Raw genomic sequence first — 57,671 nt, 5'->3', positions numbered from 1 at the left:
TTCTCGTGAACGAGTGTCAAGCTTAACACGAAGACGATCAGTAATAGAATCCCCGTGATAATAAAGGTCAGGCGGATCGAGAAGACTTGCGCGAGCACCCCACCCAGAATCGGGCCAATCAGGTTGCCAGAAACATAGCCGGTCGTTAGGATCCCAATCGCCGTCCCGCTGTTTTCCTTGGGCGTTTCTGTCGCAATTAAGGCACTGGCATTAGGAATGTAGCCCGCGCAGAGCCCTTGCAGGAAGCGCAGTAAGATCAGTAGCCAGATATTATGTACGAAGCCCATTGCACCAATGACGAACGCCATCCCAAGTGAAGAGCGCAGTAACATGATTTTGCGGCCACGTCGGTCAGCAAGTTTGCCCCATAGTGGTGAAACGACGGCGACTACGAAAAAAGTCACCGCATAAGTGAGTCCACTGTACATCGTCAATTCATTTTTCGAAAAATCTCCCATTTGCCCGACGTATAGCGATAAGAACGGCATAACTTCGGAAAATCCCATGCCGGCGATAAACGTTCCAAGCCAGAGTACGGCTAGGTTACGCCGCCAACCAGTTAATGCTCCCTTCACAAGTGTCACTTCCTTAATAAGTTGATTAAGATTATCTTAATGCCATTTTAGGTTTTGTGCAATTAATGATCTTGGGCAAACTAGGTACTATCCAGACTAAATTTTGTCTAGGTAGATTTTATGAATATGATTTTTGTTCGAGAAACTATTTCGAGTTAAGCAAACGCAATTTGTTGACGTGTATCGTGATTGAGGATACTATGATATTACCAATTAGGTAATTTTTGCGATGATGGGGGTCGGCATGCGGATTGTTTACAAGAATAGTGCAGTCAAGAAGCAGTGTACTGAGCTAAGACAGGCAAAGAAGGATTTTTCTGAAAAAGTTGCAAAAAAGTTGCTGAAGCGAGTAATCTTTCTGGAGTCTGCAGAAAGCCTTGAGTCAGTTATAAATGATCCAACATTGCATTTCCACGACCTAAAGGCTGATTTAGATGGTTACTATGCAATTGACGTTGATGGTAGAAGAAGCCCGTACAGACTCATTATGCGTATTGATGGCTACAGTAAGGAACTAGTGTTTTCAAGTTCAAAGTCTATCGAAATAATCAAGATAACGGAGGTAAGTAACCATTATGAGTAAAGAAATTGAATATAAAGACTTAATTGCTTTTCATCCGGGATCCTATGTAGAAGAGATAGTTGAGGAGTTGAATATCACTCAGGCTGAGTTTGCAAAGCGGTTGGAGATATCGCCGAAGACGGTTAGTAAAATTATCAGTGGTGAGGATGACATCAGTCCATCTACAGCTAATAAGTTGGCAAGGCTTACTGGGATTTCAATGCAAACGTGGTTAAACTTGCAAGTAAAATACGATGCGAAAGTTCAGGAAATCAAAAACGCAAAAAACGACGATGAAAAAAGAGCGTGTGAATTCATTAATTTAAGGTATTTAAAGGATAATCACTTCATAGAAGATAAACGTTATCCAATCGATGAGAAAAGGCAGAAGTTGCGCGAACTTTTGAAATTGGCGAACCTTTCTCAACTATTTGAATTTAATGCAGCCGTTAGTTATAGGCGATCCAGGACGGAAAATGATGAGAAGTCAATCCTTCTATCAAATGTTATGCTAGAATTGGCAGTTAATAATGCAAGAAATGTGACCACTAATAAATATCGCAAAGCAAAGTTAGTACAGCTTTTGCCAACGATAAGAAAAATGAATGTGCAAGATCCTCAAGATTTCTATCCAAAGCTAAAAAAGCTTTTGCTAGATTGTGGTATTGTATTGATAGCATTACCACAAATGCCAGGTGCAAGATTGAATGGTGCTACTAAGAAGTTTAAAAATGGCAGTGTATTGTTGATGATTACTGATAGAAATAAGTCAGCTGATATCTTCTGGTTCTCACTAATTCACGAAATCGGTCATATCTATTATGAGGACTTCTACTCTGATTATGATGATCAAGCCCAATACGAGGAAAAAGAACAGGCGGCTGATAAGTTTGCATCTGAATTTTTTATTCCGTATCAGGATTATGAAGCTTTCAAAAATGAAGGTGTATATACGGAATCATCGATTAAGCAGTTTGCTACGAAGCTTAATATTCTTCCTGGAATGGTTGTCGGTCGACTGCAATTGGATAAGTTAGTCGGATATGATTCTTTTAACTACTTGAAGTCAAAGTATGAGATTGTATTTAATAGTAAAAATTTTAGTTGAAGAATTGTGAGATTCAAGTGAGTACCAAGCTCATTTGAATCTCTTTTTGCGCCAGCAATCATAGAATACACGAGTTAACTTGCGCCAAAAAATCCCTCACCATGGGACGATAGGATGCACACGAATTATTGGTCAAATAGACTTGACCAGCCGTCCCTAAAAAAACTACAATGGAAAACATTGTAGAAAGGGTGAACGATGTGCAACAAGAGTCGAAGTATCAAATTGAAGTGGTGGCGCCTAAGCACCGACACATGTCCAATTGGGATATGTTTGCAACCTGGATTGGCGCTAATGCCAATAATGGTACGTGGTACGTTGGTGGCGTGTTAGCCGCGTGCGGGTTATTGACTGCTCTAAAAGTGATTGTGGCATCGTCCGCGCTGTCGTATTTATGCTTGTCGTTGGTCGGTTTTATGGGGTACAAGACCGGGGCGGCAACAATGAGTTTGATTCGGGGTTCCTTTGGCGTTCGGGGGAGTTATGTGCCGTCATTCGTGAACCTCACCCAGTATATTGGCTGGACCGCGGTGAATACGTTTATCGCGGCGACATCCGTGAGTTACCTATTACATGATCTAGTAGGCTGGCCCGTTTACGGGAAACCTGGCGGGGCGAAAGGCTTGATTTTAGGCATTATCGTCATGAGTGTCCTGCACCTGCTCAGTGTCTCGGTCGGCCAACGCTCTGTCCAAATGATTGAGCGTATCGGCATTATTCTAGTTATTTTGTTTGTTTTATGGGAGACGGTCGTCGTCTTTCAAACGGTCTCAATGCATGACTTGTTAACTTGGCGCGCCCCAACGCATTTGCATATGACGGCAGGTGCTGGTATGGATACGTTAGCGGCCTTTAACTTGTCATGGGTCACTGCGGGCGCTGACTTTACCCGCTTCACCCGCAAACGGAGCGGAGCGACTGGTATGCCATTCTTGGGGGCTTTTACAGGCTTGTTCTGGTTTGCCTTCATCGGTCTCGCCGCAACCATCAGTATTGCCATTACTTCGGGGGCTTATGATCCCAATAACTCTGACCCTAGCACGATTGCGAGTCGTTTAGGCCTGGGCGCACTGGCCTTACTGGTGATCGTCTTAACGAGTATGACGGCCAACGCGGTCAACCTGTTGGCGGCAGGGTCCGCGCTATCCAACATTTTCCCACGGATTCACTTACGACCAGCGTTATGGGCAGTGACGATCATTGCAACGCTGGTGACGCTGATTCCACTCGTGATGGGCAGTTTCTTGGACGCTTTTACGGCGTTCTTGGACTACATCGGGATGGTGCTCGGGCCGATGATCAGCGTGATGCTGGTCGACTTCTACTGGCGGCATCATCAACACTATGATGTGAACGAACTAGCTAGTTCTAAGGGCCAATATTGGTATCATCACGGCATCAATTGGATTGCACTCCTCTGCTGGGTCTTAGGCGTGGTGATTTATCTGTTGCTCAAACAACTGCCTTGGATTGCGACTTTCACGGGAGCTACGTTCATCGATATGGTCATCATCGCTGTGATTTACATGGTTTTGATGCGAATTTGCTATCCGTTGACTGCCAAACAAGGCTAATTGGACTACAATGGAGGAGTAAACGAAATTAGAACGAGGGGTGTCATGATGTTTAAATTAACTGAAATTGACGACGTGTTAACTAATTTGGGTGACCATGCTGACTTTGCCACGATTGCCAAGAAGGAAGCCGACCTGGGTGTTCAACATTTTCAATACAATGTTGAAACTGGTGCGACGACTTATTTTGGTGAGAACGGCTACCTAGTAGAACGCCGGACCAATGGTATCGAAGGTATTGTTCAACCTGAAGAAGACGCTGCGGCCGTTGAAAAAATTGCCAAGCAGTACGTGTCTGGTGAAATGGCGCTAGCGGACGCTGTTAAGCATTTTGCGAGTGCCGGGTGTCAGGCGTGGACGGCCAACTTAAAACGTCAGGTCATCAATTTTACCGGCAAGGAAGGCAAAATTATGGCAACCGTCAGCTTTTAAATTGAAGCAAGCGAACTAAAAGGCAGTTTTCGTGATTCCCTAGTGAAAGGGAAGACGAAAACTGCCTTTTTTGACGGTATTTATTAGTTGCGGGGCTTGTACGGGTTTAATTGCAGTGCCAGTTCCGGCCGTAGTCATGTGTCCTGAAAATTCGTTGTGCCGGCTAAGGTCGCATAGACACCGTGGTGCATCAGTTTTGACTAGCTGAAACCAGCGCCAAGCCCGGTTTAATAGCCGGCTTGATGATATTGTTTGCTCAATCGACGTTCCAAACTGAGTAACGTCAATGGACTGAGTTTGCGTAGTTGGTCTGAATCGTAGCGCATGACTAATTGTTCAGGGCTATTGATCGTAATGCTGGTCACGCCATCTAAGCCTTGGAACGCCTGTTGAATGGACCGTTGAAGTTCCGGGTGTTGTGGCCAGACTGGCGACGTCAGCATCACTAAACCGTGTTCGGGGTGCTGGTAAGTCACATGGTATTTGTTGAGATAGCGTTGAAACATTTCTTCTGGATTCATAGCTCCTCCTTTAGTGATATGACAGTCAGCGACAAACTTGACGGTTACATGCCGAACCAGACGACCCAAGCGAAGAAGGCGGCCAATCCGACGAGTAAGAGTGTGATCAGTGCCCAAATCGTCCCAGCGATTTTAGCCCGCTGACGATAGTAGTGTCCACTGAGAACGCCACATAAAACGGCCAAGATGAGGCTAGTGCCAATAATCAAACCAATTGTAAGTTCCATAAATAGTATTCGACTCCTCACATTATCAATTTAATTGTGCAGGAAAAGTCAGTAAAGTGCAATTATTTATCAGGATTATTTCTAGTTATAATTCCTAATAATGGCCTTTGTGATAAATTAATTTATTAACAGGAGTAGCTCTAATTGTTATGACGAACAAAAATCCCGCCGAATCTAGCCGTGTTGTGCTGATTCGACGGGATTTTACTAATTGTTAGTCAAACGATTAGAAGTTATTTTTAATGTGCCTTCAAATGGGCAATTTAGCATTGCATTCAGCACATGTTTTAAAATATGGCGCCTTATTTAGCCGTCTTCTTAGAGAGCCGGGTTGCAAGCAACAGACCAACGAAGGCTAAGACTAAGTGAAGTAGAAGCCATAGTGGGCACCGTTAACAAACGCGCCGGCAGCTTGATGACCGCCGTTGCTGTAGTATGCGGCTTGGCCGATACCTAAGAGACTCGTCGCAAGAGCAGTTGAAATCGCACCAACGACTTGTTGTAAGGTGTTCATGATGGTACTACCATCCGCAGCGATTGGACCAGTCAATGAGTTCAACCCATGGGTCTGCGATGGTGACATAGCAAGTGGTGCCCCAATCATTAAGACGACGTGGGCTAAAATCACGTACCAAGTGGCCGTTTGTGTGCTGGTTAACGCTAGCATCAACGCCCCAACCATGCAGATTAAGAAGCCGAGCATTGCAGGTGTCCGAGCACCGACGGAGTCATATAACCGACCAGAAACGGCGGAAACGATCGCATTTACCAAACCACCAGGAAGCATGATGACCCCAGTCAAAGCAACTGGAATCAAGAGTCCCTTTTGGATGTACATTGGTAACAAGTACATGGCAGACAGGATAATCCCAAAGTCAATCATGACTAAGCTGGCACCAACTCGGAAACCAGGAATTGCGAAAGTTTTAAGGTTCAAAATTGGATTGTCCATCGTTAATTGACGATGCGCATACCAAGCGAGAATAACGATCCCGAGGGCCAGCGCACCTAAGACAGTTGCAGAGCCCCAACCTTGATCACTAGCAAGACTGACCCCAACGACTAAACTCCCGAAACCGACCATGGATAAGAGAATCGATAAGAAATCAATCTTTGGCCGGGTAACAGGGGCAATGTTTTTGAGTGACGTTACGGCAAAGAGGAAGGCGATGATCAAGAATGGAATAAAAATCCAGAAGATCCAACGCCATGAAGCAACCCCTAAGACGACCCCAGCTAAAGTAGGACCAACCGCGGGGGCGAACATGATAACCAGTCCGACCATCCCCATGGCGGCACCTAACTTATAAGGTGGGAAGATTTGCATGGCAACCGTGAACATTAGTGGCAGAATCAAGCCAGTTGCGATTCCTTGAATCATTCGACCGAATAATAGCACGCCAAAACCAGGTGCGGACGCTGAAATAATTGCCCCAACGGCAAAGTCGATCAACGCAAATAGAATCACTTGGCGAGTCGTAAACCACTTTGTAATTAAACTAGATAGTGGGAGAACAATCCCAATCATGAGCATGTATCCGGTTACTAACCACTGAACAGTAGCCGTCGTTACATGAAGCTGAGCCATCAATTGAGGCAGGGCGATGTTCAATGACGTTTCACTGAACATCCCAACAAAGCCACCAATTAACATTCCCATCATGGCTAGCATTGGATGGGCAACGGGAACCCGTGCTTGTTGTTTTGCTTGCGGGTTACTTTGAACTGAATCCATTATCTTTTTCACACTCACTTTCCTAAACAATGGGTTAGCATACCAGATAATTAATTTTTTCGTAAGTATTTTTTCTGAAAAGGGCTAATTATTTTCTTGTAAGCGTTTTAATTGACCGTGTTAGGAATTTGTGAGCCGCAAGATACAAACAGTTCGCACCCAATACTTGTGCCCGTTACCAGTTAAGCTGGGACGGGCAAATATTGGGTGCGACTAGAAAATTAAGGATTGTTTTTCAAATCAAACTAAATAGATGAAGAGAACCAGCAGGCAGAGGGCGATGATTAGTGCGAGCACCGCCGTAAACTTGGACGTTTTGTAGTGCTTGATACCAAGATAGCCAAAGCCTAAAAATCCTAGAAAAGCTAATATCATTATCCAAAATCCCATGAAGAGACCTCCAATTTATGGTTATTACTAATAGGTGGGGCGAATATCGCAGATAAAATTAGATGACAATATTCGTTATAGTAAAAACTAAACATAGTATAACATTATTTCGGTTTAAATATGAAGCGCCGCATGTTAACCATCGTGACGTCGTTAATCATTGGCATCTAATTGGCGCTAAGTTTCTACACTCAGCGGCTGGATAGGTCCGGTATTGCTGAAAGTCACACGAGTAATCGCCATAAACGCAAATGATACGCGAACGCTATACAATCATAGCGTTCGCGTATCATTTGTTCTTGACCATCATTCAGCCAAGTCGGATGTCAATTTTTCCAGACTGCCCGTATTCAAACGGACAACTAGTCACAGCGTCTAACTTAGACCTTCGCCTCAAACTGGTGGCCGCACTTCGGACAAGTAATGCGGACCCGACCGTGGTGGCGTGGAATACGAATTCGCTGATGGCACTGCGAACAGTGAAAGAACCGGTACTGCCAGTGCTGGGTGAGCGAATACTTGAGGCGGCTGAAGGGACGTGTCAGCGGTAGCCAAATGTGCTGAAAGCCGCGGTTGATGGCAACTTGGCGATAGATTTGCTTGGAGAACAGGCGCCAATAGCTGATCGCAATCAACAGGACGGCAATTAAGACCAACCAGTTGAAGCGCACGAAAAAGCTAATAATTAGTAGTAGTAATGCTAAATAGTTGAGAAAGCGATTCAAGGTATCGTTTTGCCCATAACGACCGCGCATCCATAATTGGAGGCGTTGTAAGAATTTAGAATTTGGTTTCAAATCGTGAACCCCCGTCACTAAAATAGTTAATATTAGGTAGCATAACACATTTTTTACCAGATTAATGGTACCAGTTGACTAGAATAACGGTGTATACTTATGCATATTATCATGTGTTGTGTCTGGCGGGTGAGTTTCACTGCTTTTTGCCTACCAATATTTCAGATACAACGCAGAGAAGATTATGATATCGAGGGAAGATCATGGCAATTCAAGCACATATTACACAAGCACAAGTACTCGACGCAATCAGTCGGGCCGCATTGACGTTGGACAGTCACAATCCAGAACAAGCGGGGTTACAACAACTACTCAATGAGTTTCGGCAAACTTTATTACATACGAATGGACAGACGGCGACGACCGTGCTGTATCACGGTAAGCTGACCAGTTATCTGTTGCAACACGCCGGTAATTATCCAGCTAGTGTGACGACCTTGGCGACGCTACTCGACCAATTCGTGGCGGCCCAGTCATGATTGCATGGGCGGGGTTGACCGCCTGAAGCTTAAATTTGATAGGGGTCATTATTCATCGGGTGCGAAAAGGGTTATGATAAGGATGACGGAAGTTTAGAATTGCTTTTATTCGTTTACGGTTGTAAACTATAATTAACTTCATTAGAGAAAGGTGGTCAAACCATTGGAAGCACAGACGAAAATCGAAATCAGTGATGCTGAATGGGAAGTCATGCGGGTTGCTTGGACATTGGGGAATGTGACCAGTAGCCAAGTCGCCGAAGTCATGGCCGATAAGATGGGCTGGAAGACAGCCACGGTCAAGACATTGCTGGGCCGGTTAGTGAAAAAAGGCGCGTTGCGGGCTGAAAAGAGTGGTCGGGCGTTTACTTACTATCCGATGGTTGAAGAACAGCCATCCATGGATGAAGCCGTCAAGACACTGTTCGGCCATTTATGTCAGATGCGGGTCGGCCAGACGTTGACCGATTTGATCAGTGAGACTGAATTAAGCCAGACAGACATCGCCGCGCTACAAAAAGTCTTAGCTGAAAAAGCCGAGCACGCGCCCGAAATGGTCGAGTGTGACTGCGTTCCCGGGACGCGGTGCTAACAACGGCAAGTCTAAAATTCTTACGCCAATCAGTCGCGAGTTTTAATCATGAAAAAGTAACGGTAGTCCCTAAATCAGCGGGGGCTACCGTTTTTTTGTGCCACCAGTATGCCCATTTTTTCCGTTAAGTCCGCTGATTACCATAAAAAGTGTTTTCCTTGACTTTTATCGTCTACAATTGTAAACTCAAACTGTAAATTACAAATGTAGACGTACGACATTGGGGAGGATAAACTTATGAAGGATATGGATATGCAACACATGCAGCATCATGATAGCCATGATATGGGTGACATGGATATGGGCAATGGCGAGATGATGCACATGGGCAACTTAAAGCTGAAGTTTTGGGTGTCGCTGATTTTGACGATTCCAATCGTTGTGATGAGCCCGATGATGGGGATGCAGTTGCCGTTTCAAGTCGTCTTTCAACCGTGGTCCGATTATCTGGTCGCAATTTTAGGAACGATTTTGTTCATTTATGGTGGGCAGCTGTTCTTTAGTGGCGCCAAAGCTGAACTTAAAAACCGGAAGCCAGCGATGATGACCCTGATTACGATGGGGATCAGCGTGGCTTATATCTATAGTATTTACGCGGTGATTGCGAATGATATTTTGCACACTAAGCCAATGGTGACGGACTTCTTCTGGGAACTCGCCACGTTGATCGTCATTATGTTGTTGGGTCATTGGATCGAAATGAACACGGTCATGAACGCTGGTTCGGCCGTGGATAAACTGGCGAAGTTGCTGCCAAGTACCGCGCATAAGTTGGTGGATGGTCAAGTAAAAGACGTGCCGATTGCGGACTTAGTCGAAGGTGACCGCGTTCAAGTTCGGGCGGGTGAACAGATTCCCGCAGACGGGACGGTTGAGAGTGGCGCGACGAGTGTCAATGAAGCAATGGTTACTGGTGAAGCAAAGTTAGTTGAAAAACGGCGTCAGGATCAAGTTGTCGGTGGCTCCGTCAATGGTGACGGTACGTTTGAAATGACGGTCACCGGGACTGGTGAATCCGGTTATTTGGCTCAAGTGATGAAGCTCGTTAGTGACGCGCAAGCAGCCAAGTCGTCACAAGAAAATATGGCGGATAAGGTTGCGGGACTGCTCTTCTACGCGGCACTGACCGTTGCCATCGTGGCCTTTATCGTTTGGCTACTGGTCGGCAACCTGGCCTTAGCCTTGTCGATTGCCGTGACCGTCCTCGTGATTGCCTGCCCGCATGCGTTGGGGTTGGCGATTCCCTTAGTCGTTGCCCGTAGTACGGCGATTGCAGCGAGTCACGGTCTCTTGATTCGTAATCGGGACGCAATGGAACAAGTCAACAAGCTGAACTACGCCTTAATGGATAAGACGGGGACGCTGACGGCCGGTAATTTTAAAGTTTCCGAGTATCAGAGTCAGACGGATGAGTTGACTGACGACGCCGTCTTAGCAATGATGGCCGGTTTAGAAAATGGCTCCAGTCATCCGCTCGCTGTCGGCATCTTAGCGGCGGCTAAGGAACAACAAGTCACACCTAAATCTGTCACGGATGTTCATCAGATTACCGGTGTCGGACTCAGTGGAACGATTGACGAGCACACTTATCAAATCGTCTCCGCCGCTTACCTTGACAAGCAACATCTGTCTTACGATAAGCAAACCTTTGACCGTTTAGCGAGTGCCGGGAACTCCGTTAGTTTCTTGATTCAAGATACCGCGGTCCTCGGCTTCGTCGCACAGGGTGACCAGATCAAACCAGAAGCGGCGCATTTGATCAAGAGCTTGAAAGCCCAACAGATCACGCCCGTCATGTTAACGGGGGACAATCCGCAGAGTGCCCAAGTCGTTGCGCATCAACTCGGCATCGACGAGGTCCATGCTGGTCTCTTGCCAGAAGATAAAGCTAAGTTGGTCCAACAGTATCAGGTTGACGGTAGCCACGTGATGATGATCGGTGATGGGGTCAATGACGCACCGAGCCTGGCGCGAGCTGATATTGGGGTCGCGATTGGTTCTGGGACGGATGTCGCGATTGATTCGGCGGACGTGGTGTTAGTCAAGAGCAATCCGAATGATGTCGTCGACTTCTTAGCACTAGCCCGGCAAACGACCCGCAAAATGGCGCAAAACCTATGGTGGGGTGCCGGATACAACGTCATCACTATCCCGTTAGCAGCCGGAATCTTAGCACCACTCGGCTTCATTTTGAACCCGATGGTCGGCGCGGTCGTCATGTCTTTAAGTACAATTATCGTTGCCATCAATGCGATGACGTTGCGGTTGCGTGATTAAAATAAACTGATGACCGTAAATTAATTCGTGCAAATACGTGTTTCGCTGGGTTTAAGATGCTAAAATGATAGTATTTAAATCAAGGATGTGAAACCTATGTGTACTAGTTTAACGATTCAAACCACGGCGGGTGATCAATTTTTAGCACGCACCATGGACTTTGCTTTTGAACTTGGTGGTCGGCCAGTCGCCATTCCTCGCAACCACCACTTTAGCAGTGTCACGAACGCCGATGGGTTTGACGCGCCCTACAGCTTTGTCGGGACCGGCCGTAATTTGAACGGCTACGTCTTCGTGGACGGGGTCAATGAACACGGTGTCAGTGCGGCCGCATTGTATTTCTCTGGTCAGGCTCACTTTGCACAACAGGCGAAAGCCGATAAGCTGAACCTCGCCCCACACGAAGTTTTGATGTGGATTTTGGGGAATGTCAAGAGCGCCGCAGAACTAGGCGACCGGTTGGCAAGCTTAATCGTGATGGAAGCTGCGGCACCGCTGCTCAACATCGTGGTGCCATTACACTGGATCATTAGTGATAAGAGTGGCGCAACGTACGTGCTAGAACTTGAAAATGACGGTGTGCACTACATGGAAAACCCAGTCGGCGTTATGACCAACACGCCCGATTTCAACTGGCACTTAAAGAACTTGAGCAACTACGTCAACTTGCAGCCTGAACCACACCCAAGCCGTCAATACGGTGAACTGGAAGTCAATCCATTTGGACCTGGTACCGGTGCACTGGGTATGCCTGGCGATTATACTTCGGTTGCACGCTTCGTCCGGACCGTCTTCATGCGGCAACACACGGATGCCGTTGATACGGACGCTGAAGCCGTCAACGCGCTTTCGCACATGCTGAACTCGGTAGAAATTCCTAAGGGCGTGAAGATGCAAGCCAACGGGACGCCAGATTACACGCAGTATCGCGCCTACATGAGCATGAACGAACCAGCATTCTATATTCAACCTTATGCTGACCAGACGATTACGCGAGTGGAATTGACGCCAGAATTAATGACGGCTGCTAAACCAACTGAATTTGAACTTAAGACCACGCAACAATTTAATGAAGCTAACTAATTTAGTCGGCTGTTGATCAAGAAGAAGGGCTACCACTCAAAAATCATCGCGATTTTTGAGTGGTAGCTTTTTGTGTCCAATTAAGATCATTAGCGACAGTTTTGCGGTCCGTAACCGATAGATTGATTAACTTTAATAATAAAATGGTGGTACACTAGATTATGGTTTAGGGGTACATAACTTATACTTGATAATGATTCCAAATAAGCCTTGCAATTCTCTGGAAAAAGATATAATATTTACTAGGTAAGAATGATTATAAAGTAAGTACGGAGGCGGCAAACATGAAGAAGAAAATGTCCTTAGCACAACGAGTTAACGTGCTACGTGCAAGTGTTATGGGGGCTAACGACGGAATTCTTTCCGTTGCCGGTATTGTTGTTGGGGTCGCGGGGGCCACGACGAATAGCTTTTCGATTCTGATTTCCGGATTAGCAGGCATGCTTGCCGGAACGATTTCGATGGCAATGGGTGAGTACGTCTCCGTGAATACGCAGAAGGATTCGCAAAAAATGGCGATCGCCACGCAAAAGGCGGCATTAGCCGATGACTATGAGGCGCAAGCAGATATGGTCGCGCAAAAATATATCGAACAGGGCATCAGCGAACCACTAGCCCGACAAGCGACTCAGGAAATGATGGCTGAAGATGCCTTGTCGACGACGGTTCGGGAACGGTATGGCTTCAATCCGAATCAATTTATCAGCCCGTATGCAGCTGGGATTGCCTCGATGATTGCCTTTCCAACTGGCTCGATTCTGCCACTAGTCTCAATCACATTTTTCCCACCACATATCAAAGTGTTCGCCACGGTCATTGCGGTCGCCATTGCGTTAACCATTACGGGTTACGTGGCGGCGGTGCTCGGAAATGCCAATCGGCGTCAGGGAATGTTACGTAATGTGGTTGCCGGATTGTTAACGATGATCGTGACCTACTTTATCGGTCACTTATTTGCCTGATGAGTAGGGCCAAGGGGAGCGAGAATATGCAGTTAACGAATACAAAAACGAAAAAATCAAAACAAACGATGGATGAGAAGCTGAACTCGCTACGGGCCGGCGTTCTCGGCTCCAATGATGGAATTTTAACGGTTGTCGGAGTGCTGTTCAGTGTTGCGGCGGCGACCACCAACCAATTTACGATTTTTATTGCCGGGCTATCTGACCTGCTAGCCTGTGCGTTTTCGATGGCATCTGGCGAATACGCTTCTGTCAGCACGCAAAAAGATACGGAAAAAGCAGTCGTCGAAAAAGAACGGCAATTATTAAAGACGGACTTTGCAGGTGAATTACATGCTGTTCAACGGCACTATATGAACTTAGGCGTTACGGAAGCGACGTCGTTAGAGATTGCCAAGGATCTTTTATCAAAAAAGCCACTCGAAACCGTCGTCCGCGTTAAGTACGATATGGAACTCGGACACTATATGAACCCGTGGGACGCAGCTTTTGCTTCGTTATTTTCCGCTTCAGCCGGCGGTGTTTTCCCACTGTTTGCGATGACATTTGCGCCAGCACATCTACAGTGGCCCGCCACGATTATTGCGGTGTCCGTTGCGGTTGCCTTAACCGGATACTTATCCGCCGTGCTAGGTAAGGGTAACGTCAAAACTGCCGTTATCCGGAACGTGATTGTCGGGATTATTACGATGTTTATTCACTACTATGTTGGGACGTTATTTTAAAAAATAAATTACTGCTCATCTCATTTTGCCTGCCAACACTTGTCGGTCAAAATGAGTAGTGGTAGTATGTATTTGGGTCATGAAGATACCTCTATAAATTTTAGCCTCGTGCTAAAACTGTCGGTCTCCATGGTCTTTTTTTGTGCGTTCATGGGTGTGGTTCTTGATATTAAGATTTGCTACTGAGTTGGATTATTGTTCGTCAGCCGATGCGCGCCTTAGTCCGACTTCCGGGGCCGGCTGACAACGCTGGAACAGGGCGGACATCGATTTGAACTCACGCAGAAACCTACAATTAGCAAGTTTACGCTAACTCGCACTTATTTCTCAGCGGGCCTCAGCTGGCTGTTTTTGAACTTAAGAATCGCTCTGTTTTAATCACGATTCATAAAAAGGTATCTAGCACGAATACATATTACTGATGAGTTGAACCAGTCTGAAGCAAGCAAACAGGCGGGTTCAACTTTAACTTTTCTTAAAATGTTCGGTATTGACCGCTGTAGACGGTTGGCCAAGGTAATTATGATAAAGCTGGCCGAATCTTGCTAATAAACAAACGGTAATTTTCAGTGAGTTTTAATTTAGTCCCGGTATAATATTGCCATTAATTAAATTGAGGTAGAGCTAAATTGAAAAATACGACAACTAGCCGTTACATGAAAGGCATTATGTGGGCGATGCTCGCATCTACGCTTTGGGGAATCTCGGGAACGGTCATGCAATTCGTTTCCCAAAACCAGGCGATTCCGGCTGACTGGTTTCTTTCAGTGCGGACGTTATCCGCTGGTATCATCTTGTTAGCGATTGGTTTCGTGCAACGCGGGACCCAGATTTTTAAGGTGTTTAAATCCTGGGCTTCGATTGGGCAACTAGTTGCGTACGCAACGTTAGGCCTAATGGCGAACATGTACACGTTCTATATTAGTATTGAGAAGGGGACTGCGGCGGCTGCCACGATTTTACAATACCTGAGTCCACTATTTATCGTGCTAGGAACGCTGGTATTTAAAAAGGAACTGCCCTTACGAACTGATCTGATCGCGTTTGGCGTCTCGCTACTGGGGGTCTTCTTAGCGATTACAAAGGGTAACATTCATGAATTAGCAATTCCAACGGATGCTCTCATCTGGGGGATTCTATCCGGGGTGACGGCCGCGTTATACGTGGTGTTACCACGGAAAATCGTTGCGGAAAACTCACCAGTCGTGATCCTTGGTTGGGGAACGCTGATTGCCGGAATTCTGTTCAACCTATATCATCCAATCTGGGTTGGAGCGCCTAAAATCACGCCGACCTTGGTTACTTCGATTGGGGCCATCGTGTTGATTGGGACGATTTTTGCATTCTTATCATTACTGCACAGTTTGCAGTATGCGCCATCCGCAGTCGTCAGCATCGTGGATGCGGTCCAACCAGTTGTCACCTTTGTGCTAAGTATCATCTTCTTGAACTTGCAGGTGAGCTGGATTGAAATTCTCGGTTCATTATTGGTGATCGTTGCTATCTACATCTTGCAACAATATCGCAGTGACCCGCTTAACTAACTGAATTAACTAAAAATGGCGAACCTTGAGTAGTGTGCTCATTGGTTCGCCATTTTGATTGTTAGTATTAAGGGTGCGGTGCTACGCCAACACCAGCTTTTTGGCGGGGGCGTGCATCTTGATGACCTCAGCGCCCAAGTCCGTGTAAGGCTGGCCTTCAGCAATCAGCCCGAATTTTTCATAAAACTTGCGCACCTGGGTCTGAGCGTCGATTTCGATAGTCGCATCGCGATAATGGACTTTTAGAATGGCCATGACGTGGTTCATCAGTTGCTTGCCAAGGCCGGTTCCCCGGTAGTCGCTGTCAGTTGTGATGCGGCCAAACGAGACGATGCCGGCATGCTCATAGATGCGCGCGTAAGCCACTAAGCGACCATGATCGTAGGCAAAGACGTGGCGCGCCGTCAAGTCAGTGTCGTCGGGATCCTGATAAGACCGCGACTGTTCTTTAACAAATGTTTTAGCGCGTAGTTGGTAAATATCATGTAGTTGGGTCGTGGTTAGACCAGTAAATTGCTTAACGTACCATGTTAAATTCACGATGAACCCCTCCTTGAAAACTGACGCATTAATCGCCGGTTATTTTCAAATTGAGTCTACAATTTAACACGGGTATTGGCAGGCGTCAATCGTAAAGACCCGTGATTTGACGCGCTTTAGCGGCTGATTTTTAATGAGATACGTGTGAGAAAGTGGATGCCGATATGACTTGATATTAGTCAGTTAATTGGCGATGGACGTCAGTTTGTTATTGAGATATTCTAATTTTTCTCATAAAAACAATGTTAGTGGTTCGCTTGTGGTGGCTACAAATTTCTAAATACTAGTACTTTTAGTGCGCCAGTGGATTTGACATTCACTTGGATGGCCCTAAATGGACTCCAGTTAACTAGCTATTTGGAGATGGCGCGGCGGCTTATCTAACTAACTTTGCGGCACGCAGCTTAAAACTAAAGGACCTGCGACCGGTTGATGACGGCTTCGCAGGTCCTTTAGTTTTTTGAATTGGTGTTCGCTAATTTGATTAATCGCACACGTCGAATTGGATAGTCATTAAGCTCAATACCAAGCTGGTTTATCCCCATCAGTATTCGGCTTGTTGACGCCTAATGAAGCGCGAACACTGTTAGTTGGGTCTTGAATCAACTTGACCACGAGCGCTGCAATACTCTTGCGTGAGACCTCGGTCCCCTTGAAGGCGTCGTGACGCTGGGTCGTTTCGTAATCAATCTCGTCTTTATTCGTTAACCAGGCTGGCCGAATGATGGTGTAGTCGAGGTCGGAATTTTCCAAGACTTCGGCGGCCGCGTAATAGCGGGTGAGGTAATCGCCCAAGGTAGCGTTGTTCCATTCCCCGAACTTGCCCGGCACTTCATCGTAAATCCCTAAGGTTGAGATCCAAATGAGCCGTTTGAGACCGGTCGTATGCATCGCAGCTAAAATCGTTTCAGCTTGTTGCTTGATATTTTGACCAGCTAAGTTTGCGTAAATGACATCCTGACCAGCCATGGCCTGTGTCAATTTGGACTCGTCAGTGGTGTCACCATCAATAATCGTGACCCGCTCCGATTTTAAGGCCGCGACCCGCTCGCTATGACGTAAGTAAAGTGTCAGTTCATTGTCGGTTTCGGCCAGTAATTGTTGTTCGGCTAGCCGGGCAATTTGGCCCGCTGCCCCTAAGATTAGTACTTTTGACATGTAATCCCCTCCTGAACAACTTAACTGTAAACTTTATAATTACAGAATGCAAGTAAGCAGTTTCAAAAAAGTTGGATAAAAATTGTGCCACTTTTTGAATTTAGACCTATAATGAACATGTAGCGAAGATTAGTCTTCGCCGTCCAAGATAAAAGAGGCGATAATCATGGCACAAAAGCTTAGCAAGGAACAAAAAAAGGCTATGATTCAAAAAGCCGAAGAAGAACGTGCAAAGCATCCAAAGAAGAAGAGTGGCGTTTCCGGTTTCGAAACGATCGATGAAGATGCTAAAAAGTTATCTAACAGTTAATTATTAGCGTTATTCTTCAGTGAAGAGTGGGACTTAGGTCCTGCTCTTTTTATTTGCTGTAAAATCAGTTACGGTGCTGATTCGGGAAGAGTCCTACGCTCAGTTAAGCGCAACTTGGTACCACAATCATGAGTTAAAACGGCCAGCGTCATAACGGTTTGCAAACGCGGTCATTGTTGGCGGTAATCCAGATTTCATAACAATGGCTGTTCCCCGGTCCATGCAGTATAATAGCCCTAATCAATGATGGGGGTGACGTGTATGGATCAATTTACAACATTCATGGCACAATTGGACGCCGCATTAGCACAAGAGCAGCTGGCGCCTGCTGAGTTGGTGTTTGTGCCAGTGACCTTTAGTTTCCATGATCAGCACCTACACGTGGCAATTAATATGTTGCAGACTTCGTTCAATCAGGGTGACAATGCGTTTGGGGTCGCGGATATTCTGGACCGAATTCGGATGCTCGTTGGAATCGAGTTGGCTGATCGGCCGCAATCCCGTTGGCCGCGCAAAACGACCACGCAGGCAATGACGATCACACCGCACAAAATGGTCCGTGTGATTCCAGTCGATATGCAAGCGTATCGAGTCGACTGATTAGCACTCGATGCGTTAGAGTGCTAAATTGTTGCAATTTTGATGAAACTGCTTATGATTAAAACTGTAAACAAGTTGAAAGGGTGATTGCATAATGGCTAATGAAATGATGAATTGGCACAATGATTTATTCGATCGGTTGAATGACTGGACTAAGATGGATGATTTAGTTAATGGCTTAGGCCGCTCATTCTTAAATGTTGGTTCCCACGGCTCAGTATTGAAGACTGATATTAAGGAAACTGATGACCAATATACGATGAAAGTTGATGTTCCTGGGATCGATAAGCAAGATATTGCCTTGAAGTATCGTGATGGGACATTATCAATTGCCGTAAAACGCGACAGTATCAGTGATGAGAGCGACAAGGACGGCAATGTCATTGCCAGTGAACGTCAAACGGGACGGTTCGGTCGGCAGTACTCATTACCAGACGTCGATGTTGATAAGGTCGAAGCACGTTATGAAAATGGTGTTTTACAATTGACCTTGCCGAAGAAAGCGGCTGCTGATACGCACCACATTGAAATTCAATAATTCGTTTCACAGAACGGCTGACCGGTAGTTATCGGTAGGTCGTTCTTTTCGTTGCTATAAGGGATAATGAAACGGTTACAAAAGTTTGTAAATTTTTTGTGAAATCTGGAATCAGATACTCACATCTTCGGCTGATTTCTGGTACAATTTAATCCTATCGAAAGTTAAGTGACACCATTTTTCGATAGTTGTGTCGTTTTGTTGTCGGATTTGTAAGAAAGTAGGAATGCGTGATGACGGAAGGTTTTAGACCGAGTCACCCTAAGATTGAGATTGACGATGACCCTGGAATACGGGCCCAAATCGAAGCTTTGACTGGTGAACTCTCACAACAACAATTGGCCAAATGGGCGCTGATTATCGCCAAGAAGGCCTTGCAATATGTTGATGACCAACAGAAATATGATCGGCAGTTACGGTTGGCAATCGATGCCAATGAGCTCTGGCAAGTGAACTTAGTGAGCGGCTATCAGGTGCGGCAAGCACTGGCCCGTCTCTCGAAGTTGGCTGCCAATACGACCAGCTCGATTGGTGCGGCAGCATTGGACTGTGTCCGGTGGGCCGTGGCATCTGCGGATGCGGATGAAAATGCCTTGCGAGCTTCCGACCAAGCAATCAAGTTGATTAATTTAACACAGCCGAACAATGCAGCGGCAGTTACTGCTGAACGTCAATGGCAGTATGAGCAATTAGCTGGACTGGCTGCAAATATCCAGCAAGGATTACGTCGTATGCTATAATCTTCACAGAGATCAAATTAGGTGGGGATAACTTATGGCAGCGGTACATGCAGAAGCAAAGGCGGAGTTGTTGCGTCAGTATCAAGAAATCGTAACGAAGTATTTAACCAATATTAAGGAAACGGTGGATGTTGAGGCGCATTTTGAATTAAAGAACGAACCGGGATTTAATTATTTTGTTGATTACTTATTTTTAGCGAACGTCTGTTACCAAGCTAGTTTGGATATTTTGAACAACGAGGATGACAAGTACCCAGAAATCAATAATCAATTAGCAACCGTGATTTTAAAATATCCAGAGTATCTGACATTAGCGGTATTTAACGCTGATTTTCAGGATGAAAGTGTCACTGACCATTATGAAAAGACGTTAGTTGATCTTGCACATACGTTAGATTAATAACTTAGAACGATAACGGCCGCGGACTTCGGATGACGAAGCACCGGGCCTTTTTTGGAGGAACGCAATGATTGAGTGGGATGCAGCAACCATTAAGGATTTTCAAACAACGCTACTGGCTTGGTTTGATGAAGAAGGCCGGGACTTGCCGTGGCGCCATGACCATGAGCCCTATCACGTCTGGGTATCGGAGATCATGCTACAACAGACGCAAGTTCAAACGGTGATCCCGTACTATCAACGTTTCATGGCCCTATTTCCGACCATCGCCGATTTGGCAGCCGCCCCGGAATCCCAATTATTGAAGGCGTGGGAAGGGCTCGGTTACTACTCACGTGTACGGAACATGCAACGGTGTGCTAACCAGCTACTGACAGATTATGATGGGCAGTGGCCACGTACAGCCGCAGCGTTGACGGACTTGATTGGGATTGGCCCCTACACGGCGGGCGCGATTGCCAGCATCGCTTTTAATGAGCCGGTACCCGCCGTCGATGGTAATGCGTACCGTGTCTTTAGCCGCTTATTAAAAATCGACGCGGATATTGCCAAACCGCAGACCCGTGCGTTATTTGAGCAAGTCATTAGTCGGATTATACCGCACGACCGGCCAGGCGATTTTAACCAGGCAATCATGGATTTAGGGTCCAGTTACATGACGGCTCGCCAGCCAGACAGTGCGCATTCACCCGTCAAACGATTCAATCAAGCGTATTTGGATGGCGATGAGTTGGCGTATCCCGTCAAGACCAAGAAGCCCCGGCCCAAGCCAATCGCTTACGTCGCGGTGCTCGCTCAAATGCAGGACCACTGGTTGATGACGCAGCGGCCAAGCAACGGCATGTTAGCAAATCTATGGACGGTTCCCTTGATTCCCATTGAAGAGCTGGACTTGGATGAGGATTATCAGCCGGCTGATTTAGTTGCGGCAGTCGAGACCTATTTAAAACAAGAGTATCGCTTAACTTTGACGGCGCACTACCTGGACAAACGCCCCGTGACCCATACGTTTACCCACCAAAAATGGACGATCCAAGGGGTGGGTGGCGAAGTTATGTTAAGTGACTTAGCATACTTTGCGGGCAAGGCGGTGACAACTGCAGAACGGCAGCAATTACCGATGCCTAAGGTCCAGGAGAAGATTTTTACGCGATATTTGAGTGATTGATTCCGTAAACATTAAATACCTTTCAGCCCTCAGATATGCTATGGTTGTGGTAGAATATAGCCAAATTAATATTGTGACGGAGGGTCGCGCATGCTGAATGTATTCGATATTGTTAAGCTAACCAAGATAGACCATAAAGAAGTTGACAGTAACCAAGTCGTTGTCACGGACGGCAATGGCAAGCCCAATGCGATTTTAACCGAACTACTCAATGATGTGGTAGGGAACATGCGGATTTTTATTGATATGGAAAATATCTACTCTGTCGATGACCTCATGCAGGCATTGGCCGCACACACGCCACTACCACAAGATGTTTTGGAAGAATATGAGAAAGTCCTTCGTGAACCGATTTATAACATTAATTTTGTTCCCAAACGGGGGCAAGTTGAAGTTGTCGTTGGTGAAGGCTAGAGCCACAGCCGAAACACCACAAAGTTGCGCTAAGAATTCATGGTAATTCTTAGCGCTATTTTTTTGCGTGATTTTATAGGTTCAAGTGCTGCCAGCTTAAGCCCGCTGGGAACAGTGCGAGTTAGTGTAAACTTGCAGTGGAAGGCGCGTCTTATACCGGCTTCTAGGTATTTCTGACAACGCTGGAACGTGGTGGACACAGATTTAAGCCGACAGCCCACGTCTTAAATACTGGTCTTTCACTAACCAAGCAAAAAACGCTTGCTAAGTGAAATTTCACCACTTAGCATTGTCAGAAACACCTTCCAGCCTGGATGGTATTCGAAAGGCAGACATGGATCTACCCAACTTTTTGTTAGATTAATCGTTGGTTCTTAACATACGGTAATTTTGACATTAAACTGTCAGACTAATTTCCAATAGTCGCTAAATTATTTTTTACGCATGCTTTAAGGCTTCTGACTAGTAGCTGCACTGAACTTGCTAGAATTTTATCCAATCGTTTGAGATATCAAAGTCTCGAATTATGCACGAAGGCAATTTTATCGACTATATTCAAGACTTGTGTCCGTTGAAATTAGTGAATTATACTCAGCAATATTCTCAGTACTAAAATGCCATAAAGTATCATCAATATCGATTATAAATTTGCTCGAAGGATTCGTTTCCTAACATTCAGTGGTCAATTGTACTAAGATAGGTGGTCGTTCATCTGCCATTCGAGCGGCTTCCCGACTGGAGGGGCTGGCTGACAATGCTCAAGGGCGAAATTCTTCTTGTCCGGGTGGGTTTCCCGGGCTAGAAGAAGACTCGTATTTGAAATTGCGCAGTGGGGTTCTGCGTGAGTTCAAATCGATGTCCGCCCTGTTCCAGCGTTGTCAGCCGGCCCCGGAAGTCGGAATAAGGCGCGCATCGGCTGACGAACAGAAATCCACCAACTGGTACGTTTTAATCATGATTCATGACAAGCTAACTAGCACAATACATACATGTCTACGCTGGTAAGTGTTGGATTTTTGGGTGGTTAATTAACGAACGAACTGCGTTATAATGAAGGCGGATAAACGCTTAGATTAGTGTGGTTGATGAGACTTATAAAGGAGCGGATGAAGATGCAATTGAAGTTAGAACGAATCTATACGAAGCCCGTGGATACGGATGGTTATCGGCTGCTGGTCGACCGGCTATGGCCACGTGGTATCTCGAAGGTCAACGCGCAACTAGATGATTGGGTCAAAGAAATCGGACCGTCAACGGAATTGCGGAAGTGGTTTAATCATGATCCAGAAAAGTATCCTGAATTTGTCAAAAAGTATCAAGCAGAGCTGGATGCCAACCCAATTACGCCCGACTTTATTCGGCAAGTGGCTGAACAATTGGCGAAACAACCGGTGATTTTATTGTTCGGTGCTAAGGACGAGACTCACAACCAAGCAGTGGTCCTCCAAAAATACCTACTTGCTAGTGGTAAGCTACCGGCAACGACGACCAAAAATTAAAATATTGGTATGGGTAAACTTAATATAGGTTTTATAATAAACTGCGGACATCAAATTATTTTAATTATTTCTTGAAAACGCTAGCAATTAGCTGTGAATTTTGCTATGATTATGTTGTTAATTAATGACGTCAACTATTACAGTGCACAATAATGGGGGCTGCATTGTTAGGCAAGCAAGATTGGGGATAATATTATGATTAACTTATGTGTGTTACCAAGTACCGCAAGTTGTCGCAAGGCCCACCGCTGGCTACTAGAGCATCGAATCCCGTTTCATGAACGGAATATGAACGCGCAGCCGTTAACGGAAGCTGAAATCAAGCACTTGCTACAGTATACGTATAATGGCATTGATGATCTCATTAGTACTAAATCTAATGCATACCATCAACTCAGTAAGACGACGCCGATCGAGGACATGTCGTTGAGTGAGGCGGTCCGCGTGCTGAGCCAAACGCCGCAACTGTTACGGCGACCTATTATTTTTGACGATCACCGTTTGTTATGCGGTTTTAACCAGGATGAGATTCGCATGTTTATTCCACGCGATCAACGCGTATTGAAGATGCAAGCAATGGCACAACACCAGATGGCATAAGAGTAGCCGTCGTTTTGGGGAAGTTCATAAATTTAATAAGCGCTTATCTGTCATAAAAAACTGATGTGAACAGGTAAGCGCTTATGTTTTGCATAAATTTGACAAGTGCTGGCCATTTAGTTAGTATACTAACTAAATGGAGGTACGGCTGACGAATGAATAATACGGGATATTTGATCATGCAATTAGCGAAGCAGATGCGGTATCAGTTGAATCAGCGTTTGCTCGCACAAGGGTTGACGGTTCAGCAGTGGGCAGTCATGCAACAAATCGACTTGTGGCAACAACGAACGGAGACTGCGCCAACGGCTAACCAGCTTTGCCAGCAGCTCGACATGGATAAGCCGACGATGTCTGGCATCGTGCGGCGGTTGACGGCTAAGCAATTTATTGAACAGCATCCTAATCCAGACGATCAGCGAGCGAAGTTATTACAACTGACGTCTGAGGGGACGGTCGCGTTACACGCAGGTCAGCAGGTGAGTGACGAGGTGTTAGCGCTAAGTTTGCAGGCATTAACAGCAAGCGAACAACAAACGCTACAACAGTTGTTACGTAAATTAGAGGGGGAGACGTTCAAATGAAAATTCTAGTGATTGGTGGTACCGGCAACATTGGCTTGCCGCTGATTCAATATTTGAATCAACAAGCAGGGGTCACGGTCGTCGCAGGTGCTCATAATGTGGCCAAGGATCAACGGCAATTAGCTGACTATCCGGATGTCGAGCTGCGACCATTTGATTTTTTGAATGCGGAGACGTTTCGGCCTGCTTTACAAGATGTCGAGAAGGTCTTCTTTGTTCGACCACCACAGTTAGCTAAGCCGAAAGAAGACATGTTGCCATTTTTAACCTGTTTAAAGGACCAGCATATTAAGCAGGTCGTGTTCGTCTCATTGATGGGCGTCGAACACAATCCGATGACACCCCACCATCAGATTGAAAAAATGATTGTCGAGCTGGGACTGCCATACACGTTCATTCGGCCCAGCTTTTTCATGCAAAACCTGAACACGACGCATCGTGAAGACATTCAGCAGAATCACGACTTGTTTATTCCAGCCGGTCGTGCTAAGACTAGCTTCATCGATACGCGTGATATTGGCGAGATTGCCGGCGTCGTCTTGCTTAATGACCAGTATCTACAACAAAAATTGACGGTCACCGGTCCCGCGGCACTGACTTATCAAGAAATCGCCGCGCAAATGACCACGATTTTTGGCCATCCCGTGACTTATAGCCGCCCCAGCTTACTGAAATTCCGGCGGGTAATGTTGAGACGTGGCCTGAAGAAGGATTACGTCAACGTCATGGTCATGCTCTACCTCATTACACAACTCGGTAACGCCAAAGCAGTCACCACCACCGCTGCCGAGGTTCTCGGGCGCCAACCCCACGACATCACCACCTATCTTCGAGACTATATTGACGAATTAAGTTAGGCCAGCATCATTACTTTTGGCAGCTGTGTGATATGCCATGTCGTATTTGAAGCGCGCTGATGATTGGCCTGATACTCGTCTGCATGTGCTCATCTTGCTCCGACTTCAGGGTCTCAGCTGGCCGTTTTTTGACCCAAACGCCTTGAACAATTTCAATCATGGCTAAATCTAACTCAAAAGCCCTGCCACAAGTCATTCATGATTTGTAGCGGGGCTTTAATTAGGGCGTAAAATGTCGAATAAGCGTTAAGCGTATTTGTGGGCGATTTTGGCAGCGGCTGCGGCGGCAATTGAACCGACTAAATCGTCGATGAAGGTGTTGACGACCCCAGATTTGTCCGTGTCGAGCTTTTTGATCACGCCTTCTTTGACTTTATCAACGTAACCATAATTGGTCACGCCAATCGTGCCGTAGATGTTGGCCATGTTGAGTGCCAAGCCTTCGTCAACGCCGAAGACGCCGGCGTCACTGGCGATGATTGATTGTAGTGGCTCGTTGAGTTGTCCCTCTGTAGCGAGGCGGTCAAGTTCGAGCGCGACCATCGCGTTGTTGAGCAATTCCCGTTTATGCAAAACTTCGTGGATTTCTTGTTCACATTCGGCCACCGTCAAGTCTGGGACGTATTTGGATTGTAACCGATACGTGATCTTGGCGATTTCTAGTGGCGTGATGTCCTTGGCAGCTAAGGCGTGGATGACAAATTCATACGCCGCCTTATCCGGATATTTAAATGTTGGTTTTTCCATGATTTCCTCCAGTCAATGATAAGCGATTAATTAGGTTAATCAGCTAACCTACTTCCTCCATTATAACGAGCTTGGGGCTGAAAGAATATGAATAAGTACGATAGTTGATCCGTTTGGAAACGATTGTTTGTCATTTGCGTTCAAACGCGTAAAATAAACATGTTAAACATAATGAAGGGTACGATAAATTTGGTGAAGCAAATGCGAACGGGGACGCGGTTGCTGTTACTGACGTTTGTGATCGTGGCGGCCATCGTCTTGCTAGGTGCGCGCAACAGTGACACGAAGATCACGAAGGTAACGAGTCAATTGACGTCGCGTTCTGTCCGGGGAATCAAGCAACAATATCAACAATCGAAGACGGCGACGATTTTTCTGCATGGCTATAATGGCGGTGCGTATTCAACGAATTATTTAATTCATAAAGCTGAACAGACTGGTGCAGCCCAGAAAGCGCTCGTCGTGCATGTTTACAAGAACGGTGTGATGGCTTTCAAGGGGTATTGGCAGCGGTCAATCAAGAATCCGATGGTCCAAGTCGTTTTCCAAGATAATCACGCCTCACAAAAGGCACAAATCTATTGGCTACACCAGGTCCTGGTCCAGTTGAAAGCCAAGTATGGGGTTACGGGGTATAATGCGGTCGGTCATTCGTTAGGTGCCAATGACATTATTAACCAGGCGTTGAAGTATGGACATGATAAAAGCCTGCCAACGTTACATAAAGTGGTGACGATCGCCGGACCGTTCGATGGCCTGACAGGTTTTCTGAATACGCAAACGGAAGCGCAGGCACGCCGACTGGCAGTTAAGCCGACACGGTTTACCAAACACTTTGCGACGATGCTGAAATACCGCAAAAACTTTCCGCAGCACGTCAAACTCTTGAACGTGTATGGTGATACGAATACTGGCTATAACAACGATGGCTTTGTGGGTGTCGCGTCGGCACGGGCCGTTCGCTACCTGTTACGTGGCAAACTTACGCAATATCGCGAAGCCTTTTACAGTGGTGCGGATGCCGCCCACTGTGCACTCAATCAGAATCCGAGTGTGGCTCAACGCATGATTCGGTTTTTGTGGTCGGCGTAATATCACTTAAGCAATAGACTGTCGATAAGGCGCTCTGATTAGAAGATTATTCTAATTAGGGCGTCTTTTTGGGTGATTTGATGATTCAAAAGTGGGGAGGAGAGAAAACTAGTGATTAGGCGCTGAATAACAACGATGATAGCGCTTTTTGAATGATGACGAACTTAATAAAATTAAGTCAATCCGCCATTACCCCGTCGAATTCGCGTCGGAGTCCTTAAAAATCCAAACCAAGTCAAAGTGAGGCCCGTGCTATAATGACGGAACATTGAGATTTAACAACAAAGCCATTAGAATTTGTGGAGGGATCTTATGAAAACAACTAACGCGGATGGAACGGTGCGGGCACTTAGTAACCGGCACGTTCAGATGATTGCTATTGGTGGCACGATTGGGACAGGATTATTTCTAGGATCAGGGAGCACCATTTCGAAGACGGGTCCGTCAGTCATGTGGGTGTACTTAGTATTAGGCTTCTTCTTCTTTTTGATGATGCGGGCGATTGGAGAGATGTTTTATGCAGACCCTTCACAACATACATTTGTCGCGTTTATTTCACGCTATTTAGGCCCGAGCGTCGGTCATTTTACGGGGTGGACTTACTGGATTGGCCTGATTTTCGTTTGTATGGCTGAGTTGACGGCGACCGCGACCTACGTCAAGTTTTGGTTGCCCAACGTTCCGGCGTGGCTGATTGAAATCAGCTTTTTACTTATTCTGGCAGCTGTCAATTTGACTGCGGCACGGCTATTCGGGGAAGCGGAGTTCTGGTTTGCGATGATTAAAATCGTTGCCATTGTGGCGTTGATCGTCACTGGGATCTTCATGATGGTCGGCCATCACCCAACGCCATTAGGTCAGGCCTCGATTGGCAATTTATTTCATAATTATCAGCTGTTCCCACACGGTATGGCTAATTTCATTTCAGCTTTTCCGATGGTCTTCTTCGCCTTTCAAGGGATTGAATTTGTCAGCATTACGATTGGTGAAGCCAAGAATCCGCATCGCGTGATTAAAAAAGCGGTCAATGAAACGTTATTGCGAATCTTATTATTTTACATCGGTGCATTGATCGTCATCATGGGAATCATCCCATGGACTTCTTTATCCCCAGACAGTAGTCCATTTGTCCAAGTCTTCAAGTTAGCTGGTTATCCTGCTGCGGCGGCCATTATTAATTTTGTTGTGTTGACTTCGGCGGCCTCATCGTTAAATAGTTGTCTATTTTCAGCCGGGCGTCATTTCTACCAGCTTGCCACTGAAATGCCAGCGACTAGCCGGATGCGGCAGTGGTTCGGGACGATTTCAAAAAGTGGTGTACCAGCCGCAGCCATCGTTTTATCCGCCGTATTGGTCTTAGTCACGCCGGTGATGAGTTTGAGTGCGGCGACCACGGCCGTCTTTACGATCGTTACTGGGATTTCTAGTGACATGTACCTGATCGTCTACACGTTAGCGATGGTCGCGCATCGGAAGTACCGACTATCTAATGATTACCTGGAAGATGGCTTCAAAATGCCGGCGTACCGGATTACCAGCCCACTGACGATTGCCTTTTTCGTCCTGATTTTTGCAAGTCTATTCTTTATTCAGGCCGACATTATCGGGGCAGTCGGGGCGATCGTTTGGACGTTGCTATTCGGAACGGTCACGACGGTCCATCAAGCACGCTTACGGGCAGTCGCTCGGGAGTGATAGGTGATAAAAGTGGGTCATTCAGATTAAAAATAAATTAAAAGATTGCTTGACGGTTAAAATGAATGGTGGTATTGTTAACCGTAAGTTAATAACAGTACGTTAAACGTTACATTAAGTAGCCATAGTTGTGGGTGTCAGGAAGCCGGTGGATGCTGCGAACCGGTCAGCAGCTATGTTTGAAATACGGTAACCGAGTTTCGAACGAACGGATAATAACTAGAACCGTTATCTTCTAGTGAGTGGTGGATTAAGTGTTTGTAATCCGCAACCTGGGTGGTACCGCGACTAGTCTAATCGTCCCTGTTGTTCTATTGAACAATGGGGACGATTTTTTTAATGAAGAGGATGAGGATAATGACTAATCAACGCTGTGGTGGGATTGCACGATATTGAAATTTTGATGACTAACATCGCTTGTCACTGAAATTGCAATCAAAGGAGTCTTGAATTATGAATAAAACGACAGAACCACAAATTAGCACCTTAGAAGCTGTGATTGTCTTATTAGTTGTCCTCGGCATTATGAGCGCCGGAGTGATTGGCTGGGGACTTTCACCCCAAGTCCCAGTCCTATTGGCGATGGGCGTCGTCACGGCCTGGGCAATGTTGCGGGGCTTTCCTTGGTCAGCCGTGAATGCCGGCATCAAGGAAGGTATCGATAAAGGAATCGTGCCAATTTTTATCTTTATTTTGATTGGTGCCATGATTTCCACCTGGATCGCAGCGGGAACGATTCCGACGTTGATGGTGATTGGGTTCAAAATTATTAATATTCAATGGTTTCTGCCATCAGTGTTCATCGTTTGTACCCTAGTCGGTGCGGCGGTCGGCAGTGCATTTACAGTTACCTCGACAGTCGGCATCGCCTTCTTCGGGATGGGTGTGACCATGAATTTGAACCCGGCTTTAGTTGCCGGGGCCATCATTAGTGGTGGTATCTTTGGTGATAAGCTTTCAACGTTATCAGAAACGAATAACCTGGCTTCAGCCGTGGTCGACACCGACTTATTCACACACATCAAGCATCTTTTATGGAGTACGTTACCCGCAGGCTTGATTTCATTAGGGTTGTTTGCCATGTTAGGCCATAGCAATACCGGAACGAGTTTGGCCAAAATCAATCAAACGGTCGCCGTGTTGAATGGCCATTTCAGCATTTCAGCCTTAGCCTTATTACCAATCGTCTTAGTGTTCGTCTGTGCAGGCTTCAAAATGCCAGCCATTCCAACCATGCTACTGAACATCTTCGTCTCAGCGGGACTCATTTTATTTGAACAACCTGGCATGTCGATGAAGAAGTTGACGGCCATTATCAACACCGGCTTCGTTTCTAAAACGGGGAATACGAGTGTCGACACCTTACTTTCACGGGGCGGTATTGTCAGCATGATGAGCATGGTGGCGCTGATTGTCGTCACACTGTCACTAGGTGGTCTGCTGGTCAAATTTGGCTTGATCAATCAGATTATGACACCCGTTGCTAAACACTTGAATAGCGATGGCAAGCTCGTTTTGGCAGGCGTGTTGACTTGCATCGGGGTCAACGTCTTCGTTGGCGAACAGTTTCTCTCCATTATCTTGCCAGGGCGGGCCTTCCGCAAAGCCTTCAATGACGGTGGATTATCAGGAAACGCGCTCGGGCGAGTACTTGAAGATGGCGGTACGGTCATCAACTACTTAGTACCTTGGGGTGTCGGTGGTGTCTTCTTAACGACGACTCTCGGCGTACCAACGGTTCAGTACCTACCATTCGTATTCTTCAGCTTACTGTGCCCAGTCATTTCAGTCATCAGTGGGTTCACCGGCATTGGCATGGCACACTTGAAACAACGCTCAACAGTCAAGGCTGAACATGCAACGACCGCACAGGCTTAATCGCTGAATGCTTTTAATATGCATTAGGTGAGTTGTTCTGGATCGTGATTGAAACGGGTCGATCAGCTGGCTTATTGTTCGTCAGCCGGCGGGCGTCCTAATCCGACCTCCGGGGCTGGCTGACAACGCTGGAACAGGGCGGACATCGATTTGAACTCACGCAGAAACCCACTGCGCAATTTCAAATACGAGTCTTCTTCTAGCCCGGGAAATTCACCCGGACAAGAAGAATTTCGCCCTTGAGCATTGTCAGCCAGCCCTTCCAGTCGGGAAGCCGCTCGAATGGCGGATGAACGGCCACCTATCTGGGTGCAATTGACCACTGAACACTTTGCGACTGGTCCTTCAGGCAAACTTTTTTGAATCAGTATTTATGATGATTTATGGTATTCAAATGCTGACAAGATCGCCTAAAGATTAGTGTCTAATTCAATGGCAGAGGCTTACAATCAGACGATAAAATCGCCGTTTGCACGGGCTTTAAGACTTTAGCATCTATGATCGCCGAGAGCAGTCTCTGCCAATATTCCGCAATACTGATGGTTCACTGTCTGATAATATGGATAAACCGACTTATTATTACCGGTAGCTAGTCTGACATTTGACCATCAAAATAACTGGTTACCAAGAAACAACGACTAGTTTATTTAAAGTTGGGTAGATCTATGTCTGCCTTTCGAATACCATCCAGGCTGGAAGGTATTTCTGACAATGCTCAGTGGTGAAATTCCACTTAGCAAGCGGTTTGTGCTTGGTTAGTGGAAGACCAGTATTTAAGACGTGGTTTGTCGGCTTAAATCTGTGTCCACCACGTTCCAGCGTTGTCAGAAATGCCTGGAAGCCGGCTTAGGAAGAGCCTCCCACTGCAAATTTACGCTAACTCGCACTGTTCCCAGCGGGCCTCAGCTGGTTGCTTTTGAACTTAATAACGAGCACAAAATCATTTCAACCAAAAAACCAGCATCGAAATCAATCGATGCTGGTTTTTGACGTAGACTTGATTAACTGAGTCTACTGTAAATTAATCGCTTTTTGAAAATCTTGATACATTAAGTGATTCAAGTTGATGCCGCGTGATTTGGCGATGAACCAAGCGAGCACTTGGAATGGAATGATGGCCATCAGCGGTGCTTTATACGGGTCGGTGACGGGATCGAGTAGGAGCGTTTGGTCATCGTTGACTGCGGGTTGTTCGCCCGTTAGGCTGATGGTGTAAATGTGCGGGGTCAACCGAGATTCATACGTTTTAACCGCTTGCAATTGTTCCATGACGGCTGGGTCAGTATTAATTTCAATATAGAACTGACAATGGTCTTCATGGACGCCCATAAAACCGCCGTGGGTAAATGAGGCGAGTGAGTAGCCGTGGGCGGGAACACGCAGGATTTCGGTAAACTTAGCTTGCATTTCAGCTAGCGTACCTGCGAGGACGTTGGCGCCGATTGCGGTGAATTGGGGCGCGTTCGTGAAGTCAATCGTGAATTTGCGGTAGAAGTCGTTAGCGCGCTGGACGGTTTGATTCATGTTTTCAATGAGAAAGCTGAATTCGTCGAGCTCTTGATTGACTGCTAGTTCGGTCAGTCGTTCTTGGAGTGCGGCGCTTCGAACCGTGAGTAACATTAAGGTCAAGACGATGGCTTGGAAGCTCAACGTGATATACGGCACGCTCTCCTTGCCCGTCATTAAATCACAAGTCGCGTCGGCGATGTCAGTGAGCACTGATTCTTTCTGATCGGTAATGATGATCGTATGAGCGTGGCTAGCTGCCCGGGCCTTGTTGATGGCCTCCAGCATGGTTGGGTCGTTTTCAGTCAGTGAGACACCAATTACCACGTCAACACTGGGGTCGGCTTCCTCATAAGTCACGTAGAGGTCTGCCGCCGCAAGCGTGACTTGTAGTCCTGCGACTTTTTGCATGTAAAGTCGGGCGGTATTGGCCGCATTCAAACGTGACCCGGTTGCCAAAATCAACCAGTGCTGCGGGTGCTTGGGTGCGTGCGCTAATGCCGCGGTAATCTGCTTCGGATAACTCGCCAATAGTCGTTCCAATACGGGTTGTTCGCGACGAATGTAGGATAACATCGTCGGATTGTTCATCATCATCAAAGTTATCAGCTCCTCAAAAGTAGTGATGGCCGTTAAGTCAGTTTTATTGTAAACGTAAATGAACCAATAGTCAGCAAGAAATGTCATAAAAACTGGCAAATTTGCCGGCTAAACTGGTTGGGACGATGACAGCTGTGGTCGTTGGACGACGAGTAGTGGCGAGGCTGTTTGGAATCGCTGGTCATGACCTTGATTGAGAAATAGGCGAGTCAAACGAGTCACCAGACCTGTTAGCTAATCGGCACGAAGCAACTGCCGGAACGTAATGGTTATACTAGTTTTCACAGATTACTCGGACTGAAATTAGGGCTTGCATGCACGTGGAAAGGCTGGTAAAGTAAAGGACAATTTATTAAAACAACAAACTGCCTATATAATGCCATGATATGGATGGCGAGTTTCTACCCAGTACCGTAAATACTGGACTATAAGCGAATTGAGTCGACGGGTCCACACTGCTTAATTTGCCGTGTGGGCCCGTTTGCTTTCTCCGTAGACGGGCGAGTAAGGAGAAGAAATACGATGACAAAGACTGTTGAGATGGTAATTACAGGTGCACAGGTCTTAAACGTTGAGACGCGCGAATTTGAAGCGACGAGCTTGTGGATTGACCACGGCCGCATTATTAGTAATTTGCAAGACGAACCTTATCAAGCCTTAGAACACGTGGATGCACGGGGCAAATGGATCGTGCCGGGAATGATTGACGCGCACGTGCATATGGAGAGCGCGATGGTTGCGCCGAGTGAGTTAGGCAAAGTCCTGCTACAACACGGGGTAACGACGATCGTGACGGACCCACACGAACTCGCAAACGTTGCTGGAACTGCTGGTATCGAATATTTGATTGCGGATGCTCGCCAGACGCCCTTAGACGTGTGCTTCATGTTACCGTCATCCGTGCCATGCGTGCCTTTTGATGATAACGGTGCGACCTTACACGCAGCTGATTTACGGCCATTATATCAAGAGCCAGAAGTCCGTGGTTTAGCCGAAGTCATGGATTACGGTGCGGTGGCCCGCGGTGATGAAGATACAATGGCCAAAATCCACGATGCTTACGCGCGGGGCTACCATGCAGATGGGCACGCGGCTGGTCTGGATGCCCATCAACTGAATGTGATGCGCAACGCCGGACTGGATACCGACCACGAATGTATGACCGTTGAAGAGGCTCGCGACCGCATCAAAGCTGGCATGACCGTCTTCTTGCGTGAAGGGACCGTCGAACGCGATGTATTAGCGACGATCGGTGCGGTCACGGAAGCAAACGCTGGCCGTTTTGCGTTCTGTACGGATGACAAGACCATCAGTGATTTGATGACGGAAGGGTCGATCGACTACAACGTGCGTTTGGCGATTCAAAGTGGAATGCGACCAGCACTGGCGTACACGCTGGCTAGCTATAACGGCGCCGTTGCTCACCGATTAACGGACCGCGGCCGGTTGTCAGCGGGACAGCTTGCTGACCTAGTCGTATTAGACGATGTGACTGCTGTAAAAGTGGCTAAGACGATGAAGAATGGCCAGTGGGTCACTGCGACGACGGCCACCCAACCGTTAACCTTTACGGCGACCCACGTTCAGCAGCACGCCCAACTCGCTGATTTTAAATTGTCATTAACAACTGGCGCCGCAAATGTGATTGGCGTTCAGCCGAACCATATCGAAACGGACCATTTGACGATGACGGTCGCACCTACTGAGAACTTTGAAGCGGATATTGATCAGGATATCTTAAAGATGGTAGTTGTCGAACGCCATCATAACACTGGCAAAGTCGGCGTTGGTTTGGTGCACGGCTTCGGTCTGAAACACGGCGCGATTGCTGGTACTGTGGCACATGATGCGCATAATATCGTTGCTGTCGGGACCTCGGATGAAGCTATCATGCGTGTCATCACCCAGATTACGCAGGATAACGGCGGCATCGCAGTCGGTGATGAGCACCAAGTTTTAGCCACGATGCCCTTAGCAATCGGCGGCCTACTATCCACGAGCACTTATCAAGTCGCGGCGGCTCAACTGGATGGTCTCAAGCAAGCGTACGAAGTCATCAGTGAGCAACCCCTCAGCTTTGATCCGTTCATCACGCTTTCATTTTTGACACTACCCGTGATTCCAACGCTGAAGCTGACGGCACGCGGCCTGTTTGATTACGATTCATTCGATTTTATTCCGGTCGCGACGGCCGCAACCACTGAATCGCTCGCAACTTCGCGATAAAGGCTGTGCCGTCAGATAACGATATCTGGATGGGCCAGTGGATAATGAACGATAGATGATAACTGAAAAGCTGAGTAGCGGGAATCAAAATTGGTTCGCGTTGCTCAGCTTTTTGAGTTAAAAAAGGCGTATCGGCGGGTTCCGATACGCCATGAAACTATCTAGACAAGAAACGCTCAAGACGATCACGTTAGGTTCCACAATGGGGCTGCTTAGAACAGAATCATCGGCTAGGCTTGCGGAAAAACCGTGCGTCAGTTGTGTACTCGTTATCGTGAGTCATCTGCTGAGATTGAAAATGGCGCGAGTTCAAGTGCTTGCGTGTTTTTCAGGATAGCGGGCCAATTTTGAATCAAATCGATAAAGTGATGGACGTCAGTAATGGTTTTCTCAAGATAAACGTCGGGTTGCTGTGCGACATTGGTTGCGATGGCTTGATAGTGCGGTAAGTCAATCGAAGCATAGACCGCGACAAATCTTTGAATCGTCGTTTTTAATTTGGCTAACAATTCGGCTGAATCGACTGTCGATAAATAGGCCGCTGCGACCTGTTGGGCCATGTCATTAAAATTGTCTGAAAGAGAGACGTCAGTTAGGGCGCTGTTCGTCACGGTGGTCATTAAGCGGGACAGTAGTTTTGAATTACCATAAGTCAGGTGATCGATTTGGTCATAGCGATTTTCGTTATATTGATGAACAACGCGGTCATTGTGGTAGACCATCCGCCAGCCTGATTTCCCAACTAAAGTGTGGTAAAGATAGTCGGTACCCGAAGTGACATTGGCCGGGGAGACTGGAATATTCAAAAAGACTTCTTTTAAAGCAAAATTACCAGCATCGATGTAGTTTGATTTTTGTTCTGAGAAGGCTAAGTCACCTGGGAAAGTCTCGGTCGAACCCTGGACGTACTTATTATTAATATAATCGTCTAATTGGCTTGGACTATAGGTAGGCTTTGATAGTGAGAATAATTTTCGCAGTGTTGGTAGGTCGTCCGCAACATCTGAATAATCGATGCCCCAGGCGCCCAAATAACTACTACCAACTAGCAAGAACTGGTCATTTTCGTTAAACGCGCGCATCTCCGCGATGAGGGGTGTTATCTGTGTATTGTTGGCTTGTAGATAAACGTCTGAATCGCGACGGTGAATATAGTGGGCCCCTAGCAGATGAGCAATGATCGAAATTTTATTGACCATTTTACCGTATGAAAATCCATTGCCGACGACTAACGCTGCCAATTTTGGGTCTAAGACCTGATTCAATAGCGCATCAAAGGCCGATACTGGAATATGCAGGCAGGTAATCTGCAGTGCTTTAAATGAAGCTTTCAGTTGGGCATGGTTACGGTCGAAAGTTGCTGGCGTGCTTGAATCTAGCAGGACGAATATCAGTTGCTCTGGTAGTAAGACGTGCTCGTCGATTGCAACTGCAATATCATTGGCCAAACCTTTGATACTCTTACTGGCATCCCGGTTGGTGGGGATTGCATATAGGTGCTTGTCGCTTGTCATGGACCTATCTCCCTTGAAATTTCGAACTAAATACGTCGAAATGGTTTTAGATTTCTTCCTGAGAATTGAGTGGAACGAGTTGATAAATGATGTATTGTTAAAGAAAGATAATTATTCTAATCTTTATCTCATAATAACGGTTTGATCCAGCATTTTCAATCTTTGATCGGTATTAATCATACCGATGCGTTGGGCTAGTGATCGTATTTAAGATGATTGAAACGAGTTGTTTTCTAAGCTTAAAAGCAGCCAGCCCCGGAAGTCGGATTAGGACCTGACCAGCTGACCAACAGTAAGCCAACAACTGGGTAAGTTTCAATCACAATTCGTAACAAATTGACGAACACGATAGGGCGTCAAAGCGGGATCAAAAAAGCCAGTCATTCTGTTTAATTCAGAATAACTGGCTTGATATAGATGGTAAAATTTCAGTGCTTAAGCCGCATCGCGACTCGCCATTCGTAGGTTAAAAATGCTGCTGACGGTCTTTTCGACGCCAAGCGATTAAGAAGGTGATGAGCATGTAGGCGAAGTCGACTAGAATCGCTTCCTTAAGTGGAACGCCAAGGAGGCCAGCCGAGACGACGGTTAAGACGATAACGAAGGTCAGCGCTGATTGTGACCAGCGTAAGAGCCATTCTGGCATGGGTTAATTCACATCCTTTGTCGTTGACTGTGGACGGTCGCGTAATGCCCGTAGCGCCCAGAGAATTGAGACGGTGTCGACGACTTCTTGTAGCATGGCACCAAATAGGGCGGGGATAATACCGGTGCTGGCAATCAACATCAGAATCGTACAGATGGCGATACCGATCCACACGGCTTGTTTGGCAACCTGCATCGTATCCTTGGCAGTCTGAATCGCGGTAACGACGCGACTCAGGTCGTCCTTCAAAATCACGACATCCGCGGATTCACTAGCGGCGGTTGAACCGTGTGCACCCATGGCGATACCGACATCGGCAACTGCTAGTGAGGGGGCATCGTTGACCCCGTCGCCGACCATAATGACGGGACGTTCAGCCGCTGGGACGGCTTTTAAATGGGCGATTTTGTCTGCGGGAAGGAGGTCAGCGGCCACGGTATCGATACCAACGTCCGTGGCAATGCGTTCCGCGATCGCTTGTTGGTCGCCAGTCAGCATCATGACGTTGCGAACCCCTTCAGCGTGGAGGGCTTTGAGCGTTGTGGCCGCTTCTGGCCGGACGTTATCGATGAACGTGATATAACCGGCGTACTGGCCGTCGATAGCGACGTAGATGGCGGTCGTAGCTAAGGGTTGTTCGGTCGTGGTCGGCGCGACGAATTTGAGTTTGCCGACCTTGACTTGGTGGTCGTCAATCGTTGCGGTCACCCCGTTACCCGTGACTTCTTCAAGGTGACTAGTCGGACTTAACTCTGTGCCACTGACGTATTTCACCAGCGACCGCGCCAGAATATGGCTGGAGGTCTGTTCAGCGCTGGCGGCCAGGTGACAAATCTGTTCGGCAGTAAAACCCGGTTGTGGTACGATTTGGTTGACCGTCAGCTGGCCACTGGTAATCGTCCCAGTTTTATCAAACGCGGCCGCTTTGGCCGTGGATAATTTTTCAAGCATATCGCCAGTCTTGACGACGATCCCATTACGGCTCGTCCGACTCATGCCTGAGACCAGCGCGACTGGAGCGGCCAGGATCAAGGGACAAGGCGAGGCCACGACTAGCACCTCTGCAAACCGGTGTGGATCGCCACTGAAGGCCCAGGCGATACCGGCGATGACGTAAGCGACGAGTGTAAAGGGCACCGCGTACCGGTCGGCCAGGCGCACGAACTTCGCTGGTCGGGATTCAGATTCTTTGACTAACTTGACCAATTGTTGATACTGACTATCGCTGGCGAGTTTGTCAACGGCCATGGTAACGGCGCTGTCACCATTGACCGCCCCTGACATGATATCGTCGCCGACCTGCTTGTCAACTGGCTTAGATTCACCGGTCAGTGACGATTCGTCAAAGAGGGCGGTTCCTTGAATGAGGTGACCGTCAACCGGGACTAGTTCACCTGGCTTAACCACTAGTTGGTCCCCAATTTGAACATCATCGACGTCAATGTCGGTCAATTTTCCGGCGACGGACCGGTGAGCAACCCGTGGTGAATTATCGAGCAAAGCTTTTAATTCAGTATTGGCTCGTTTGGCGGCGTAGTCTTCGAGGGAGTCGCCCCCGGTGAGCATGATGAGCACGACCAGACTTGCCCAGTATTCCCCCACGGCTAAGGTGGCGACAATCGCCGTGATGGCCAGTAAGTCAACACCGTATTTCCCTGAACGCAGTGTTTTGATCATCTCGACCAGCATCGAGAGTGCCATTAACGCCCCCGTTAATGTAATAATGATTTGGGCCGCCAGTTGCGCGTGCAACCCAAATTCTAAAATAACTGCAACAACGCCGATACTAACCGTCAGAATCAGTTTATAGTAGTGTCGCATGCAGTTCCCCTCCTTTTGATATTCAACTATTATTTACTTGTTACAAGAATAACATGAAACCGGATTAATTGAAACAGATAAGAACGATTCTAAACTAGAAACTAATTGTTACGAAAACTTTTGAATAGTTTCAGAAAATTATTGCGGCAAAATAGCCGTGAGCCTTAACATGCCGGGCTTGACGGCCGCCAAACGGCTGATTTTACTTCTGATTTAATACTAGTATACTTATACATGAACATCAGATATCAGAAAATACTGAAATCAGCATTTGTATAAGCCGACGTGCGCTGTGCAGGTGGTAACTCGTTACCCGGTACTAAGCGCTTTTTTGGTGCATCAGCAATTAATCGAGCAATTGTGTGATGGGCTTATCTGGTGATTCAAGGGGGTTATCTATTAGCAAGAGCAGTGTAACCATTAATCGTTACGTGGTGTGACGACGGTCGTGTGCGTTAAGCACGATGGTATTGAGATACTAGCTAAACAAGATGAACACCAACGTCGATTAAGCAATTAAAAATCATTTGTCAGTATGGCGTTGTCCGGATTCAACCAACGGAAAGAAGGAAATTCTGCTACTGATTTTGAGATAGCATAAACAGAATGCGGATGACAAAGCCGGTCAAACCTGATCAAGTCAGGGTACTGAGTGCTTCGAGAATTGACTCGGAGGGGTGTACCGATTGCTAGTCGGAAATTTACGCGTGGGGACTACCTGTAACGGTAGGAAGAACCACGAATTTGATCTAAATATAGAGAGTATATGCTCAGTAGCAGGTTTATTATTTTAAAAAGTAAGAATATTGATTGGTGGGTCTATTTACCAACGATTGGGCTCTTCGCGGTGGCTTCGGTTATTTTATTGATTGGGGGTCATTCGCTCGAGACGAGTTTGAGCGGCATCCTTAATTGGTTGACGAACAACATGAGTTGGCTCTACATGTCGGTATATGTGATCACTTTTATCTTTTTCATTTACTTAGCGTTTAGTAAGTTAGGGAAGACCAAGCTTGGTGACCCTGATGATAAACCAGAATTTTCAACGTATCACTGGGGCAGTATGGTCTACGCAACCGGGATCGATGCCAGCATTTTAATGTTGAGTATGGTCGACCCATTGCGGTACCTACAGAGCCCATCATTCGGTGTTAAGCCGTTTTCAACTTCTGCATATAATTATGCGCACATGCTAGGACAATTTAACTGGGGACCAATGGCGTGGATGATGTTTGCGCCGGCTACGATTGCGATTGCCTATGCGATGTATGTTAAGCACGTCAAGGTACAACGGCTCAGTGCCGCCATTTCAGTCTTGCAAGGCCCTGGTAAGGGTAAGCAGATTGCCCGTAACACGATTGACTTTCTTGTCATTATTGGCATCATGGGTGGTGTCGGGACCTCAGTCGGGATGGAAATTCCCGTTATTTCTAAAGTTTTAAGTGCCGTCACGGGCATCGCCGATACGATGACCCTTAAGTTAGGCTTGTTCGCCTTACTATTCGTCATCTTTGCTTTGGCTGTCTTCAATGGGCTAAAGAAAGGGATCGGCCGGTTAAGTGCCGCCCATGTGTGGCTAGCGATTGGCTTTTTGATCGTCGTTTTGATCGTTGGGCCAACCTTGTATATTTTGAACTCAGAAACCAACAGTATTGGTCTATTTATCAATAAATTTATTAGTTTGAGTACGAACACTGCCCCTAATGGTCACGCAACGGCAATGCAGCGTCAGACGATCTTCTACTGGGGCTGGTGGTTATCATTTATGCCAGTCATGGGCTTGTTCATCGCCCGTATCTCACGTGGTCGGACGATTCGGCAGGTACTCGGTGGCATGTTGCTATGGGGCTCGTTAGGCTGTGTCAGCTTTTACGCCATCCTTGGTGGGTACGCCTTGTACTTACAACGGATGGGTATTGTTAACTTAGTTCATATCTTAAACACGCAAGGCCAAGCCGCGGTGATTGCGGCCGTCTTATCGACCTTGCCATTAAAGATGATCATGTTAGCACTGTACTGCCTATCTTGCTTCATTTTCTTGGCAACGACGGTCTCCTCATTTGCCTTCATTACCTCATCATTCACCAGCAAGAAGTTGGCCGTGGGTGAACAACCAAGTCGGTTCAACCGGATGAGCTGGGTCGTTATCTTCCTAGTCTTCTCGTTAGGATTAGTGACGGTCGGGGGCTTTGAATCGATTCAATCAATTTGTGCGATGTCAGGCTTCCCATTGACGATTGTCGCCCTAGTCTTGCTCTACTCGATTCACCACGATTTAACGACCGATCCCGTCAAGGAAGCAGCCAAGGCCAACGCCAAGGCAGCCGAATTGGCACGGCGGAAACGGTTGGCGCGGGATGTTGAGATTACCACGAATACCGATTATGCGCGTGAACGGCGAGCAGCACGGAAACGTGAGACGGAAGCAGATTAAAGGTAATTAGCGTTAATAAAAATCAGATGTAGGCCTGTCAGCCACTAGTTGGTGACAGGTTCATTGAATAAATCAAGCAGTCACTTCAGAATTAGGATTTGCGGATCCAGTTCTGAAGTGGCTGCTTTTTGGTTGTTAAGGGTTAGCGTGGGGTATTCGGAGCTTGCAATCGCAGGCACTGTTTTAGCACCACGGGAAGGCGTGTTGGCTTAACCGCACGCAAAATGGTGCTGGCAGCTTTTTAATGTAGACGTTGACCAGTACCGACTGACGAATCACTATCAGCTTAATTAAATCCACAAACCGGGCACTTTAGTTGCAGTTATGCTGGGATGCGCGGTTAAATAAAGACAATGATATGCGTTGTGCTAATTATTCTTTAGCATTAAAGATGATTAAACCGTACCCATTGTTTGGCTTACTGGTCGTCAGCCAGTGAGCGTCTTAGTCCGACTTCCGGGGCCGGCTGACAACGCTGGAACAGGGCGGACATCGATTTGAACTCACGCAGAAAACCACTGCGCAATTTCAAATACGAGTCTTCTTCTAGCCCGGGGACCCCACCCGGACAAGAAGAATTTCGCCCTTGAGCATTGTCCGCCAGCCCCTACAGTCGGGAACCCGCTCGAATGGCAGATGAACGGCCACCTATCTGGGTACAATTGGCCATTGAATTTTGAGAGACTGATCCTTCAGGTAAAAGCTTAATCAGTATCGATAATGGTTTATGGTATTTAAATGCTAGGAAGATTATTCATTAACTTCAATAGCAACTAATCTTGAAATCAGTCGATAGAATTGCCTTTCGGTTAGCATGTAGATTATGCTATTTTAGGTGATTAGACAAGATCCATATAACGTTTCGGCAACTCGCAGTATTTCCGGCGTTCCTCAGCTGGCAGCTTTTGAACTTTGAAAATAGCATGATTCATGACAAATCAACTAACACAATGCGTACAACGATTAATCGATAGTTAGTACGCAAGAGGAGGAATTCGATGCTCGATGAGACGCAGTTGACCAAGCACGTGACATTTCAACGACCAGCGTGGCTTGGTGATTCTATTACGGCCAATAATGGTCTGGCAAGTGTTCATTATCATGATATTTTAGCCGCTAATTGGCACGCTGAACGGAGTGACAATTTAGGAATCTCGGGATCGACGGTCGGAAGTCGCTACGATGCTATGGCTGCACGCTATCAGTCAATTCCGGCGGATGCTGATTTTATTGCGGTCTTCGGTGGCGTCAACGATTACGGCCGCAATCAACCGTTAGGACAGTATGGGGATACGACCATCACGACCTTTTATGGCGCGCTGACCATATTATTGACGGGGCTGCAGGCGACTTGGCCGACCGTTCCCAAACTGTTTATTTCGGCGATTCACATTGGTTCCGACTTTGGTGGTAGCTTTAGTGCAACAACCAATGGCCTTGGTTATCGGCAGGCTGATTATGAAGCCGCAATTGAACAAGTGACTGCGGATTATGGTGTGCCGCATCTCAGCTTGTATCATGATGCCGGCATCACGTTTGCCATTCCAGCCCAAGCTGCGATTTATTCCGTCGATACGCTGCATCCGAATAATGCTGGGCACCAGGTGATCGCACGTAAGATTCAGGCTTTCTTAGACAGCCACTTTTAGGCCGTATTAGGTCTTACGACTCATCAATTCGTTATGGGCCAAATTTCAAAAAAGTCGCTCGATTCCACTTTAGAATCGAGCGACTTTTCAATTACTTTGCTTTTTTCTTAGCCTTAGCGCCGGGCTTATGCTTACGTTCACGTAACAAGTCCTTGAACGTCTCAATTTCGGCCGTGTGCTTGACCATCCATTCCTTGTAGTTGGAATGTGAGTCAGTATCACTCATTTTGAGACCAGTCTCCAGCCAGAATAGGGCTTCAGTTAATGAGCCGAAGTTGTGAAACCAGAGGGTGTGGCCGTTGTCGGAATCCATGGCGACATATGACTTGTAATGGGGCGTCAAGAAGGTGTGCTTAACGATTTTAAAAGCAGCACGCCGCCGCGTTAATTTGTAATCTGGTAAGATGTAGCGGCCAGGATGCTCGAGGTGCGGAACGGAATTCTTACGTTGCTCCTTATACTCGGTCAGCATGGCCTTGGCGCGTTCAGGACTGATGAGGGTAATATCAAATTTTGGCATAGCAGGGCTCCCCTTGGTGATAGCAGTATGGTTGGTTATCGTTAATTATATTGGTCGAATGTTAATACTTATACTATAATGATAGCGCAATTGTATAAAAAATCGAAATATAAAAGCTTAAATTGTAAGTAATTTTCCCCTTCTTACATGAAATTTAAAGCAATCAACCCAATGGAGGACTTCACATGAGTACCGCACCCCTTAGTTCATTCGAAAAAGACATTCCAGCAGTTGCCGCCTTGTTGACAGAAGATGCCGATATGGCGGCGTTCTTCACCGCATTAACACCCGGTTACCAGCGTGAGTGGGCCCGGTTCATTTTTGGCACCAAGGCCGAAGCGACCAAGCAGCGCCACATTGACGTCATGAAGACCGTCTTTCGTGCCGGTTATAAATCCAAACGCGCCTATGACAGCCGTCCAGATAAATAAACAGGTTCCGATTAGTATGCGAAAAGTTGAGCTCCAGATATGGGATTCGGCTTTTTGAATGCGCGCAAATAGCTAAGGCTGTCTGAACTGCGGTTAATCAGTGTCAGCAGCTGGTAGTGTCAAATGCTGCACAGTGTGATGTTCGACTTGCCGACGTTGTAGTACCGAGTCGAGGGCGGTGTTGAGCGTGCGTTTTAAGCGGGTGAGCCGGAGTTGGTCTTGTTGGACATCGTCACCATAGATGGTCTCAAGCGGGGTCCACCAGACGGGGCCCGGCTGCGCAGTATCGCCGGTGTGGCGTGGAAACAGGTGCCAATGCACATGCGCGTCCCCGTTGCCGAGTAGCTCAATGTTCATTTTGTCGGCATGGAAGGCCTGTGCGCAGGCTTCTTGAACGAGACTCATCTCTTCGAGGAATAGTAACTGGTCGTGAGCCGCTAAGTGATGTAACTCAGTGACGTGTGATTTGGCTAAGAAAAGCGTGTACCCTTCGAAATGCTGACTATCTGCTAATACAACGTAGCCGGTGGTCAGCTCGCGTACAAAGTAGGGGTTTTGCTGCTGCTGAATCAATTTGATACGTTCACAAATCGTGCAATGGGTTGGCAAAAAATCATCTCCTAAGATTGATGAATGGGTGTGGCCGATAGTGAATGTCAAAATAGACTGCTCAAGCTGAACTGGCAACTGAGCAGTCTATTGAGCAGTCTATTAAAATGCGGCGTTGATCTTGAACTCGTCCCCCAATTAAAGGACTCAGCCAGCGACTATCTTGATGATTGGGCAATGCCAATCAAGTCAGCATTAAGGTAAATCGTTACCAGCTGCAAAGTAGATGTCGTACCACTCTTGGCGAGTCAGGTCGACATCCGCGCCAGCGGCATTTTGTTTCAAGTGTTCAGGATTCATCGTCCCTAAGATCACTTGGAAATGAGCCGGGTGTCGGAGAATCCAAGCCGTCGCGATTGCTGATTTAGTGGCATGCTTGTCGTCTGCGAGTTGTTGCATCGCGTTGTTGAGTTCTGGGAATTTTGGATTATCTAGGAAAACACCAGCGAAGTTGCCGTACTGATAAGGAGACCATGCTTGAATCGTCATCTTATGCAGCCGAGAATATTCAATGATTTCGCCGTCATGGTTGAGGCTACGTTCGTCTTGCATGTTAGTGTGTAGGCCAAAGTCGATCGCACCAGTATGCATGATGCCGAATTGTAACTGATTAATGATCAGGCGTTGATTTAACGCCGCTTGCAAAAGGTCAACCTGCATCGGATTGAAATTGGAGACCCCAAAGTGCCGGACTTTGCCACTCGTTTGAAGTTCATCAAAGGCAGCTGCGACTTCCGCTGGTTCCATCAAGGCGTCGGGGCGGTGGAGTAGAAAGGTGTCCAGGTAGTCGACCCCCAAGCGCTGAAGTTCACCGTCGACCGCTTCAATCAGATGTGCTTTTGAGAAATCGTAGCGTTTGCCAGGAACGATGCTGCCCTTGGATTGAATATAAAGTTGGTCACGTGAGACGTGTGCCTGTTTGAGCGCTTGACCAAAAATGGTGGATGATTGGCCCCCACCATAGATGTCCGCGGAATCAATATAATTGATACCTAAATCAGCAGCGGTGTCGAGCACCGTGGTTGCCTGTGCCACATCCAATGCATCCATCCGCATGATGCCCAGTGCGACATTCGATACGGGTAGGTGACTGTAACCTAAATCGATTGTTTTCAAAATAAAATCCCTCCTCAGGATGATTGCTAAGTTATGTTCAGTATACGGTTTCGGCGAAAACATGTAAACGGTTGCGGATGCGAATCGGCCTAGTTTATCGTGCTGACCAATCACCGGGGAAACGCTGGTTCATGCAGATTTCATTAAACTAATGACATGACGGCGGCCGCCATTTTGCGTATGATAGTCTATAGATAGAATAGTTAATAGCTGGTCATTCATCGCAGATTTTAGATCGTGATGGATGACTTAACACTGTGCACGATTTTGCGTCGATTGCTGCTGGAACCGGGTGGTCATGGTCCTGGTTGTCAATCGGTGCTGGACCAATCGTGCCAAATTAATGAAGAAGGAAGCGACTTGTTTTGTCTGATTCAACTAAAGTGACCCGTCAAGAATTAGTGGCGATTTTTGCCGTGGCTTTGATGGCCTTCGTGGGGATTCTAGTGGAAACTTCGATGAACGTGACGTTTCCGACCCTAATGAAGACGATGCGCGTCTCACTCGATTTAGTTCAGTGGATTACCACCGGCTATTTACTGACCGTGGCCTTGTTAATGCTGACGTCGGCATTCTTACATCAACGTTTCAAAAACCGGCAGCTATTCGCGGTCGGCGCGTCATTATTTATTCTTGGTGACTTGATTTGTGCGCTGGCACCGAATTTCTGGGTGCTCTTATTTGGCCGGGTCGTTCAAGCGGGCTGTGCCGGTTTGGCGATTCCGCTGATGTTTAATGTCATTTTGGAGACAGTGCCGCGTGCACGACTGGGCTTTTACATGGGACTGGCCGGTTTGATTTTGATGATTGCACCCGCGAGCGGCCCGACGTTTGGTGGGGTGATGGTCGCCCTCGGAAGTTGGCGCTGGATTTTCTGGTCAACGCTGCCAGTGGAGGCCATCATTCTGCTCTTAGGCTATGGCGCGATTCGGCAGGTCAGTGAGGTCAAACGGATTCACTTTGATTGGTCCCAGTTCGGGTTATTAGCAGTAGCCTTCATTAGCTGTACGCTGGGTGTCAACAGCATGAGTACTGCTGGATGGCTCAGCTGGCAGTTTCTCGGCGGCCTGGGCCTCGCAATTGTAGCCATTTTAGGTTATTTACGGCTATCTAAACATTCGGCGACGCCACTGCTTAACTTAGCCATTTTCAAAAATCCCGTTTTTGCCTTCAGCTTCTTTGCCTACGTTATCCTGCAATTTTGTAATATTGGAATCAACTTTGCGCTACCAAACTACGCGCAAATCGTGGTTGGCGCCGGTTCACTGATTGGGGGCCTGATGCTCCTACCAGGAAGCTTGATTACGGCAATCTGTCAGCCGTGGTTCGGCCACTTGCTAGATGCCCATGGCGCACGGCTACCGATTCTGATGGGAAACGGTCTCTTTGTCTTGGCGGCACTGGGATTTACAGTTTTAGGGCAGCACCTGAGTATCATCGTTATTTTAATGCTGTACATCGTCTTCAGTATCGGTCGTTCGATGGCGTTCAGTAATACGATGACTAACGGACTCAAAGAAGTCACGATGGCCGAGCGCGCGGATGCCAATGCCATTTATAGTACTGGCCAGCAGTTCGCCGGATCCCTCGGTACGACGATTTTGGCGGCACTCATGTCTTCGGTCAAATCGGGACAGTTATCCGCTGCGCGTGAAACGGCGATGGGGAGTCAGCTGGCGTTTGGATTAGTGCTGGTATTAGGCTTGGTCAACTTTGTGCTGTACCGCTTCGTCTTTAAGTATCAAGTGACGGATAAGTAGGGCGGTTGTGAACTGATTTAGGCGGTCTGTCAGGTTGGCCATGGTCAACTGGCTTCGTGGCCGTTAAATATAGCAATGAAAATACGAGTCATCGTTAAAAAGCTGGTATCTTGGGGCCGCTCCCTGGGACACCAGCTTTTTTAGAGGCTTCGTCACGTCCTTTCAGAGATTTGCATAATGAGTTCCTCCAATATTAATAGAATTATGAAAAATCAATTGCGCGTCCAATTAACTTACGACACAAGGGATGCGTGTTTATCATTGAGTGTGTTGAAATTGTCATATTTCGAAATTTGTGGATTCATTAAGATATTTTTCGAAGGAATAGGCTTGCTCATCGTCTCCCAACACATAACAGGCTTCAATCACGCCAACGACTAACTTTTTTCCTGAATCAACATCGCCTGTGTACATCATCAATATTCCTTGTAGGAATTTAAACTTCATGTTACTTAATGATATGCGTTTATTTCGATAGATTTCTGTAGATTGCGCTACGATTTTTTCAGCTTGAACGATATTCTTTTGTTGTAGTGTAATTTCCAAATTATTGCAGATAATGATCATTAATAATTCTTCATATTGAGGCAGGTGCCTGTAAGCAATTGCTTTTTTCATTGCGTTGTCTAGTAGGAGGCTCAAGACTGGAGTGGGAAAACAAAACATAACGTTGTTAAACAGTGTTAGTTCATATATACCCCAATTCTCCACGTTTAGTAAATAAGTTTGGAGTTCGGTAACGGATTCCTTTTTGAATTGCGTGTGTTGTATTTGTGAAATTATTAAATCAATAATAATAACGTTGAAATGATGATAGTTACTATCATCATTACACATTGTCGCTTCTATAGATTGTAACCGTTGAAGTCCATAGACATTATCTTCAAGCATATATTTTTTAATCTTTTCCATGAATTTTAACCCGTTACCGACCTGATAACCGCGTGCAACATAAAAAATTCATCCCAAGAAATATTTAGGGCTTTCAAAACAATCAGAAAATTATTCAAGGAGATGTCAGAGTTACCTCTTTCGACTTTTGATAAGAAGGCAACAGATAATTCTGAACCGGCTACTTGTTTTAGTGTTAATGCTTTTGATTGACGTACTTCTCGTATTACAGAACCCAAATTTTTCATACTGATACCCCCTTTTTTTACAGGTAATTTTATTATATGACATTTTTCTTATTTTTAGCTCATTTTTTTGTTATCTTTTTATCATGCAATTGATTGTTGAAGGCCGAGAGAAGTTGGAAAAATGAAACGACCTAAAGCGATGATTTTTATTAAGACTGCAGAAAAGTGGTGTGAATAATGAATGTAAGAAAGCAAGTATTTCAAATCATGGGAGCAATCTTTTTTGGGAACTTTGGGAGCTCAGTTTTTTCTTTTGCAACGAGCTTATACATCCTGCAGCGGACCGGATCGGCATTAGGAATGGGATTCTCGCTGATTATTAGCCCGATTGTTACTTTATTAATGACACCATATATTGGTTATGTCGTCGATTCGTTTAATCATAAAAAAATTATTGTTTTTTCGCAATTGGGCACAATAGTGGCATTGATTATCTTCGGCTTTCTATTAATCAAATACGCTAAGTATTACTTCGTTGAATTAATTGTCCTGTTAGTCTTTTTGAAGATTGCAGATAGCTTTTTGCAAAACACTTTACAGTCAAGCGTCACACAGTTGGTTCCAAAAGAAAATTTTCAACAATTGAATTCAATGGTGCAATCATCTAATTCTTTAGCAACTGTAGTGAGTCCGTTGGTTGGTGCGGTACTATTTTCAATTATTCCGTTTGGCTATTTTGCTTTTTTTGAAGTTATTTCAGAAATTGTGACGTTGTACTTGATTCTTTTAGTCAAATTTGGGACGCAACAGAGTAGGGGTGTTTCTGGGCATATTGGTGAATCATTCATCAGCGGCTTACAATTCATGAGAAAGAATTCAATGATTCTCGTTGTATCACTGTTTATTGCAGGTCTCAATTTCTTTATGGCAGCGATGAACGTCGGACTGCCTTACTTACAAATTCATGTTTTGAAACTTTCTACACAGCAGTATGGTTTGACGGAATCATCAGTCGCCGTTGGCATGGTTCTTGGTGGGATTATTTTCCAGCTGTTTAAAAGACAGTTTTCAGTGCCAAATGCCTTTTCCTTTATGATTATGTTTGCCGTTATTCTTAGTTCTTTGGGTGTCCCTATCTTTTATAATATCGGATCATCTGCGACAACTATTTTTTATTGTTTTGCAAATCTCGTGCTGGGGTGCCTGGTGATATTTATTAATACACCATTAATTGCCTATTTTCAGACTGAAGTTCCAGCAGACTATCAAGGACGAGTGTTTTCTATTCAAGCCACAATTACCTCACTATTAATTCCAATCGGGATTGTCATTTATGGTGTCCTATTCGATCTTATTTCTGGTACCTGGATTTTCTTGGGGAGTGGAATAACGCTTGCGTTGATTTCGTTAGTAGCGGTTATTCGAATACTAAAAAGTAAAACTGATGAAGATGTCATTGCTAGGTAAAAGGGGATTGATTGTTTTTCATTTGGTGAAGGAAGAGGACCGTGACAGAACTAGTGGCTACATAAACGAATGAGATATGAAATCAAATTCTGATTTCTTATCTCATTTATTTTTGTCTTTTGGGCTTAAAATTGGCCTCAACATGAGGAACCATTGGCAGTTCAGTTCGATGGAATATTGCCGAAACGTATTCAGACCAGACTGGGGCTTCCGGTCAGCGACGCCAAAATGCTAGGTGGAGGATCGCCACTTAACGCCCAGATGCTGATCTCAGTTCTAACCCTGAATCGCGCGTTTTGAGCCAAAAAAATAGAACCCAAGGCTTCTCTACTTGAGTTCTACTTATGAGGAATAATCTCGATTAACATGATCATTTGTTCAGTGTTAATACGATACACCTTCATGCTATTCAATTTTACGCGTGTCCAACTTCTAACGGACTAACCCGTATTTACTGTAACTATCTGCTGTAGTCGATCTAAAGTAAGTTTGTTACTTGATTGCGACTCGATCAACGGGTTTTAACGAAAGTCAAACTCGCGCTTAAAACTTTGGAATGTCTTCGTAACAGACATGCACCTCCGTTTAAGGTTTGTGATACCTGAGTCTACAAATGGAACTGGTAAAGTGGAACTAACAACTGGTCATCGGAGACACCTGTTTCCAACTAAATCTAGTTAAAATCTGATCGTCGATCTAATGCCAATTAATTCTTTAACGGTTATCGTTTATCTAAGGGTCAACGTTCAGCCATCCAACGCAAATCTCACGACACTCGTTAGACCGATAACGCTTGACGACGCTTAAAACGGTTTCGATAACGACCCAAACTGTGATACTAGCTGTCTAGCTTTTACAACGACAGCCAAAACTCTTTTGAGAAGCTTTGCTAATCGAGGCTTAATACCTTTCCTCACTTAGTATACTAACACGAACTGTAAGCGCTTGCAACGAAAACCACCGCCAATTCTAAAATAATTTTTGATGGTCGGATAAACCCAGTAATGGCGCGGCTTTGACGACTATAACAATCGACGATAATTGCCTAATTCAGACGGGTAAATTAGCCAAACGCAAACTTGGTCGTCGGGATAAATAAAGGTGCTTATTTGACGAGGCTAAATCACCCGTAATTTGACGATAGTGGTGGGGCAGAGGGGTGCCTAGCAATCCGCTGAATCAAGAATTCTGTTCCGCTACCGGCTGTTTGGACAACAACTAAAATAACCGCGTTAAATCGCGATTATTCATTGATTCTTAATGGCTGTAAGGTACAATAAAGATGATGATGGAAACGTTTTCTAAGATAATGGATCGACTAGTCACGGATAGGTGATTAGTCGACTGCACGAGCAGACGAAGGGGAGCGAGTAATAATGGCAACAACGTTTAAAGAACGGGCTTTTGACGCGCTAGGACACGTCATTGATCCTGAATTAGGAATTGATTTGGTGAACCTCGGTTTGATTTATGATGCCCAGCTGACGGATGAGGGTGTTGCTGAGATTACCATGACGCTAACGATTGCCGGGTGTCCATTGACGGAGTGGCTGGCCAAGGATATTCATGATGAATTGATCAAGTTACCTGAGGTCAAAAGTATTGAGATCGAAATCGTCTGGGAACCAGCCTGGAATGAAAGCATGATGTCGCGAGCAGCTCGTATGGAGTTAGGAATTCATTCATAAGCCACGGATGCTGAGAAACAATCAGTGGTGATTGCTCATTTTTAAAATACGAAACAATTCAGAATAGGAAACCAAGCCGGGTTGCACGTGCCGAGTCGTCCATCGTTTTCGTCGATGAGGTCCTCACGTGAATGCCCGGCTTTTTCTAAACGGCAATGAATGCTCAACTATTGAGAAACGCACTAAAACGCCCGTGGCCCACAAGTATCCAGATGCTAGGTAAGTTTACTTTGTCCTAGTCAGTGAGGCTGACAACGCATGTTAGACTGGTTTTAGGTGATTTTAACCGGTGGGATAAGTCGTTAGTTGTGGGGAGGTGCTGAATGTGGCAGCGTGTACTAGTGACCACAGCTAGCCTTGATTGCAGGCACCTAGACTCTTTAGATACAGGGAATTCCGACAATGGCACTTGACGAAGCGCTCGATTTCATTGTCGCGAGGCTTATGATCTCGCCATGCGTGCTGAATCATCCAATCCGGGCAGTCCACTACGCAATTCGCCCTGAAGACAACCAAAAACGCCAGCGACAGTGCCGAATCAATCGGCATTGCCACTGGCGTTCTTCGTGGTGTAGAAATGATGGTCTAGAGTTTAGGTAGTGGCATCCAAGTCTTGTACCCATTGTAGTCCGCGGTGTGTAACAGCTTTTCAGCGTTAGCGACCCGGTCTTGAGTAGGTGATTCGATACCTTCTAGCCGGTACTTGATCTTCATTTCGTGATACTTTTTGACTCCCAGTGTGTGGTAAGGGAGGACTTCAACTTTTTGAACGACGTCGTTTGGAATCTTTGCGATATAGTCGCCGAGCTTCTTCAAATCTTCATCGTAATCGGTCCGTTGTGGGACGAGCACGTGGCGAATCCACATATCGTCGTGGTGTTGGGCCATGTACTGGATCATGTCCAGAATGTTCTCGTTACCGTACTGAGTTAATTGCTTGTGTTTGGCAGAATCGATGTGTTTGATGTCGACCAATGAGATGTCAGTGACTTTCATCAAGCGTTCGAACTTGTCAAAGAAAGGTTGTTCTCGGGTGAAAGGCTGTCCAGAAGTGTCCAGACAAGTGCTGATATTCATCGCCTTGGCTTTTTCGAATAAGTCTAAGATGAAGTCGATTTGTACCAGTGATTCACCACCGCTGACCGTGATTCCCCCAGTCTTGCCCCAGAAAGCCCGGTATTTGACCGCGTCTTCCAGAATTTCGTCAGCCGTCATTTGATCGCCGACGTTGAGTTTCCAAGTATCAGGGTTGTGACAGTACTGACACCGCATATGGCACCCTTGTAGGAACGCCACGTAACGGATGCCAGGTCCGTCAACGGAGCCAAATGTTTCGATGGAGTGAACGTAGCCTATCAAAGGCTCCTTTGCCGCCGCTTGCGTTGTTGAAACTTGTTTGTTGTCCATGAGCCTTTCGCCTTCTTAACTATTAAAGATTAAATGTTACATTGATTCGAAGAATGTCCGTGAAATAACGTCATCTTGTTGTTCCTTGGTCAAATCTGCGAAGTAGACACAGTAACCAGAAACCCGAACCGTCAATGTTGGGTATTCTTCTGGGTGCTTCTGAGCATCAATTAAAGTGTCTTTATTGAAGACATTGATGTTCAAATGCATCCCATCGTTCTTCATATAACCGTCTAACATGTTTACTAACGTGTCTTTCCGTGATTCGAGGTCGTGGCCTAACGTGTTAGGGGTAACGCCGAACGTGTTAGAAATCCCGTCAGTTGCGTAACGGTATGGTAATTTGGCCGTTGAGAGGAGTGAAGCTAAAGCACCGCTCTTTTCAGCGCCGTACGCTGGGTTAGCACCTGGTGAGAATGGTTCGCCTTTTTGACGGCCGTTTGGTGTGGTACCCGTGTTCTTACCATAAACAACGTTTGAAGTGATGGTCAAGACAGAAGTTGAAAGTTTGGCCCCACGATAGAGATGATGGGTGTTCATCTTGCTGTATAATTCCTTGACTAACCACTTAGCAATGTCATCTACACGGTCATCATTGTTCCCGTAGCGTGGGTAATCGTTGTCGGCCTTGAAGTCAACGGCAATGCCACGTTCGTCACGGATAACCTTAACATGACCATACTTGATTGCTGAGATGGAGTCAGCGGCATGTGATAAACCAGAAATCCCAGTAGCGAAGGTCCGATCAAGGTCGGTGTTCTTCAATGCTAATTCTGCGGCTTCATAGTAATACTTGTCATGCATGTAGTGAATAGCGTTCAGTGAGTTAACGTAGGTGTCAGCTAACCAGTCCATTTGCTTGTCGAACTTCTTCATGAATTCATCGTAGTCGATGTATTCTGAGGAGATTGGTTCGTAAGCAGGCCCAACTTGGTCGCCAGCAATTTCGTCACGGCCACCATTGATGGCGTAGAGGATTGCTTTGGCTAAGTTAGCCCGAGCACCGAAGTACTGAATCCCATCAGCAATTGGTTGTGCAGAAACACAGCAAGCAATGCCGTAGTAGTCGGTACCCCATTGTACCCGCATTAAGTCATCGTTTTCGTATTGAATGGTTGAACTGTCGATAGATACTTCAGTAGCGTAACGTTTGAAGTCTTCAGGTAACCGTTCTGACCAGAGAATGGTGATGTTTGGTTCTGGGGCAGCACCCATGTTGTCCAAAGTCTTTAAGATCCGGAAAGCGGTCTTAGTAACGTGGTGTTGACCATCGAGACCTAACCCACACATTGATAAGGTTGCCCAGATTGGGTCACCAGAGAAGAGTGAGTTGTAATCTTCGGTACGAATGAACCGAACTAACCGTAATTTCATGACAAATTGGTCGATGATTTCTTGGGCATGGCTTTCGTCAATGACACCATTTTCAAGGTCACGTTGGATGTAGATATCCATCGTCGTATCGATCCGACCAACGGACATTGCGGCACCGTTTTGGGTCTTGATTGCGGCTAAGTAAGCGAAGTACATCCATTGTACGGCTTCTTGAGCAGTGGTGGCAGGTTTGCTGATGTCGTAGCCGTAGCTAGCAGCCATCTTCTTCATGTCATCGAGTGCCCGATATTGGTCTTGAACTTCTTCACGGAGGCGGATAACGTCATCAGTTAATTCACCGTCGCCGATGTGAGCAAAGTCATTGGCCTTGTCTTCCATCAAACGGTCGATCCCATAGACAGCAACCCGTGGTAAGTCAGGAATGATCCGGCCACGTGCATATGCATCTGGTAAACCAGTGATAATCTTGTAGTGACGTGCTTTCCGCATGTCAGGAGTGTAAACATCGAAGACCCCTTGGTTATGTGTCTTACGATATTCATTGAAGATCTTGTCGTTTTCCTTGTCAGGCGTGTAACCGTATGCTTTCAAAGCATCGTCAGCCATCCGAATACCACCAAATGGCATGAAGGCCCGCTTCAAAGGCTTGTCGGTTTGGAGACCAACAATCTTTTCGAGATCTTTCTGAATATAACCAGGGCCGTGTGACGTGATCGTTGAAACTACTTTAGTATCAGCGTCAAGAACACCACCAGCTGCCCGTTCTTCTTTCTTTAATGCCAAAACTTTGTCATTCAAAGTCTTAGTAGCGGCAGTTGGGCCGGCTAGGAAGCTTTCGTCACCATTGTATTGGGTGAAGTTATTTTGAATAAAATCACGAATGTTGATTTCTTCCTGCCAGTGGCCGCCTTTGAAACCTTTCCAAGCTGCTGGCTTTGTTGTCTTTTCTGATGTAATCATTTTCTCGCCTCCATAATTTGAATCCAATCAAATGATTGATAAAATTCTATATTTGAATCATAACATTTTTTGGCGAATTTGTAACCGCTTTCAGGTGATTTATTTCACTTTTCGGTCATTTTTTTGTAACACGTTGGTTTTGATCCAGGTGAAAGTGCTGATATAACAGCGTTTTGTAAGAATTGTGCACAAAGGTAATTCACTTAATTATATTTAAATTTTTTGGAATATCCGCCTGTATTTTGATATAGAAGTGGAATATTGTCCATTATGTAACAAGCCTTTAACTAGTTAGTTAATAAAAAGTGAGATGGCATGCTGTATGTAAACAAAGCGTTTGCCGTTGATTTTATGGGGAAGTCCGTTATCATAAAGGAGACAAACAAAATGAATCAACGTGCGTGAAGAAAGGTGGGCGTAATGCGGATGCTCAAAAAAATCGAAGAATATATCGACAAGTGTATTGAAGCGGGCGATATCTATGGTGCTTCATTTAGCCTGATCACTCCTCAAGGAATCAATCAGTACTATCACGGCACTCAAGGCCAAGATGAGTTTGCGATTGGCTTGGACCCGGCGATGATTTACGATCTCGCGTCGGTGACTAAGGTCGTGGGAACGACGACGCGGATTTTTCAACTGTTGTCAGACCATACGATTCATCTGACGGATTCGGTTGCCCGGTTCCTCCCAGGGTTCACTCACCCAGAGATTACGATTCAAAACCTGTTGCTTCATAATAGTGGCTTGCCGGCTGACATTGACCACCTCGACAAGATGCAACGTGAAGATCTCATTAAGGCGGTCTATGATGCGCCACTGAATGCCACTCCCGGAACGACTTACGTTTATTCAGACTTAGGATTCATTTTACTAGGCTGGATCATTCGGGCGGTCGATGGCTCATTGGCACGTAGTATTCAAGACCACGTGTTGTATCCACTGGCAATGACCAACACTGGTTATAATTTGAATCGGCCTAAGGTGCGGTTCGTCCCAACTGAGTTCGATTCACTACGGGGACAGATTCAGGGACAGGTGCACGATTACAAAGCCTTCTTACTCAATGGTGAAAGCGGCCATGCCGGACTATTCTCGACGTTAACGGACTTATCGGTCTTCGTTGAAATGATGCTGAATTTCGGTGAGTATCAAGGCAAACGGGTACTGGATGAAAATGTCTTTGACTGGTTAGGCGAATATGATGAACATGGTCGGACACTCGGTTGGGAACGGCATAACGGTCAGCATCAATATTTCCATACTGGTTTTACCGGACCAGCGATTGCATTTGATCTAGACCGGCAAGTTGGCCTGGTCGTCTTGACGAATCGCGTTTACCCAACAAGCGATAACCAAGTGTGGAACCAAGATCGGCAACACGTCTTCGATTTGTTCTTCGAAGCTGACTAGGGAACTAAGCGTATTGCCTATGACAGTGATAAACGGTAGGGACTATTTAGTGTAACGATATTAATAACTGAGTCTAAAAAGCCGGCGCAAGAATTTTTTTCTTGCGCCGGCTTTTTAGACTGCTCATGTGATGCTTGCACGTTAATGAGTTGAATCCGTGTCACGAACGAGGTCGGATGATTAGGCCTCATATTTTGTCTGATGAATCGTTGCTTCTATATATACGTCATTTATAGGTCATCTTTGTAACCATTGAAGTCCAGGTAGCCGCTTGGCGATTTTATAACCAATCGCACCAATGATGAAACCGACCCAGTTGGTGATGAGGTCGTCAATGTCGACCCACCGATCAATATTGACGAGCCAGTCGAGAACGAACTGTCCGAGTTCCAGCGTTAATCCGGTCAAAAAGCCGAGCCAGATAAATCGACGCCAAGGCAAGTCCATAAAGTTCCAAGCGATTAGGCCACCCAACGGCACCGTGAGTAACACGTTGAGCCAAAACTCGATACTGAGTTGTTGAAATGGAATTATATTCAACTTGACCGGTCCCCATTGAATATAATGGAGAACTAGCTGTGTTCCAAAGTTGTAACTAGTGGGCGTATAGCAGAAAGCGGTCAGTACCCAGAGAAAACCGATTAAACTGAGTTGTTTAACGCGTTGTAAGTTAGAGCCTGCGGATTTAGCGCAGGCATATAGTAGTACAATGAATAGCAATGAGATGATGATGAAAGGTATCCAAGCTAGCATATTATCCTCGCTCCTTTTGATAGTTATAGTATAGATAAAAACGGTTGGTTTGACTACGACTTACGCGGACTTACAAAAAAATCAGAAAAAGTGTTGACACTTTTAGTTCCAGTTGGTATATTAGTAAACGTTGCTGCTACGGCAGGCGCTAGTCACCACCAAATAATTATTGAAATTAGTTGTTGACAACTTCTTCGGCAATTGGTAAGATAGTTTCTGTTGTCGCAACGGCAACCACGACAAATTAATCAAGTTGCTTCTTAAAAAAAGTTGTTGACAAGATATTGGTTAAGATGTTATGATAATTAAGTTGTGTTAAGCGATTAACACACGA

The 57,671-nt window shown here is 46.1% G+C and carries 53 protein-coding genes, 1 pseudogene and 1 riboswitch (1 of these 55 running past the window's edge); of the genes and pseudogenes, 33 read left to right on the top strand and 21 right to left on the bottom strand.

Features of this window, described 5'->3' with window-relative positions:
* On the bottom strand, positions 1-575 hold the 5' end (the start) of the coding sequence (locus tag KGF70_RS06875) for an MFS transporter (protein WP_216768303.1). The gene continues 649 nt to the left of window position 1, outside the view; 575 of the gene's 1,224 nt are visible here — the first part of the coding sequence; it begins with the start codon at positions 573-575; its stop codon lies beyond the left edge, outside the window.
* A gap of 244 nt (positions 576-819) precedes the next feature.
* On the opposite strand from KGF70_RS06875, the gene KGF70_RS06870 reads away from it, so the two are divergent.
* The 4 genes from KGF70_RS06870 (at position 820) to KGF70_RS06855 (ending at position 4,251) form a co-directional block, all read left to right on the top strand.
* The gene (locus KGF70_RS06870; RefSeq protein WP_216768302.1) at positions 820-1,158 is read left to right on the top strand and encodes a type II toxin-antitoxin system RelE/ParE family toxin; all 339 of its coding nucleotides are present in this window, start codon (positions 820-822) and stop codon (positions 1,156-1,158) included.
* Complete coding sequence (locus tag KGF70_RS06865; RefSeq protein ID WP_216768307.1) at positions 1,148-2,245, top strand: HigA family addiction module antitoxin; 1,098 nt, start codon at positions 1,148-1,150, stop codon at positions 2,243-2,245. The genes KGF70_RS06870 and KGF70_RS06865 overlap by 11 nt, the downstream gene beginning before the upstream one ends.
* Before the next feature lie 200 nt (positions 2,246-2,445).
* The gene (locus tag KGF70_RS06860; protein ID WP_216768301.1) at positions 2,446-3,819 is read left to right on the top strand and encodes a cytosine permease; all 1,374 of its coding nucleotides are present in this window, start codon (positions 2,446-2,448) and stop codon (positions 3,817-3,819) included.
* Positions 3,820-3,864: 45 nt separating this feature from the next.
* On the top strand, positions 3,865-4,251 hold the full coding sequence (locus tag KGF70_RS06855; RefSeq protein ID WP_225083454.1) for a DUF1398 family protein: 387 nt from the start codon (positions 3,865-3,867) through the stop codon (positions 4,249-4,251).
* A 227-nt stretch (positions 4,252-4,478) separates the two neighbouring features.
* Here KGF70_RS06855 and KGF70_RS06850 read toward each other — a convergent pair whose 3' ends face one another.
* The 5 genes and pseudogenes from KGF70_RS06850 to KGF70_RS06830 all read right to left on the bottom strand — a co-directional run bounded on the left by KGF70_RS06850 (position 4,479) and on the right by KGF70_RS06830 (position 7,921).
* Entirely contained in the window at positions 4,479-4,772 is a 294-nt protein-coding gene (locus KGF70_RS06850; protein ID WP_101874167.1) for a hypothetical protein, read from the bottom strand.
* 44 nt (positions 4,773-4,816) lie between these two features.
* The gene (locus tag KGF70_RS06845; protein ID WP_088770525.1) at positions 4,817-4,999 is read right to left on the bottom strand and encodes a hypothetical protein; all 183 of its coding nucleotides are present in this window, start codon (positions 4,997-4,999) and stop codon (positions 4,817-4,819) included.
* Between the two features lie 302 nt (positions 5,000-5,301).
* A pseudogene (locus KGF70_RS06840) lies at positions 5,302-6,734 on the bottom strand (DHA2 family efflux MFS transporter permease subunit).
* Positions 6,735-6,974: 240 nt separating this feature from the next.
* Complete coding sequence (locus KGF70_RS06835) at positions 6,975-7,124, bottom strand: hypothetical protein (protein ID WP_216786424.1); 150 nt, start codon at positions 7,122-7,124, stop codon at positions 6,975-6,977.
* Between the two features lie 380 nt (positions 7,125-7,504).
* Complete coding sequence (locus KGF70_RS06830; RefSeq protein ID WP_209041671.1) at positions 7,505-7,921, bottom strand: Zn-Finger Containing protein; 417 nt, start codon at positions 7,919-7,921, stop codon at positions 7,505-7,507.
* A 203-nt stretch (positions 7,922-8,124) separates the two neighbouring features.
* Between KGF70_RS06830 and KGF70_RS06825 the strand changes: the two genes are divergently transcribed.
* The 7 genes from KGF70_RS06825 (at position 8,125) to KGF70_RS06795 (ending at position 15,583) form a co-directional block, all read left to right on the top strand.
* Entirely contained in the window at positions 8,125-8,400 is a 276-nt protein-coding gene (locus tag KGF70_RS06825; RefSeq protein WP_050338303.1) for a hypothetical protein, read from the top strand.
* 163 nt (positions 8,401-8,563) lie between these two features.
* Entirely contained in the window at positions 8,564-8,992 is a 429-nt protein-coding gene (locus KGF70_RS06820; RefSeq protein ID WP_082230207.1) for a CopY/TcrY family copper transport repressor, read from the top strand.
* 237 nt (positions 8,993-9,229) lie between these two features.
* Positions 9,230-11,269, top strand: coding sequence for a heavy metal translocating P-type ATPase (locus KGF70_RS06815; protein ID WP_216768300.1), 2,040 nt, complete (start codon positions 9,230-9,232; stop codon positions 11,267-11,269).
* Between the two features lie 96 nt (positions 11,270-11,365).
* Positions 11,366-12,352 carry a choloylglycine hydrolase family protein gene (locus KGF70_RS06810; protein WP_216768299.1) on the top strand — a complete coding sequence of 329 codons (987 nt, stop codon included), beginning with the start codon at positions 11,366-11,368 and terminating at the stop codon, positions 12,350-12,352.
* A 284-nt stretch (positions 12,353-12,636) separates the two neighbouring features.
* Entirely contained in the window at positions 12,637-13,314 is a 678-nt protein-coding gene (locus tag KGF70_RS06805; protein WP_003639952.1) for a VIT family protein, read from the top strand.
* Positions 13,315-13,340: 26 nt separating this feature from the next.
* Entirely contained in the window at positions 13,341-14,039 is a 699-nt protein-coding gene (locus KGF70_RS06800) for a VIT family protein (RefSeq protein ID WP_050338306.1), read from the top strand.
* Positions 14,040-14,695: 656 nt separating this feature from the next.
* The gene (locus KGF70_RS06795; protein WP_050338367.1) at positions 14,696-15,583 is read left to right on the top strand and encodes a DMT family transporter; all 888 of its coding nucleotides are present in this window, start codon (positions 14,696-14,698) and stop codon (positions 15,581-15,583) included.
* A gap of 81 nt (positions 15,584-15,664) precedes the next feature.
* Here the strand turns inward: KGF70_RS06795 and KGF70_RS06790 are convergent, their stop codons facing one another.
* Both KGF70_RS06790 and KGF70_RS06785 read right to left on the bottom strand, forming a co-directional pair.
* Positions 15,665-16,123, bottom strand: a complete 459-nt coding sequence (locus KGF70_RS06790) for a GNAT family N-acetyltransferase (RefSeq protein ID WP_050338307.1) — start codon at positions 16,121-16,123, stop codon at positions 15,665-15,667.
* A gap of 519 nt (positions 16,124-16,642) precedes the next feature.
* On the bottom strand, positions 16,643-17,281 hold the full coding sequence (locus KGF70_RS06785) for an SDR family oxidoreductase (RefSeq protein ID WP_216768298.1): 639 nt from the start codon (positions 17,279-17,281) through the stop codon (positions 16,643-16,645).
* 166 nt (positions 17,282-17,447) lie between these two features.
* Between KGF70_RS06785 and KGF70_RS06780 the strand changes: the two genes are divergently transcribed.
* From KGF70_RS06780 to KGF70_RS06730, 11 genes are all read left to right on the top strand, one after another.
* Positions 17,448-17,591 (top strand): hypothetical protein, encoded by a 144-nt coding sequence (locus tag KGF70_RS06780; RefSeq protein ID WP_003639947.1) that lies wholly within the window; start codon positions 17,448-17,450, stop codon positions 17,589-17,591.
* A 261-nt stretch (positions 17,592-17,852) separates the two neighbouring features.
* Positions 17,853-18,191, top strand: a complete 339-nt coding sequence (locus KGF70_RS06775) for a hypothetical protein (RefSeq protein ID WP_225083458.1) — start codon at positions 17,853-17,855, stop codon at positions 18,189-18,191.
* Positions 18,192-18,285: 94 nt separating this feature from the next.
* Positions 18,286-18,729 carry an Hsp20/alpha crystallin family protein gene (locus KGF70_RS06770; RefSeq protein WP_216768297.1) on the top strand — a complete coding sequence of 148 codons (444 nt, stop codon included), beginning with the start codon at positions 18,286-18,288 and terminating at the stop codon, positions 18,727-18,729.
* A 233-nt stretch (positions 18,730-18,962) separates the two neighbouring features.
* Complete coding sequence (locus KGF70_RS06765) at positions 18,963-19,469, top strand: putative immunity protein (protein WP_003639943.1); 507 nt, start codon at positions 18,963-18,965, stop codon at positions 19,467-19,469.
* Positions 19,470-19,503: 34 nt separating this feature from the next.
* Positions 19,504-19,869: a hypothetical protein gene (locus tag KGF70_RS06760; protein ID WP_003639942.1), complete on the top strand. Its 366-nt coding sequence runs from the start codon at positions 19,504-19,506 to the stop codon at positions 19,867-19,869.
* A gap of 67 nt (positions 19,870-19,936) precedes the next feature.
* Positions 19,937-21,037, top strand: coding sequence for an A/G-specific adenine glycosylase (mutY, locus tag KGF70_RS06755; RefSeq protein ID WP_216768296.1), 1,101 nt, complete (start codon positions 19,937-19,939; stop codon positions 21,035-21,037).
* A gap of 90 nt (positions 21,038-21,127) precedes the next feature.
* Entirely contained in the window at positions 21,128-21,451 is a 324-nt protein-coding gene (locus KGF70_RS06750; protein WP_003639940.1) for a hypothetical protein, read from the top strand.
* A 1,112-nt stretch (positions 21,452-22,563) separates the two neighbouring features.
* Positions 22,564-22,950, top strand: coding sequence for a DUF488 domain-containing protein (locus tag KGF70_RS06745; RefSeq protein WP_216768295.1), 387 nt, complete (start codon positions 22,564-22,566; stop codon positions 22,948-22,950).
* Between the two features lie 195 nt (positions 22,951-23,145).
* Positions 23,146-23,550, top strand: a complete 405-nt coding sequence (locus KGF70_RS06740) for a Spx/MgsR family RNA polymerase-binding regulatory protein (protein WP_003639938.1) — start codon at positions 23,146-23,148, stop codon at positions 23,548-23,550.
* A 155-nt stretch (positions 23,551-23,705) separates the two neighbouring features.
* Positions 23,706-24,134, top strand: a complete 429-nt coding sequence (locus KGF70_RS06735) for a MarR family winged helix-turn-helix transcriptional regulator (protein ID WP_050338313.1) — start codon at positions 23,706-23,708, stop codon at positions 24,132-24,134.
* On the top strand, positions 24,131-24,991 hold the full coding sequence (locus KGF70_RS06730; protein WP_101874163.1) for an SDR family oxidoreductase: 861 nt from the start codon (positions 24,131-24,133) through the stop codon (positions 24,989-24,991). Before KGF70_RS06735 ends, KGF70_RS06730 begins: the two co-directional genes overlap by 4 nt.
* 246 nt (positions 24,992-25,237) lie before the next feature.
* Here the strand turns inward: KGF70_RS06730 and KGF70_RS06725 are convergent, their stop codons facing one another.
* Entirely contained in the window at positions 25,238-25,738 is a 501-nt protein-coding gene (locus KGF70_RS06725; protein ID WP_003639935.1) for a phosphatidylglycerophosphatase A, read from the bottom strand.
* Positions 25,739-25,927: 189 nt separating this feature from the next.
* Between KGF70_RS06725 and KGF70_RS06720 the strand changes: the two genes are divergently transcribed.
* From KGF70_RS06720 to KGF70_RS06710, 3 genes are all read left to right on the top strand, one after another.
* Positions 25,928-26,830 carry an alpha/beta hydrolase gene (locus tag KGF70_RS06720; RefSeq protein ID WP_253954777.1) on the top strand — a complete coding sequence of 301 codons (903 nt, stop codon included), beginning with the start codon at positions 25,928-25,930 and terminating at the stop codon, positions 26,828-26,830.
* 312 nt (positions 26,831-27,142) lie between these two features.
* Complete coding sequence (locus KGF70_RS06715; protein WP_050338316.1) at positions 27,143-28,525, top strand: amino acid permease; 1,383 nt, start codon at positions 27,143-27,145, stop codon at positions 28,523-28,525.
* Positions 28,526-28,978: 453 nt separating this feature from the next.
* On the top strand, positions 28,979-30,403 hold the full coding sequence (locus tag KGF70_RS06710; RefSeq protein ID WP_216768293.1) for a Na+/H+ antiporter NhaC family protein: 1,425 nt from the start codon (positions 28,979-28,981) through the stop codon (positions 30,401-30,403).
* A gap of 1,011 nt (positions 30,404-31,414) precedes the next feature.
* On the opposite strand, the gene KGF70_RS06705 is transcribed toward KGF70_RS06710, so the two are convergent.
* Positions 31,415-32,515, bottom strand: coding sequence for an SIS domain-containing protein (locus KGF70_RS06705; RefSeq protein ID WP_050338368.1), 1,101 nt, complete (start codon positions 32,513-32,515; stop codon positions 31,415-31,417).
* A 343-nt stretch (positions 32,516-32,858) separates the two neighbouring features.
* Positions 32,859-32,957, top strand: a riboswitch (purine riboswitch).
* Between the two features lie 74 nt (positions 32,958-33,031).
* On the opposite strand from KGF70_RS06705, the gene ade reads away from it, so the two are divergent.
* A complete protein-coding gene (gene ade / locus KGF70_RS06700) occupies positions 33,032-34,735 on the top strand; it encodes an adenine deaminase (protein WP_216768292.1) in 1,704 nt (567 codons plus the stop codon).
* Between the two features lie 269 nt (positions 34,736-35,004).
* Here the strand turns inward: ade and KGF70_RS06695 are convergent, their stop codons facing one another.
* From KGF70_RS06695 to KGF70_RS06685, 3 genes are all read right to left on the bottom strand, one after another.
* Positions 35,005-36,249 carry a DUF6271 family protein gene (locus tag KGF70_RS06695; RefSeq protein WP_216768290.1) on the bottom strand — a complete coding sequence of 415 codons (1,245 nt, stop codon included), beginning with the start codon at positions 36,247-36,249 and terminating at the stop codon, positions 35,005-35,007.
* A gap of 466 nt (positions 36,250-36,715) precedes the next feature.
* Positions 36,716-36,895 carry a hypothetical protein gene (locus KGF70_RS06690; protein WP_021336970.1) on the bottom strand — a complete coding sequence of 60 codons (180 nt, stop codon included), beginning with the start codon at positions 36,893-36,895 and terminating at the stop codon, positions 36,716-36,718.
* Positions 36,896-36,898: 3 nt separating this feature from the next.
* Entirely contained in the window at positions 36,899-38,716 is a 1,818-nt protein-coding gene (locus KGF70_RS06685) for a heavy metal translocating P-type ATPase (protein WP_216768288.1), read from the bottom strand.
* A gap of 766 nt (positions 38,717-39,482) precedes the next feature.
* Here KGF70_RS06685 and KGF70_RS06680 point away from each other — a divergent pair.
* Together KGF70_RS06680 and KGF70_RS06675 are read left to right on the top strand one after the other, a co-directional pair.
* Positions 39,483-41,150 (top strand): BCCT family transporter, encoded by a 1,668-nt coding sequence (locus KGF70_RS06680; RefSeq protein ID WP_003639927.1) that lies wholly within the window; start codon positions 39,483-39,485, stop codon positions 41,148-41,150.
* Between the two features lie 998 nt (positions 41,151-42,148).
* On the top strand, positions 42,149-42,799 hold the full coding sequence (locus KGF70_RS06675; protein ID WP_216768286.1) for an SGNH/GDSL hydrolase family protein: 651 nt from the start codon (positions 42,149-42,151) through the stop codon (positions 42,797-42,799).
* Positions 42,800-42,890: 91 nt separating this feature from the next.
* Here KGF70_RS06675 and KGF70_RS06670 read toward each other — a convergent pair whose 3' ends face one another.
* On the bottom strand, positions 42,891-43,319 hold the full coding sequence (locus tag KGF70_RS06670) for a hypothetical protein (RefSeq protein ID WP_003639925.1): 429 nt from the start codon (positions 43,317-43,319) through the stop codon (positions 42,891-42,893).
* Positions 43,320-43,504: 185 nt separating this feature from the next.
* Between KGF70_RS06670 and KGF70_RS06665 the strand changes: the two genes are divergently transcribed.
* Complete coding sequence (locus tag KGF70_RS06665; protein ID WP_216768285.1) at positions 43,505-43,750, top strand: YdeI/OmpD-associated family protein; 246 nt, start codon at positions 43,505-43,507, stop codon at positions 43,748-43,750.
* A gap of 93 nt (positions 43,751-43,843) precedes the next feature.
* Here the strand turns inward: KGF70_RS06665 and KGF70_RS06660 are convergent, their stop codons facing one another.
* Positions 43,844-44,359 (bottom strand): HIT family protein, encoded by a 516-nt coding sequence (locus KGF70_RS06660; protein ID WP_216768283.1) that lies wholly within the window; start codon positions 44,357-44,359, stop codon positions 43,844-43,846.
* A gap of 195 nt (positions 44,360-44,554) precedes the next feature.
* Positions 44,555-45,475 (bottom strand): aldo/keto reductase family oxidoreductase, encoded by a 921-nt coding sequence (locus KGF70_RS06655; protein ID WP_216768282.1) that lies wholly within the window; start codon positions 45,473-45,475, stop codon positions 44,555-44,557.
* 425 nt (positions 45,476-45,900) lie between these two features.
* On the opposite strand from KGF70_RS06655, the gene KGF70_RS06650 reads away from it, so the two are divergent.
* Complete coding sequence (locus tag KGF70_RS06650) at positions 45,901-47,235, top strand: MFS transporter (RefSeq protein ID WP_253954780.1); 1,335 nt, start codon at positions 45,901-45,903, stop codon at positions 47,233-47,235.
* 279 nt (positions 47,236-47,514) lie between these two features.
* Here KGF70_RS06650 and KGF70_RS06645 read toward each other — a convergent pair whose 3' ends face one another.
* Both KGF70_RS06645 and KGF70_RS06640 read right to left on the bottom strand, forming a co-directional pair.
* Positions 47,515-48,147 (bottom strand): hypothetical protein, encoded by a 633-nt coding sequence (locus KGF70_RS06645; protein ID WP_216768279.1) that lies wholly within the window; start codon positions 48,145-48,147, stop codon positions 47,515-47,517.
* Between the two features lie 5 nt (positions 48,148-48,152).
* Positions 48,153-48,374: a helix-turn-helix domain-containing protein gene (locus tag KGF70_RS06640; protein WP_209041700.1), complete on the bottom strand. Its 222-nt coding sequence runs from the start codon at positions 48,372-48,374 to the stop codon at positions 48,153-48,155.
* 177 nt (positions 48,375-48,551) lie between these two features.
* Between KGF70_RS06640 and KGF70_RS06635 the strand changes: the two genes are divergently transcribed.
* Positions 48,552-49,781, top strand: coding sequence for an MFS transporter (locus tag KGF70_RS06635; protein ID WP_216786423.1), 1,230 nt, complete (start codon positions 48,552-48,554; stop codon positions 49,779-49,781).
* Between the two features lie 1,376 nt (positions 49,782-51,157).
* Entirely contained in the window at positions 51,158-51,469 is a 312-nt protein-coding gene (locus tag KGF70_RS06630) for a metal-sulfur cluster assembly factor (protein ID WP_003639920.1), read from the top strand.
* A gap of 585 nt (positions 51,470-52,054) precedes the next feature.
* On the opposite strand, the gene pflA is transcribed toward KGF70_RS06630, so the two are convergent.
* Both pflA and pflB read right to left on the bottom strand, forming a co-directional pair.
* Positions 52,055-52,876: a pyruvate formate-lyase-activating protein gene (gene pflA, locus KGF70_RS06625; RefSeq protein WP_021337809.1), complete on the bottom strand. Its 822-nt coding sequence runs from the start codon at positions 52,874-52,876 to the stop codon at positions 52,055-52,057.
* 36 nt (positions 52,877-52,912) lie between these two features.
* Positions 52,913-55,171 carry a formate C-acetyltransferase gene (pflB, locus tag KGF70_RS06620; RefSeq protein WP_216769535.1) on the bottom strand — a complete coding sequence of 753 codons (2,259 nt, stop codon included), beginning with the start codon at positions 55,169-55,171 and terminating at the stop codon, positions 52,913-52,915.
* 420 nt (positions 55,172-55,591) lie between these two features.
* Between pflB and KGF70_RS06615 the strand changes: the two genes are divergently transcribed.
* On the top strand, positions 55,592-56,584 hold the full coding sequence (locus tag KGF70_RS06615; RefSeq protein WP_216769537.1) for a serine hydrolase: 993 nt from the start codon (positions 55,592-55,594) through the stop codon (positions 56,582-56,584).
* A 237-nt stretch (positions 56,585-56,821) separates the two neighbouring features.
* Here the strand turns inward: KGF70_RS06615 and KGF70_RS06610 are convergent, their stop codons facing one another.
* Positions 56,822-57,337, bottom strand: a complete 516-nt coding sequence (locus KGF70_RS06610) for a VanZ family protein (RefSeq protein ID WP_088770549.1) — start codon at positions 57,335-57,337, stop codon at positions 56,822-56,824.
* Between the last annotated feature and the right edge of the window lie 334 nt (positions 57,338-57,671).

It is taken from the genome of Lactiplantibacillus sp. 7.2.4 (assembly GCF_018991185.1).
Lineage (GTDB): Bacteria > Bacillota > Bacilli > Lactobacillales > Lactobacillaceae > Lactiplantibacillus > Lactiplantibacillus pentosus.
Note: the sequence above shows the minus strand (reverse complement) of the source record. Positions and strands in the feature narration are given on the sequence as shown.

Coding starts and splice junctions, on each gene's coding strand:
- KGF70_RS06870 (WP_216768302.1), top strand. CDS start 820: ATGCGGATTGTTTACAAGAATAGTGCAGTCAAGAAGCAGTGTACTGAG.
- KGF70_RS06855 (WP_225083454.1), top strand. CDS start 3,865: ATGATGTTTAAATTAACTGAAATTGACGACGTGTTAACTAATTTGGGT.
- KGF70_RS06850 (WP_101874167.1), bottom strand. CDS start 4,772: ATGAATCCAGAAGAAATGTTTCAACGCTATCTCAACAAATACCATGTG.
- KGF70_RS06845 (WP_088770525.1), bottom strand. CDS start 4,999: ATGGAACTTACAATTGGTTTGATTATTGGCACTAGCCTCATCTTGGCC.
- KGF70_RS06835 (WP_216786424.1), bottom strand. CDS start 7,124: ATGGGATTTTGGATAATGATATTAGCTTTTCTAGGATTTTTAGGCTTT.
- KGF70_RS06825 (WP_050338303.1), top strand. CDS start 8,125: ATGGCAATTCAAGCACATATTACACAAGCACAAGTACTCGACGCAATC.
- KGF70_RS06815 (WP_216768300.1), top strand. CDS start 9,230: ATGAAGGATATGGATATGCAACACATGCAGCATCATGATAGCCATGAT.
- KGF70_RS06810 (WP_216768299.1), top strand. CDS start 11,366: ATGTGTACTAGTTTAACGATTCAAACCACGGCGGGTGATCAATTTTTA.
- KGF70_RS06805 (WP_003639952.1), top strand. CDS start 12,637: ATGAAGAAGAAAATGTCCTTAGCACAACGAGTTAACGTGCTACGTGCA.
- KGF70_RS06800 (WP_050338306.1), top strand. CDS start 13,341: ATGCAGTTAACGAATACAAAAACGAAAAAATCAAAACAAACGATGGAT.
- KGF70_RS06795 (WP_050338367.1), top strand. CDS start 14,696: ATGAAAGGCATTATGTGGGCGATGCTCGCATCTACGCTTTGGGGAATC.
- KGF70_RS06785 (WP_216768298.1), bottom strand. CDS start 17,281: ATGTCAAAAGTACTAATCTTAGGGGCAGCGGGCCAAATTGCCCGGCTA.
- KGF70_RS06780 (WP_003639947.1), top strand. CDS start 17,448: ATGGCACAAAAGCTTAGCAAGGAACAAAAAAAGGCTATGATTCAAAAA.
- KGF70_RS06775 (WP_225083458.1), top strand. CDS start 17,853: ATGGATCAATTTACAACATTCATGGCACAATTGGACGCCGCATTAGCA.
- KGF70_RS06770 (WP_216768297.1), top strand. CDS start 18,286: ATGGCTAATGAAATGATGAATTGGCACAATGATTTATTCGATCGGTTG.
- KGF70_RS06765 (WP_003639943.1), top strand. CDS start 18,963: ATGACGGAAGGTTTTAGACCGAGTCACCCTAAGATTGAGATTGACGAT.
- KGF70_RS06760 (WP_003639942.1), top strand. CDS start 19,504: ATGGCAGCGGTACATGCAGAAGCAAAGGCGGAGTTGTTGCGTCAGTAT.
- mutY (WP_216768296.1), top strand. CDS start 19,937: ATGATTGAGTGGGATGCAGCAACCATTAAGGATTTTCAAACAACGCTA.
- KGF70_RS06750 (WP_003639940.1), top strand. CDS start 21,128: ATGCTGAATGTATTCGATATTGTTAAGCTAACCAAGATAGACCATAAA.
- KGF70_RS06745 (WP_216768295.1), top strand. CDS start 22,564: ATGCAATTGAAGTTAGAACGAATCTATACGAAGCCCGTGGATACGGAT.
- KGF70_RS06740 (WP_003639938.1), top strand. CDS start 23,146: ATGATTAACTTATGTGTGTTACCAAGTACCGCAAGTTGTCGCAAGGCC.
- KGF70_RS06735 (WP_050338313.1), top strand. CDS start 23,706: ATGAATAATACGGGATATTTGATCATGCAATTAGCGAAGCAGATGCGG.
- KGF70_RS06730 (WP_101874163.1), top strand. CDS start 24,131: ATGAAAATTCTAGTGATTGGTGGTACCGGCAACATTGGCTTGCCGCTG.
- KGF70_RS06725 (WP_003639935.1), bottom strand. CDS start 25,738: ATGGAAAAACCAACATTTAAATATCCGGATAAGGCGGCGTATGAATTT.
- KGF70_RS06715 (WP_050338316.1), top strand. CDS start 27,143: ATGAAAACAACTAACGCGGATGGAACGGTGCGGGCACTTAGTAACCGG.
- KGF70_RS06710 (WP_216768293.1), top strand. CDS start 28,979: ATGAATAAAACGACAGAACCACAAATTAGCACCTTAGAAGCTGTGATT.
- ade (WP_216768292.1), top strand. CDS start 33,032: ATGACAAAGACTGTTGAGATGGTAATTACAGGTGCACAGGTCTTAAAC.
- KGF70_RS06695 (WP_216768290.1), bottom strand. CDS start 36,249: ATGACAAGCGACAAGCACCTATATGCAATCCCCACCAACCGGGATGCC.
- KGF70_RS06690 (WP_021336970.1), bottom strand. CDS start 36,895: ATGCCAGAATGGCTCTTACGCTGGTCACAATCAGCGCTGACCTTCGTT.
- KGF70_RS06685 (WP_216768288.1), bottom strand. CDS start 38,716: ATGCGACACTACTATAAACTGATTCTGACGGTTAGTATCGGCGTTGTT.
- KGF70_RS06680 (WP_003639927.1), top strand. CDS start 39,483: ATGCTCAGTAGCAGGTTTATTATTTTAAAAAGTAAGAATATTGATTGG.
- KGF70_RS06675 (WP_216768286.1), top strand. CDS start 42,149: ATGCTCGATGAGACGCAGTTGACCAAGCACGTGACATTTCAACGACCA.
- KGF70_RS06670 (WP_003639925.1), bottom strand. CDS start 43,319: ATGCCAAAATTTGATATTACCCTCATCAGTCCTGAACGCGCCAAGGCC.
- KGF70_RS06665 (WP_216768285.1), top strand. CDS start 43,505: ATGAGTACCGCACCCCTTAGTTCATTCGAAAAAGACATTCCAGCAGTT.
- KGF70_RS06650 (WP_253954780.1), top strand. CDS start 45,901: ATGGCCTTCGTGGGGATTCTAGTGGAAACTTCGATGAACGTGACGTTT.
- KGF70_RS06645 (WP_216768279.1), bottom strand. CDS start 48,147: ATGGAAAAGATTAAAAAATATATGCTTGAAGATAATGTCTATGGACTT.
- KGF70_RS06640 (WP_209041700.1), bottom strand. CDS start 48,374: ATGAAAAATTTGGGTTCTGTAATACGAGAAGTACGTCAATCAAAAGCA.
- KGF70_RS06635 (WP_216786423.1), top strand. CDS start 48,552: ATGAATGTAAGAAAGCAAGTATTTCAAATCATGGGAGCAATCTTTTTT.
- KGF70_RS06630 (WP_003639920.1), top strand. CDS start 51,158: ATGGCAACAACGTTTAAAGAACGGGCTTTTGACGCGCTAGGACACGTC.
- pflA (WP_021337809.1), bottom strand. CDS start 52,876: ATGGACAACAAACAAGTTTCAACAACGCAAGCGGCGGCAAAGGAGCCT.
- pflB (WP_216769535.1), bottom strand. CDS start 55,171: ATGATTACATCAGAAAAGACAACAAAGCCAGCAGCTTGGAAAGGTTTC.
- KGF70_RS06615 (WP_216769537.1), top strand. CDS start 55,592: ATGCGGATGCTCAAAAAAATCGAAGAATATATCGACAAGTGTATTGAA.
- KGF70_RS06610 (WP_088770549.1), bottom strand. CDS start 57,337: ATGCTAGCTTGGATACCTTTCATCATCATCTCATTGCTATTCATTGTA.